General features: G+C 50.6%; 49 protein-coding genes and 1 tRNA gene (1 of these 50 running past the window's edge). 37 read left to right on the forward strand and 13 right to left on the reverse strand.

The annotated features are described in order from the left end of the window. Positions 1-837: the 5' portion of a CdaR family transcriptional regulator gene (locus tag IJ22_RS02245; RefSeq protein ID WP_062406939.1), read on the reverse strand. The gene continues 297 nt to the left of window position 1, outside the view; the window shows 837 of its 1,134 coding nt (coding positions 1-837); its start codon is at positions 835-837; its stop codon lies off the left edge, out of view. Between the two features lie 155 nt (positions 838-992). Here IJ22_RS02245 and IJ22_RS02250 point away from each other — a divergent pair, with 155 nt between their 5' ends. The 3 genes from IJ22_RS02250 to IJ22_RS02260 are packed head-to-tail and all read left to right on the forward strand — an operon-like array spanning position 993 to position 4,313. Then, positions 993-2,138, forward strand: a complete 1,146-nt coding sequence (locus IJ22_RS02250) for a glycerate kinase (RefSeq protein WP_306274569.1) — start codon at positions 993-995, stop codon at positions 2,136-2,138. A 17-nt stretch (positions 2,139-2,155) separates the two neighbouring features. Next, positions 2,156-3,115, forward strand: a complete 960-nt coding sequence (locus IJ22_RS02255) for a D-2-hydroxyacid dehydrogenase (protein ID WP_062406941.1) — start codon at positions 2,156-2,158, stop codon at positions 3,113-3,115. A gap of 37 nt (positions 3,116-3,152) precedes the next feature. Further along, positions 3,153-4,313 (forward strand): NAD(P)-binding domain-containing protein, encoded by a 1,161-nt coding sequence (locus IJ22_RS02260; protein WP_235594233.1) that lies wholly within the window; start codon positions 3,153-3,155, stop codon positions 4,311-4,313. Positions 4,314-4,473: 160 nt separating this feature from the next. Here IJ22_RS02260 and IJ22_RS02265 read toward each other — a convergent pair whose 3' ends face one another. The 3 genes from IJ22_RS02265 to IJ22_RS02275 all read right to left on the reverse strand — a co-directional run bounded on the left by IJ22_RS02265 (position 4,474) and on the right by IJ22_RS02275 (position 9,115). Then, entirely contained in the window at positions 4,474-7,062 is a 2,589-nt protein-coding gene (locus tag IJ22_RS02265; RefSeq protein ID WP_062406943.1) for an Ig-like domain-containing protein, read from the reverse strand. A gap of 464 nt (positions 7,063-7,526) precedes the next feature. Then, positions 7,527-8,345 (reverse strand): Cof-type HAD-IIB family hydrolase, encoded by an 819-nt coding sequence (locus IJ22_RS02270; RefSeq protein ID WP_062406945.1) that lies wholly within the window; start codon positions 8,343-8,345, stop codon positions 7,527-7,529. After that, positions 8,342-9,115, reverse strand: coding sequence for a DeoR/GlpR family DNA-binding transcription regulator (locus tag IJ22_RS02275; protein WP_054819317.1), 774 nt, complete (start codon positions 9,113-9,115; stop codon positions 8,342-8,344). The genes IJ22_RS02270 and IJ22_RS02275 overlap by 4 nt, the downstream gene beginning before the upstream one ends. 194 nt (positions 9,116-9,309) lie before the next feature. Here IJ22_RS02275 and IJ22_RS02280 point away from each other — a divergent pair, with 194 nt between their 5' ends. Together IJ22_RS02280 and IJ22_RS02285 are read left to right on the forward strand one after the other, a co-directional pair. Continuing rightward, entirely contained in the window at positions 9,310-10,413 is a 1,104-nt protein-coding gene (locus tag IJ22_RS02280) for an acyltransferase (protein WP_235594234.1), read from the forward strand. A gap of 74 nt (positions 10,414-10,487) precedes the next feature. Beyond that, on the forward strand, positions 10,488-10,769 hold the full coding sequence (locus tag IJ22_RS02285) for a hypothetical protein (protein WP_062406947.1): 282 nt from the start codon (positions 10,488-10,490) through the stop codon (positions 10,767-10,769). A gap of 88 nt (positions 10,770-10,857) precedes the next feature. Here the strand turns inward: IJ22_RS02285 and IJ22_RS02290 are convergent, their stop codons facing one another. The 4 genes from IJ22_RS02290 to IJ22_RS02305 all read right to left on the reverse strand — a co-directional run bounded on the left by IJ22_RS02290 (position 10,858) and on the right by IJ22_RS02305 (position 12,559). Continuing rightward, positions 10,858-11,190: a hypothetical protein gene (locus IJ22_RS02290; RefSeq protein WP_054819319.1), complete on the reverse strand. Its 333-nt coding sequence runs from the start codon at positions 11,188-11,190 to the stop codon at positions 10,858-10,860. A 138-nt stretch (positions 11,191-11,328) separates the two neighbouring features. Then, positions 11,329-11,682 (reverse strand): YtpI family protein, encoded by a 354-nt coding sequence (locus IJ22_RS02295; RefSeq protein ID WP_235594323.1) that lies wholly within the window; start codon positions 11,680-11,682, stop codon positions 11,329-11,331. A gap of 38 nt (positions 11,683-11,720) precedes the next feature. Beyond that, entirely contained in the window at positions 11,721-12,230 is a 510-nt protein-coding gene (locus IJ22_RS02300; RefSeq protein ID WP_062406949.1) for a sporulation membrane protein YtrI, read from the reverse strand. Then, on the reverse strand, positions 12,227-12,559 hold the full coding sequence (locus IJ22_RS02305) for a YtrH family sporulation protein (protein ID WP_062410828.1): 333 nt from the start codon (positions 12,557-12,559) through the stop codon (positions 12,227-12,229). The genes IJ22_RS02300 and IJ22_RS02305 overlap by 4 nt, the downstream gene beginning before the upstream one ends. A gap of 198 nt (positions 12,560-12,757) precedes the next feature. Between IJ22_RS02305 and IJ22_RS02310 the strand changes: the two genes are divergently transcribed. The 9 genes from IJ22_RS02310 (at position 12,758) to IJ22_RS02350 (ending at position 24,332) form a co-directional block, all read left to right on the forward strand. Further along, on the forward strand, positions 12,758-16,330 hold the full coding sequence (locus IJ22_RS02310) for a DNA polymerase III subunit alpha (protein WP_062406951.1): 3,573 nt from the start codon (positions 12,758-12,760) through the stop codon (positions 16,328-16,330). 89 nt (positions 16,331-16,419) lie between these two features. Beyond that, positions 16,420-16,914, forward strand: coding sequence for a phosphatidylglycerophosphatase A family protein (locus IJ22_RS02315; RefSeq protein ID WP_054819142.1), 495 nt, complete (start codon positions 16,420-16,422; stop codon positions 16,912-16,914). A 263-nt stretch (positions 16,915-17,177) separates the two neighbouring features. After that, a complete protein-coding gene (locus IJ22_RS02320; protein ID WP_054819143.1) occupies positions 17,178-17,369 on the forward strand; it encodes a hypothetical protein in 192 nt (63 codons plus the stop codon). Between the two features lie 55 nt (positions 17,370-17,424). Beyond that, positions 17,425-18,351, forward strand: coding sequence for an acetyl-CoA carboxylase, carboxyltransferase subunit beta (gene accD, locus IJ22_RS02325; RefSeq protein WP_062406953.1), 927 nt, complete (start codon positions 17,425-17,427; stop codon positions 18,349-18,351). Then, the gene (locus IJ22_RS02330) at positions 18,341-19,321 is read left to right on the forward strand and encodes an acetyl-CoA carboxylase carboxyltransferase subunit alpha (RefSeq protein ID WP_062406956.1); all 981 of its coding nucleotides are present in this window, start codon (positions 18,341-18,343) and stop codon (positions 19,319-19,321) included. The genes accD and IJ22_RS02330 overlap by 11 nt, the downstream gene beginning before the upstream one ends. Then, positions 19,314-21,071, forward strand: a complete 1,758-nt coding sequence (pyk, locus tag IJ22_RS02335; protein ID WP_062406958.1) for a pyruvate kinase — start codon at positions 19,314-19,316, stop codon at positions 21,069-21,071. The genes IJ22_RS02330 and pyk overlap by 8 nt, the downstream gene beginning before the upstream one ends. A 196-nt stretch (positions 21,072-21,267) precedes the next feature. Next, positions 21,268-21,675 (forward strand): acyl-CoA thioesterase, encoded by a 408-nt coding sequence (locus tag IJ22_RS02340; RefSeq protein WP_062406960.1) that lies wholly within the window; start codon positions 21,268-21,270, stop codon positions 21,673-21,675. A 7-nt stretch (positions 21,676-21,682) separates the two neighbouring features. After that, positions 21,683-22,078, forward strand: coding sequence for an FxsA family protein (locus tag IJ22_RS02345; RefSeq protein WP_062406962.1), 396 nt, complete (start codon positions 21,683-21,685; stop codon positions 22,076-22,078). A gap of 136 nt (positions 22,079-22,214) precedes the next feature. Further along, positions 22,215-24,332 carry an RNA degradosome polyphosphate kinase gene (locus IJ22_RS02350; protein ID WP_062406963.1) on the forward strand — a complete coding sequence of 706 codons (2,118 nt, stop codon included), beginning with the start codon at positions 22,215-22,217 and terminating at the stop codon, positions 24,330-24,332. Here IJ22_RS02350 and IJ22_RS02355 read toward each other — a convergent pair. Next, positions 24,274-25,818, reverse strand: coding sequence for a Ppx/GppA phosphatase family protein (locus IJ22_RS02355; protein WP_062406965.1), 1,545 nt, complete (start codon positions 25,816-25,818; stop codon positions 24,274-24,276). The genes IJ22_RS02350 and IJ22_RS02355 overlap by 59 nt on opposite strands. 345 nt (positions 25,819-26,163) lie before the next feature. On the opposite strand from IJ22_RS02355, the gene citZ reads away from it, so the two are divergent. The 6 genes from citZ to IJ22_RS02385 all read left to right on the forward strand — a co-directional run bounded on the left by citZ (position 26,164) and on the right by IJ22_RS02385 (position 34,434). Continuing rightward, positions 26,164-27,276: a citrate synthase gene (citZ, locus tag IJ22_RS02360; protein ID WP_062406967.1), complete on the forward strand. Its 1,113-nt coding sequence runs from the start codon at positions 26,164-26,166 to the stop codon at positions 27,274-27,276. Positions 27,277-27,455: 179 nt separating this feature from the next. After that, positions 27,456-28,751, forward strand: a complete 1,296-nt coding sequence (gene icd / locus IJ22_RS02365; RefSeq protein WP_062406969.1) for an NADP-dependent isocitrate dehydrogenase — start codon at positions 27,456-27,458, stop codon at positions 28,749-28,751. Between the two features lie 120 nt (positions 28,752-28,871). After that, positions 28,872-29,813, forward strand: a complete 942-nt coding sequence (mdh, locus tag IJ22_RS02370) for a malate dehydrogenase (protein ID WP_054819145.1) — start codon at positions 28,872-28,874, stop codon at positions 29,811-29,813. A 378-nt stretch (positions 29,814-30,191) separates the two neighbouring features. Continuing rightward, positions 30,192-30,791, forward strand: coding sequence for a TetR/AcrR family transcriptional regulator (locus IJ22_RS02375; RefSeq protein ID WP_062406970.1), 600 nt, complete (start codon positions 30,192-30,194; stop codon positions 30,789-30,791). Then, on the forward strand, positions 30,788-33,919 hold the full coding sequence (locus tag IJ22_RS02380) for an efflux RND transporter permease subunit (RefSeq protein ID WP_062406972.1): 3,132 nt from the start codon (positions 30,788-30,790) through the stop codon (positions 33,917-33,919). The genes IJ22_RS02375 and IJ22_RS02380 overlap by 4 nt, the downstream gene beginning before the upstream one ends. Before the next feature lie 89 nt (positions 33,920-34,008). Continuing rightward, entirely contained in the window at positions 34,009-34,434 is a 426-nt protein-coding gene (locus IJ22_RS02385; RefSeq protein WP_062406974.1) for a hypothetical protein, read from the forward strand. Positions 34,435-34,521: 87 nt separating this feature from the next. Here IJ22_RS02385 and yfbR read toward each other — a convergent pair whose 3' ends face one another. After that, positions 34,522-35,103 (reverse strand): 5'-deoxynucleotidase, encoded by a 582-nt coding sequence (gene yfbR / locus IJ22_RS02390; RefSeq protein ID WP_062406977.1) that lies wholly within the window; start codon positions 35,101-35,103, stop codon positions 34,522-34,524. Positions 35,104-35,384: 281 nt separating this feature from the next. On the opposite strand from yfbR, the gene IJ22_RS02395 reads away from it, so the two are divergent. The 4 genes from IJ22_RS02395 (at position 35,385) to IJ22_RS02410 (ending at position 41,113) form a co-directional block, all read left to right on the forward strand. Beyond that, the gene (locus IJ22_RS02395; RefSeq protein WP_062406979.1) at positions 35,385-36,923 is read left to right on the forward strand and encodes a fumarate hydratase; all 1,539 of its coding nucleotides are present in this window, start codon (positions 35,385-35,387) and stop codon (positions 36,921-36,923) included. Between the two features lie 306 nt (positions 36,924-37,229). Continuing rightward, complete coding sequence (gene pnpS, locus IJ22_RS02400) at positions 37,230-39,026, forward strand: two-component system histidine kinase PnpS (protein WP_062406981.1); 1,797 nt, start codon at positions 37,230-37,232, stop codon at positions 39,024-39,026. A 102-nt stretch (positions 39,027-39,128) separates the two neighbouring features. Next, positions 39,129-39,848, forward strand: coding sequence for a response regulator transcription factor (locus tag IJ22_RS02405; RefSeq protein ID WP_054819147.1), 720 nt, complete (start codon positions 39,129-39,131; stop codon positions 39,846-39,848). A gap of 182 nt (positions 39,849-40,030) precedes the next feature. Further along, on the forward strand, positions 40,031-41,113 hold the full coding sequence (locus tag IJ22_RS02410) for a Gfo/Idh/MocA family protein (protein ID WP_062406983.1): 1,083 nt from the start codon (positions 40,031-40,033) through the stop codon (positions 41,111-41,113). A gap of 173 nt (positions 41,114-41,286) precedes the next feature. Here IJ22_RS02410 and IJ22_RS02415 read toward each other — a convergent pair whose 3' ends face one another. Further along, the gene (locus IJ22_RS02415; protein WP_062406985.1) at positions 41,287-43,131 is read right to left on the reverse strand and encodes a methyl-accepting chemotaxis protein; all 1,845 of its coding nucleotides are present in this window, start codon (positions 43,129-43,131) and stop codon (positions 41,287-41,289) included. 253 nt (positions 43,132-43,384) lie between these two features. Here IJ22_RS02415 and IJ22_RS02420 point away from each other — a divergent pair, with 253 nt between their 5' ends. The 6 genes from IJ22_RS02420 (at position 43,385) to IJ22_RS02445 (ending at position 49,735) form a co-directional block, all read left to right on the forward strand. Then, on the forward strand, positions 43,385-44,380 hold the full coding sequence (locus IJ22_RS02420) for a PstS family phosphate ABC transporter substrate-binding protein (RefSeq protein ID WP_062406986.1): 996 nt from the start codon (positions 43,385-43,387) through the stop codon (positions 44,378-44,380). Positions 44,381-44,487: 107 nt separating this feature from the next. Further along, complete coding sequence (pstC, locus tag IJ22_RS02425; RefSeq protein ID WP_062406988.1) at positions 44,488-45,405, forward strand: phosphate ABC transporter permease subunit PstC; 918 nt, start codon at positions 44,488-44,490, stop codon at positions 45,403-45,405. Next, on the forward strand, positions 45,405-46,274 hold the full coding sequence (gene pstA, locus IJ22_RS02430; protein ID WP_062406990.1) for a phosphate ABC transporter permease PstA: 870 nt from the start codon (positions 45,405-45,407) through the stop codon (positions 46,272-46,274). The genes pstC and pstA overlap by 1 nt, the downstream gene beginning before the upstream one ends. A gap of 29 nt (positions 46,275-46,303) precedes the next feature. Further along, a complete protein-coding gene (gene pstB, locus IJ22_RS02435) occupies positions 46,304-47,056 on the forward strand; it encodes a phosphate ABC transporter ATP-binding protein PstB (RefSeq protein ID WP_054819150.1) in 753 nt (250 codons plus the stop codon). Positions 47,057-47,084: 28 nt separating this feature from the next. Next, entirely contained in the window at positions 47,085-47,744 is a 660-nt protein-coding gene (gene phoU / locus IJ22_RS02440; protein WP_054819151.1) for a phosphate signaling complex protein PhoU, read from the forward strand. Positions 47,745-47,911: 167 nt separating this feature from the next. Beyond that, complete coding sequence (locus IJ22_RS02445) at positions 47,912-49,735, forward strand: GGDEF domain-containing protein (RefSeq protein ID WP_082660630.1); 1,824 nt, start codon at positions 47,912-47,914, stop codon at positions 49,733-49,735. Here the strand turns inward: IJ22_RS02445 and IJ22_RS02450 are convergent. Continuing rightward, the gene (locus tag IJ22_RS02450; RefSeq protein ID WP_062406994.1) at positions 49,711-50,475 is read right to left on the reverse strand and encodes an HAD family hydrolase; all 765 of its coding nucleotides are present in this window, start codon (positions 50,473-50,475) and stop codon (positions 49,711-49,713) included. The genes IJ22_RS02445 and IJ22_RS02450 overlap by 25 nt on opposite strands. A gap of 198 nt (positions 50,476-50,673) precedes the next feature. On the opposite strand from IJ22_RS02450, the gene polA reads away from it, so the two are divergent. The 5 genes from polA (at position 50,674) to IJ22_RS02475 (ending at position 56,230) form a co-directional block, all read left to right on the forward strand. Beyond that, positions 50,674-53,373 carry a DNA polymerase I gene (gene polA, locus IJ22_RS02455; protein ID WP_062406996.1) on the forward strand — a complete coding sequence of 900 codons (2,700 nt, stop codon included), beginning with the start codon at positions 50,674-50,676 and terminating at the stop codon, positions 53,371-53,373. Positions 53,374-53,394: 21 nt separating this feature from the next. Further along, positions 53,395-54,255, forward strand: a complete 861-nt coding sequence (gene mutM / locus IJ22_RS02460; RefSeq protein ID WP_062406998.1) for a DNA-formamidopyrimidine glycosylase — start codon at positions 53,395-53,397, stop codon at positions 54,253-54,255. Positions 54,256-54,352: 97 nt separating this feature from the next. Further along, positions 54,353-55,033: a sporulation membrane protein YtaF gene (gene ytaF, locus IJ22_RS02465; RefSeq protein ID WP_062407000.1), complete on the forward strand. Its 681-nt coding sequence runs from the start codon at positions 54,353-54,355 to the stop codon at positions 55,031-55,033. A 28-nt stretch (positions 55,034-55,061) separates the two neighbouring features. After that, positions 55,062-55,658 (forward strand): dephospho-CoA kinase, encoded by a 597-nt coding sequence (gene coaE, locus IJ22_RS02470; protein WP_062407002.1) that lies wholly within the window; start codon positions 55,062-55,064, stop codon positions 55,656-55,658. Then, complete coding sequence (locus tag IJ22_RS02475) at positions 55,655-56,230, forward strand: lytic transglycosylase domain-containing protein (RefSeq protein ID WP_062407004.1); 576 nt, start codon at positions 55,655-55,657, stop codon at positions 56,228-56,230. Before coaE ends, IJ22_RS02475 begins: the two co-directional genes overlap by 4 nt. A 95-nt stretch (positions 56,231-56,325) precedes the next feature. On the opposite strand, the gene IJ22_RS02480 is transcribed toward IJ22_RS02475, so the two are convergent. Then, complete coding sequence (locus IJ22_RS02480; RefSeq protein WP_054819156.1) at positions 56,326-56,550, reverse strand: alpha/beta-type small acid-soluble spore protein; 225 nt, start codon at positions 56,548-56,550, stop codon at positions 56,326-56,328. A 97-nt stretch (positions 56,551-56,647) separates the two neighbouring features. On the opposite strand from IJ22_RS02480, the gene nrdR reads away from it, so the two are divergent. Beyond that, positions 56,648-57,130: a transcriptional regulator NrdR gene (gene nrdR, locus IJ22_RS02485; protein ID WP_062407006.1), complete on the forward strand. Its 483-nt coding sequence runs from the start codon at positions 56,648-56,650 to the stop codon at positions 57,128-57,130. A 275-nt stretch (positions 57,131-57,405) separates the two neighbouring features. Then, positions 57,406-57,478: transfer RNA gene (locus IJ22_RS02490), tRNA-Ala, on the forward strand. The last annotated feature ends 193 nt before the right edge of the window (positions 57,479-57,671 follow it).

Genomic DNA, 57,671 nt, shown 5'->3' on the forward strand with positions numbered 1-57,671 from the left:
CAAAGCTTTGGCTTCCACGGTGTCAAAGCGGACCAGGGGGCGGTCCTCGGATTCGCCCATACGGAGGGCGAGATCCGCTTCCGTAAACCCGAGACGGATCGCTTCGCGGGTCATGACGGGAGATCCTACTCCAATGGTGTGCTTCAATGCCTCCCGCTCTAACAGCTCCGTCAGCTTGACAAGCTTATGCTCAACGCCTTCCGGGGGAATCTCATAAAAGAGAAAGAGCAGTTTTTGCGGCCGGTACTGACTGATCAGCGCCTTGTCCGATTGAAACATGCGTTGGACCTTGGCAAGAAGGCCTTCATTTCCTTTATTTTCCGAAGGCAGCTTGTAAGCGGCGGCAGCCACCTGATAGGGAGGGCTGAATCGGCAGTGAAGCGTCTCTAGTCTTTGATCGATCATCGGCAAATCCGGAGCGGAGGATTGGAGAAGCTCCTCTACAATCAAATCAACGGTCATTTGCTTCCATTCATCCTGCAGCTTCAGATGTTTCTGCTTGATCATGAGCTCGGTCGTCATCTTGACCAAATGGCCGAAAGGCTTGACCTCATTCGGGGTGCCCGTAATGCCGATCGCTCCTACCACCCGTCCATTATAATGAACGGGCAAATTTATCCCGATGTGAGCTCCGTTCCATTGCGGGACATGATGCTCCTCTACGATCAACTCCCGGTTTTGCCGCATGGCTTCTGCGGCAGCTTCATGGTATTGTCCGATACGGCCGGCATCACCGCTGGCGATAATCGTACCTGTCAAGTCCATGATATTGATGTTGCGGTCAAGCCGTTCCATCGTTTCCTGAACGATTTCGGCGGCCAATTCAGGGGTTAGCATCAGCAGTCCTCCTCTACTTGCATTCTGTTGTATATTATAACTGAATTTGAGTTGAAAATAACTTCAAAATTTAGTTAAAAGCAATAAAGAAAGCGATTACGTTTTCGTGTATGATAAGGATAACAGCAGATCAGATCAGACGGGAGAGAGGATGAATGATGAAAATTGTAGTCGCACCGGATTCCTTTAAAGGAAGCCTGACGGCCGTACAGGTAGGCAATATCATGGCCCGGGCCCTGCTTCAGGAAATTCCATCAGCTGAAGTGAACGTGATTCCTATGGCGGACGGAGGAGAAGGTACAGTCGACGCCTTGGTCAAAGCGACGGACGGCAGCATCGTTCGGCTTCAAGTCACAGGGCCTAGAGGAGAGCGTGTGGACACGTATTATGGCGTCATTACGGATCAAGGAGAGCCTGCTGCGGTTATCGAAGCGGCCAATGTCATCGGACTGCCTATGGTGCCCAAGGAGCACCGGAATCCTCTGCACACGACGACCAGAGGGTTGGGTGAAGTCATTCGCAGCGCTCTGGATCAAGGCTATCGGCGATTGATCATCGGGCTTGGGGGAAGCTCGACCAACGATGGAGGATTGGGGCTTCTTATTGCGCTTGGAGCCCGTTTTACCTGCAAGGACGGACGAGCTGCGGAAGGATACGGCCGTGAGCTCGGGCAGCTGGCCGAGACGGATTTGAAAGGCTTGGACCCGCGTCTTGCGGATTGCCGAATTACGATTGCCAGCGATGTGACGAATCCGCTGCTCGGGCCGGAGGGCGCTTCCCACATCTTCGGTCCGCAAAAGGGAGCTTCTCCCGAGATCGTACTTCAATTGGACAAAGGCATGAAGTCATATGCTGACCTGCTGGAGGCCCGAATGTCCCTTAGTCTGCGGGATCAGCCGGGAGCCGGTGCCGCAGGAGGGCTTGGCTTTGCGCTGTTGGCCCTGGGAGCGAATATGGTTCCCGGCGCTCGATTGGTGGAAGAAATGTCCGGTTTGAAGCAGCGGATCGATGAGGCGGATTGGGTGATGACCGGAGAAGGTCGAAGCGACGGGCAGACTTTGTTCGGCAAGCTTCCATATCATGTGGCGCAACTGGCCAAGGAAGCAGGAAAGGAAGCTATCCTGATCTCCGGCAGTCTCGGAGACGGCAGCGAACGGCTTACGCCCCATTTTGCCGGCTGCTTTTCTGTCGTACGCGGCCCCTCGACACTTGAGGAATGCATGGAGGATGCCGAGAACCATTTGTTTCAGTGCACGCTGAACGTGGCCCGTTTGTTGTATAAAGCTTCAATCAGATCATAAGGAGGAACCATGCGTACATGAAAATCGTTGTGTTGGACGGATATACCCTGAATCCGGGGGATTTGAATTGGAAGGGTCTGGAGGAACTCGGGGAAACGGTCATTTATGACCGTACCCCTTCAGACGAAATCATTCGTCGGGCCGCGGAGGCCGAGATTGTGCTTACAAACAAGACGCCGCTCTCGGCGGACACGCTTTCGCAGCTGCCGAAGCTGCGCTATATCGGTGTTCTGGCTACCGGATATAATGTGGTAGATATCCAGGCGGCCAAGGAGAGAGGAATTCCCGTTACGAATATACCGGCATACGGAACGAACTCCGTGGCGCAATTTGTATTCGCTCTGCTCCTGGAGCTGTGCCACCGGACACAGTGGCATAGCGATGCCGTTCACGGGGGGGAATGGTCGCGAAGCATTGACTTTTGCTTCACCAAGACGTCTCAAGTAGAGCTGGCCGGCAAGACGCTGGGCCTGATCGGGCTTGGGCGCATCGGTACCCAAACGGCCAGGATTGCCCGCGCTTTCGACATGCGGGTCATCGCAGTCGGCAGCGGCAGAAGCGTACCTCCGCAGGTGGAGGGAGTCGAATGGGTGGAGCTGAATGCGCTTTTGGAGCAGTCCGATGTGGTCAGCCTTCACTGCCCGTTGATACCTTCCACGGAAAAGTTCATCAACGCGGAGCGAATCTCGCGTATGAAGCCTTCGGCTTTTCTGATCAACACCTCGAGAGGTCCTTTAATTGAAGAGAAGGATTTGGCGGCAGCGCTCAATGAAGGGCGTTTGGCCGGAGCGGCTCTGGATGTGCTCTCCGTCGAACCGCCGACGCAGGACAATCCGTTGTTCGGAGCCCAAAACTGCATCATTACTCCCCATATGGCTTGGGCTACTAGAGACGCGAGAGCAAGATTATTGGATACAGCCGTAGGCAACGTGCGGGCTTTTCTTGAAGGCCGGACGGTTCATGTGGTAAATTCGTAAAAAACAATCCTTTTTTATCCAATTTGGAGGGGGAAAAATGACCATGAAACTGGCTTTTATCGGACTTGGCAATATGGGGCTCCCAATGGCTCGGAATTTGGTGAAGGCGAATTACGAAGTGTACGGCGTCAATCGAAGCAAGGCCAAAGAAGATGCTTTCGTGAATGCCGGAGGGAAAGCGGGACGATCCGCAGCTGAATTGGCTCAGGATGTGGATGTACTGATGACCTGCCTTCCCATGCCCGCTGATGTGGAAAAAGTGTTCCTCGGTGACGACGGAGTCATTCCAAACGGCCGGAAGGGATTGATCCTGATCGACTTCAGTACGGTATCTCCCGACCTGAACCGGAAGATCGCAGCCAGTGCGGAAGAAGCCGGCATGTTCTTCCTGGATGCTCCTGTCAGCGGGGGAACCGTAGGAGCCGAGCAGGGCACGCTGTCCGTTATGGTGGGCGGGGAGAAGGCTGTATTTGATCAGGTTCTTCCCATTTTAGAGGTCGTCGGAAAGAACATTTACCATGTTGGCGCGACAGGCAGCGGTAACGTGGTGAAGCTGATCAATCAGCTGATGGTCGGAATACATACCCAGGCCGCGAGCGAAGCGATGGTGCTCGGTGAAGCTATGGGCGTTTCCAAAGAGACGCTGCATCAAATATTAAGCGCCAGCTTCGCTCAGAGCCGGATTTATGACCGGCACTACACGCAATTTGTGCAGAAGAATGCATTCGAGCCGGGCTTCGCTTTAAATTTGCTGCACAAAGACATGACCTTGCTCGAGTCGATGGCTCAGGAAAGCGGCACCCCGATTCCGCTCGGTTCTTATGCCGGGACGATGCTCGCATCCGCGAAGGCCGGAGGATTCGGCGACAAAGATATGTCGTCCATGTACTTATACAACAAAGAACGCGCAAGCGTTAAGACAGAGCGGAAGTATTTTGCCGTGTTCCTTCCCATGAAGGATGCGGAAAAAAGTCAGATCTATCGTCCTCAGCATCTGGCCTTTCTGGAGGAGCAGCGCAATGCGGGCAGGCTCTTTGCGAACGGCCGCTTCGCGGACGGAGGCGGCGGCTTGGTCGTTTACATCGCGCAAAACGAAGAAGAAGTGAAATCGTGGGTGGAACAGGATCCTTATATTGTTCAGGGGGCCAGAAGCTACGAAATTCACGAGTGGGATCTGGTGAAAGGCCACTTGTTTTAAGGCTTCATTGTCCTTAAGGCCGTCCGGTTTCCATACGGTTTCATTCGATAAAAAAAGCCTGCAGCTCCTTCCGTCAGGAAGGTTTGTCTGCAAGCAGGAGGATCCGCTTCGGCGGATCCTTATCATTTTATAAAAGATGATAAAAGCTGGATGTTACCGGTTAGTTCACGATGACATATACCGTCGTTTTCTTCTTGGCATAGCTTACCGTAACCGTCGCCTTCCCTTTCCCGGTAGCTTTGATGATCCCGTCCTTCACATCGGCAACGCGAATGTTGGACGAGGTCCATAGCGCCGGAACGCTAACATCTTCCTCCGACAGGTCAGCAAAGGTAGCGGTCGCTTTTACCTTTGCAGTGGCCCCCTGCTTCAACTCTACCTTAACAACGTCCGTTTTCAAATATTTCAGCTTGTCGACCTCTGTAGGAATCGCAATGCTTTTGCCGCCAAAAGATACGGAGATCGTCGCATTGCCTGCGGATACGCCCGTTACTAAACCATTGTTTACATTGGCGATTTTATAATTGCTTGATTTCCATTGAGCGCTGGCGGTTACGTCTTTTTTGCTTCCGTCCGAAAGCGTGGCGGTCAGCGTAATTTGTTCCGTAGACCCGGATTTCGTGGAAATGAACCGCTTATCCACCTCCAACGTCTGTACGACACCGATCTCTACAGATATCGAGACCGTTTTGCCGCCGTATTTTGCCGTAATCGTAGCTTTTCCGCGTGAGACTGGAGTCACCGTGCCCTTATCCACCGTGACGATCGCGGTATTGCTCGATGTCCAATCCGCTTCCGCCGTTACATCCTTGACCGTTCCGTTTGCATCGGTGGCATTTAACGTAATCGCCTTCGTTTCGTTCAAATCGAAGTGAAGAAAAGCCGGATTTGCCGTCAGCTTGTCGGCCATATCCACTTGAACCGTAAAGGTCACCGTCTTGCTTTCAAATGACGCCGTAATGGTCGCTTCCCCGGAGCCAACAGCAGTAACCACACCCGCATCAACCGATGCCGCTTTGGCATTCGAGCTTGTCCATTCGGCTTCCGTGGAAACCTTCTTTGTCGTACCGTCCGTATACGTTGCAGTCAAGTCAAGAGCTTGAGCCGCTCCTTTTTTCAAGGACAGGATGGTCTGGCTTGTTGTAGTCAAGCTTTTCAGCACGCCGACGGATACTTGGACGGTTGTCGATCTTGTTCCGTACTTGGCCGTAATCGTAACAGCCCCGGTACCTACACCGGTAATCTGGCCTTTGCTTACTTCGGCGATGGCCGAAGAGCTTGTCGACCATTCCGCTTTATCGGTAATATCCACGGTTCTTCCGTCGCTGTAAATGGCGCTTAGTGTAACCTGTTCGTAGCCGCCGACTTGAAAGCTGACGGTTTTCAAGCTTGGCTTGATCGTAATCGGGATGTCCACGGATACTTTAATCGCAACGCTTTTACCGCCGTAATTGGCCGTCACGGTTGCTTCACCGGCTTTATAAGCGGTTACCTTGCCGCTCAAAACGGAAGCGACGGCATCATTGTCAATCGACCATTTGGCCTGGTCCGTTACATCTTCCTGCGTACCATCAGCATATGTGGCCCATAATACGATGGAATCGCTTTTGCCCGTTTGCAGATCCAGCGTATCCTTTTCCGGCTCCAGCCTTTTCGGCACATCGACGTCGACGGTCACGGCCGCTGTTTTCTGACCGTATTTTGCCGTAATGATCGCTTCGCCCGATGCATTGGCAAACAATTTGCCTTTGACGACGCTAACGACAGCTTCATTGCTCGAAGACCATTCCGCCCGGCCGGTAATTTCCTCTGTGTTTCCTTCGGCGTAGCTTGCCGTCAGCTTCAACTGCCGGGTGTCGTTCTTTTTCATTAATATGTTTTCCATTCCGAGATCGAGCTTGATGGCATGATCGACATCCACTTTAATCGTGGCCGATTTCGTTCCGTAAGATCCGGTGATCGTCGCCTGTCCCGGACCGTATCCGGTAATTTTTCCCTTCAGAACGTCGGCGATATCCGGGTTGTCCGATTCCCATTCAGCCTTGTCCGAGACGTCTTCCGAGGACCCGTCCGGATAAGTGGCCAGCAGCTGTACGGTATCCGAATCGTTTAATAATAAAGATACTTTCGATTTATCCGGATCGACGCGCTTCACAATTTCGATATTGACCGGGATCGATACGGACTGGTTGTTATATTTGGCCGAAACGATAGCCGTACCTGAATTTTGCCCCGTAACCAAGCCGTTGACCACCGTAGCGACCTGACCATTATCGATATTCCAATCGGCTTTCGAAGTCACGTCTTCCGAGGCACCGTCATCATAATAGGCGGTAAGGGTGACCTGTTCCGATTTGCCTTTGCGTAAATCGATGGTTTGCTTATCCTTGATCAGCGACCGGACACGCTTGTTCACGGTCACGTTTACGATCACGGTTTTTCCCAGGTAAGTCGCCGTGATGACGGCTTTTCCTTCTTTTTTTGCGGTGACCACTCCCGCGTATACCGATGCGATATCCGATGCTCCTGAATTCCAGTCCGTTTTAACCGTCACCTCTTCTGTCGTTCCGTTAGTATGCACGGCCGTAGCTGTTAAAGCTGCGGTGCTGCCAACCTCCAGCGTCAGCTCGTTTTTATTCAGCACCAGACTGGAAATTTCCGCAGCCATCGCGCTCATTGCGCCAAAGCTGCTTGATACGATCGTCAAAACAAGTAACCCCAGCAAAAGCTTTTTTGCCCGCAAGCCCATATAGTATCATCTCCTTAGTCATTTTTCTGATAGGTCAATCTTTGTCAAAAAAAAGACCTTCTCCAGTCTCCCGGCTGCAAGCCCAATTTGGGCATTCTTCGTGACTTTGAAACCGCAATCCTCCTTTTAGATGAAAAGTCTTTCGTCTGAATAGGGGCCTCCATGAGCTCGTCTTCCTGCTTTGATCGACGACATAATTTTGGAAACCTCACCCATCGTATATCGACGGGATTCTTCAAAAATTTTAGTTTTGGAAGCTGAAAGAATGCTGAAAATGTACTCTTCGGATAAAACACTTAAGAAATAACGCCATCAGCATAAATAGGAATCTGTAAACTACCTTCAAAAACAAAAACAGGGCCGTCCCATAAGTCAACCCTGGAGTAACTGGATGACTGAGGGACAGCCCTTGTGATTTTTAGCGTAACAGTGACAATCCGCCGCCGAAGGCGGTTCTGGCCCTTTCAGCTGCTCCGGTTCGAGCGTCCGTGAAGAGAGGCATTGTGTGAGAGGATCCGTTTAATGCCTTCCGCTACACCCGATACAGAGTGCGCCGCTTTTGCCTGAACGTCAGGGTGGCTGGCAGCCATCGCAAAGCTGTGCGGCGTGACTGCGAACATGGATAAATCATTAAACGAATCGCCAAAGCAGGCGGTCTCCTCCAGCTTCATGCCCAAATGTTCAAGAAGCGAGAGCAGTCCGGTGCCCTTGGAGGTGTGCCGCGGCATGACATCCATGCAGTCCACATCAGAGATATAGGCATCAATGGCTTCGCCATACTTGCCTTTCAACACCTTCTGGAACTGCAAAAGCTCGCCGACATCGCCCATGAAGGAGATTTTGCCGCATACTAGCTGCCGGCCCAGCTTTTCCTGCAGGTCGTTCATTTCCACAAGCGGAGCCATCAGACGGCTGCTCAGCTCTTCCGCCCGTTCGCTCCAGCGTTCTACGACATAGCTGTCGGGGGCGGCGATCAGGGTCAGGAAGGGTGTACCGGAAGCCGCCTGCGCAAGATCCGCGATCAGCTCGCGTTCAAATGCGCTTTGATGAATCAGCTTTCCTTCCGCGGTGTGCACGTAAGCGCCGTTTTGGGAGATCGCGTGACCGGTAATCCCCAACTCCTCCATGACGCTGACGATTTCAGGCCGCATTCTTCCGGAAGCGAATGCAACGGCAATCCCTTGTGCCTTTGCTTCTTGGAGCGCCTGTCTGTCTTCCGGACGAACGGCCTTATGGTTGTGCAGCAGAGTGCCGTCCAAATCGCTGACAATCAATCGGATCATGGTTCGTTCTCTCCTTTGGCAATCATGATATTGATATCGTGGCGCAGCAGCGCTTCTTTCATCCCATCCTCCGGCTCGCGGTCGGTGATCAGAATGTCGATGCTTTCCAGCCCGTTTACCCGGTAAAATTGGCGAAGCCCGAATTTCGTATGGTCCGCCAGCACAATGACCTGATCGCTTCTGCGCATCATTTCTTTCATCACATACCCTTCTTCTTCAAAAGGGTTTGTCAGTCCGTCGGGGGTAATCCCGCTGGTGCCGATGATCAGCTTGTCGGCCTGATAATCACGCAGCATTTCGAGAGTCCGTGCACCAAAGATAAACCGGTGACGCGGATGCACGACGCCTCCGAGCAGATGGACGGTAATGCCCGGTCTTTGCGAGAGAAGTCCGGCGATGTCGATGGAATTGGTCACGATCACGTGCCCGTCCGTGCGCAGCTCTTCCGCCGCATTCATGACGGTGGTCGAGGCGTCCATGAACAAGTAGTCTCCTGTCTGCACCAGGGAGGCGGCCAGACGTCCGATGGCCCGTTTTACGGCGGGCTCCTCCTGAAGCCGGTCTCCGTAGCCCGAGACATCTTTATTGAGCCCGCGCCATATCGCGCCCCCGCGGGTACGCAGAATCTGGCCCTGCTCCTCAAGCTTGACGATATCCCGGCGAGCCGTATCCCTCGAAACCTGAAACAACTCGCAGATGTCTTCGACGGAGATTCGCTGATGCTGCCGAATATGCTCCAAAATGGCGATCAATCGCTCCTCTTGGTACATGGTCCGCTCCTTTCAACCCTTCGTTTTTATCAATTATAAGCATTATTACTTAAATTATGCAAGTATTTATAAGTGATTGTAAGTATTTTCTCGCGGATATGGCAAATCAGAGATTCGTTCCATGCTCCCGAATATGTTACAATGTCATGAGAAGTTGCAAAGTGATTATTTTCAAAGGAAGGAATAACCTGATCGTGGCTACTGCAAAACCGAAATCAAAACCGAAGCTGTTAGAGCTGGACGTCGTCCGGGCCATCGCCATACTGGCGGTGCTGATTATTCATTCGACGTCGGATGCTACCGTGGAGCTTCCGATTGGAAGTGGCTCACAGGCCATGTATTTGGCGCTGAACAAGCTGAGCAATTTTGCCGTTCCGGTCTTTATTATCGTGAGTGGAATCGTACTTTTTTACAAATATCAGGGCGAAAGCTTTGGCGGCAAGCAGGTGCTTCAATTTTACGTCAAGCGTGTGAAGCATGTGCTCTTTCCCTATGTGCTCTGGTCGTTGTTCTATTACTTGTACAACCAGTGGATTTTCGACAGGGAAAACTTGCATATGGATTGGTCCAGGTTCGCCGATTTGCTGCCATGGGCCGAGGCATCTTATCATTTGTACTTTATGGTGATTATCGTCCAGTTTTATTTGCTGTTTCCGCTGATGATGTGGCTCTGCCGGTTTGCCTGGTTCAGGAGAAGCCTGATATGGATCGGTCTTGTCATTCAGGCGGTCTTTTACTCCTACAACCATTGGGTGGAGCCGATCAACCACATGCCGTCGCTTTGCGTCAATTATTTCAGCATGTTCACGCTGGGCGGCTGGATCGGTCTTCATTATGAGACGTTTGCCGCCTGGCTGAGAAGACATGCCGCATGGGTGCTGCCGGCTGCCGTCGTCATAGGCTGCAGCTTCCTGGGACTGTTCATGCTGGAGGGTCGGACAAGCATTGTTCTTGACGGAGCTTGGTATCATGTGCTCTTCTTCGTTTATGCGGCGTTAGCAGGGCTGAGCTTGATCCGGCTGGGACAATTGCTGATTCGCTTCGCCATGCCTGCGGCCCGGGCGCTAATGGCGCTGGGGGCCGTTTCCTTCGGGATTTATTTGATTCATCCGGCGGTGCTGACTTACTACCGCACTCATTTTCCGAATGAAAGCGGAGCGATCGGGCAGTACCATCTGTATACCTTTACGGCGTTCGCTCTGAGTCTGATCATTCCATGGATTCTGACTTACGCATACGGATTGGCTGTCCGGCTGCTGCGCCGTCCCAAGCCGAAGTCGTCTGCACAAGGAGCCTGAACGGTGATATTCGGACCTCATCCTTCATACAATGGATTGTACAAGTCTTTTGAGAGGGAGGAGGGCATGCAATCATGAAAGGAATCAAAAATATCGTATTTATAGGGCTGACGCTGGGCATGCTGATTTACGCTGTACCGAAGCTTAAAACGACGGGGCTTGACTGGTCGCTTGAATCGGTATTCGGCATCGGCTGGATCGCTTTTGCTCTGCTTGTAGTGGCGGCCCATTTGCATCAGCTGCTGGGCGTGGAGGAAGAAACGAAACGGGAGCTTTTGAAGGTGAAGCGCATGAAGCGGTGGAAGATGGAGCAGGCGCTGCAGGGCAGACGCAAGCTGCTGCAGGTAAAAAAATAATGGATACGCAAAAAAGGCCTTTTTTTCCTGTGCAGGGTGAAAATGGCCTCTTTTTTGCGTACCGTTGTCCTTGTTCGGTTCTGCCGGATTAAATGAGCAGGGTGATGGCAAGCAGATCGAATAATACAAGAGGTAAAATGACATTGCTGTAGTACGAATAGTACGGAAAGTAAGGATAAGGACCAGGCAGTAAAGCCCGGCTGTGTCCCGGCAGCGTTTGCAGGTATAAGTGGTGGTTGTCGACATGCACGATGATGCCGTCGAAGGTCTGGCCGTGAACGGTTTGTACGCGCACGGGCTTGTGTATGTGTTGGGAGCACACGTGAAGAAGTTTTTCTTTGCACTTGCCGATGACTTCCAAGGCATTGGCTTCCAACTCGTAAATGGGCTGCTGCTGCCCTGCATGGGGAGCCTTCTCCATGATGATCGGACACCTCCTAAGGATGTAAGCTACTTCCATCCTATGCAGGCAAATCACGAAATATTAAGTATAAAATGTTGTAAAACGGTCATATGAAAAGCAATAACCGCCGGAAGCCCCGGACGGTTCGTATGGCTTTTAGCGCTTGAAGTGGAAGTAATTGCGAAGACCTGCGTAGAAATTAAACAATCCCAGAAGAAGGCACACCGTACCGAAAATTCGCCTGATAACCGAATCCTCAAAGAAGAACAACTGGGTGATGGAGATGATAATCAGCATGATCCCCATCGCAATATTCATCTTGGATGAGAGCAAGCCTCCGCGTTTCGGGTCCGTCTCTCTGCGGAAGCGATAGCTGTAAAAAACGGAAAAGCCAAGTGCGATGAAAATGAGTGTGCTGAGAGCGATCTGAATATTGGCAATCATGTTGGAAAGGCACATCCTTGTCGACAGGTTACATTCTTTAGTAATCACTTTACCGATTTCCGCCATGAAAATCAACCGGTTACCACCTGATGAATCGGGGGCGATTACGCCATCGGAATTCGTTTCCATTCCTTGACCGTGACCCAAACCTTGAGCTCCGTTTGCGTCAAGACGATCCATCTGACCGATTGGACGATGTAGTCCTTGTCCAGAACCCCCGTATAAGGTTTTTCTTTTAGAATCTGCTCGTACACATCCGGCATGGCTGCAAAATCCGAAATTTTGCGGCCGACGATAATTTTTTTGAGCTCACCGTGGATTCGGCGCTTCAGCTCGCTTTCCGTTATTTTATCCAATGGAGAATCGTCGGCCGATTCCACATAAATATTCAGCAGGTTGATCGTATTTTGTTGATTTTTGTTTTTTTTCAAGTCCTCCACTTCCCCCTCCAATCTGACATTTTCAGACACGAGTTCCCTGTTCTGAACAATCATCATATTAAGGCGCTGGTTATAGATACTTAGAAAAAGTGCGGCGCCGATGATCATGCCGGCAATCAGCAATCCTACCGCACGCAAAACATTTCCTGCCGATTCGTGAGGGGGAATTTTCAACCGCTGCTCCCTCCCTTGCAGATCCATTGAATAAGCGTCGTGCCCATATGGGCCCCGATAAATGCGCACACGATGTACATGATTTGTTGAATGGCAGGAGAAATGTGGCCGTCATGAAAATGAGTTTCGATCGCCCGGATCGGATCAATCGTTCCGCCGATGGCGGCTACCATAGCCCATATTTTGATCTGCTCCGACACATTCATCATTTTGTATACGGGAGGCTCCAATGTAATGACGGCGCTGATTCCCGCCAGCATGGTTCCCCCAAAAACAACCCCGAACGCCACGAAAAAATCCAGCAAGCATTTGGATAAAAATACCGCCATCATTTCCACCCTTTCCCGTTCTTTGACTGTTCGCTATAGGGCGGACCCATGCTGAAAGAGGTTGTCCCCCGCAAGCAGCCTGCCGGCCCCGACCCTCGAATGCTTCTTCATCTAAATATATGGCACACTTGTTCGCCTTATGCTAAAATAGGTACAAGATTTTTTTGAGGGATTCAGTAAGTATAGGAGGCGGCCCGGATGGGCGATATCGATTTTGTCCATTTGCATGTGCACAGCGAATACAGCTTGCTTGACGGCGCCGCACGCATTCAGGATCTGGTTCAGCAAGCGGCCGAGCTCGGCATGGAGGCTTTGGCGCTTACGGACCATGGCGTGATGTACGGTGTTATTCCTTTTTACCGCGCGTGCAAGGAACGGGGCATCAAGCCGATCATCGGCTGTGAAATGTACTTTACTGCGGGTTCATTACGTACAAAGGGCACCAGACAGGAGCAGCCCATCTATCATTTGATTCTGCTCGCCAAAAATCAGACCGGCTATCAAAACCTGATGAAGCTTTGTTCCATTGCGCATATGGAAGGCTATCATTACAAGCCGAGGATCGATCTCGAACATCTGGAGCGCTATTCGGAAGGACTGGTGTGCACGAGCTCCTGTCTGGGGAGCGAGGTATCCCAGCATTTGCTGCACGGACGCTATGAGGAAGCGAAGGAAGCGGCGCTCAGGTACCGGGCGATATTCGGAGACGATTTTTTTCTGGAGCTGCAGGATCACGGGCTTCCGGAGCAAAAAAAAGTGATGTACGAGATGATCAGGCTTGGCCGTGAGACAGGGATTCCGCTGATCGCCACCAATGACGTGCATTACGTACGGGAGCAGGATCATGCGGTGCAGGATATATTGCTGTGCATCGGCACGGGCAAAACCGTGGAGGACGAAGAGCGGCTCCGCTTTCATTCTTCACAGCTGTATCTCAAGAGTAAAGACGAGATGGCACGGATGTTCGCCCATGTACCGGAAGCGATAGCGAACACGGCGGCTGTTGCCGAACGCTGCAATCTGGAGCTTGAATTTGGGCGGTTCATCCTCCCGCAGTTCGATCCGATTCCGGAAGGGTTAACGGCCGGCGCGTATCTTGCGGAGCTTTGCGGGCAAGGGCTTAAAAGACGCTACTCCGCTCTCAAGGAATGGCAGGACGCGGCGTGGAGGGAAGCGGTGGAGCAGAGGCTTCAGTATGAGCTCGACGTCATCGAAAGGATGGGTTACTCCGATTATTTTCTGATCGTGTGGGATTTCATCCGTTTTGCGCATGAACGGGGCATCGCTACGGGACCGGGACGCGGCTCGTCCGCGGGCAGTCTGGTTGCCTACACGCTGAATATCACGAATGTGGATCCGATTCGCTACAACCTGCTGTTTGAGAGGTTTCTTAATCCCGAGCGGGTGTCGATGCCCGATATCGATATCGATTTCAGCGATCTTAGACGCGATGAAGTCATTGACTATGTGGTTCAAAAATACGGCAGGGATCGGGTCGCCCAGATCATCACCTTCGGTACGATGGCTGCTAAAGCGGCGGTAAGGGATGTGGGACGGGCGCTGAATGTGCCGTATAACGAAGTGGACCGCGCGGCGAAGCTGATTCCCAATCAGCTCGGCATGACGCTGGAGGAAGCGCTGCGCGTCAGTCCCGAGCTGAAAGCGCTGGCCGACAGGCAGCCCAAGACGGCGGAACTGCTGTCGCTTGCCATGAAGGTCGAGGGCATGCCGAGGCATGCGTCTACACACGCGGCGGGCGTCATCATTTCGCGTGAGCCGCTGACCCAGTACGTGCCTCTGCAGGAAGGAAACGAGCAGACAGCGCTGACGCAGTATCCGATGGAGCATTTGGAAGCGATAGGGCTGCTCAAAATGGATTTTCTCGGACTGCGTACGCTTTCCATCATTGAGCGTACAGTGGAGTGGATCCGCGAGCAGACCGGTACGCCTCCGGACTGGACACAGGTGCCGATGGACGATCCGGCGACCTACGAACTGTTGGGCCGCGGAGACACGACTGGCATATTTCAGCTCGAATCGCAAGGGGTTCGGCGCGTGCTCAAGGAGCTGAGGCCGTCGGATTTTGAAGATATTGTCTCGGTTCTCGCCCTGTACCGGCCGGGCCCGATGGAGTTTATTCCGAAGTATATCGGGGGCAAGCACGGACAACTGCAGGTGGAATATCCGCATGAAGCGCTGGAACCGATTCTTCGGGATACTTACGGCATTATTGTTTACCAGGAACAAATCATGCAAATCGCTTCGCTGATGGCCGGTTTCAGTCTGGGGGAAGCGGATTTGCTGCGCAGAGCGGTCAGCAAGAAGAAACGCGAGGTACTGGATCAGGAACGGTCCCACTTCGTTCAAGGCAGCTTGGGACAGGGCTACAGCGAAGCCGAAGCGAACCGGGTGTACGACATGATCGTCCGCTTCGCGGACTACGGATTTCCGCGGGCTCATGCGACGGCTTACGGCGTTTTGGCGTTCCAGACGGCTTATTTAAAGGCTCATTATCCTGTGCAGTTCATGGCTTCGATGCTTACCGCAGTCATGGGCAGCCACCATAAAGTGGCGGAATACGTGGATGAATGCAGGCGGATGGGCATAGCGGTTCTGCCGCCGGATGTGAACGAGAGCGGCTTTTTGTTTACCCCGGTCCAAACCCGGGAGGGCGGCGCCATTCGTTTCGGGCTGGCAGCCATCAAAAATGTCGGCACAACCGCGATCGAATCGATCCTGAAACAGAGGGAATCCGGTCCCTACCAAAGCTTGATCGACTTCTGCCGGCGCATCGATCTGCGGGTATGCAACAAGCGCGTGATGGAATCATTGATTCAAGGGGGCGCCTTCGATTCGCTGCCGGGACACCGCGCTCAGCTGCTGGCGATGCTGGAGGAGGCCATCGATGCGGCCGTCAAGTGGCGAAAGGACCGTGAGGATCTGCAACTCGTTCTGGAAGGATTTGGGTTTACGGAAGAGGTGAATTGGGAGGTAGAATATCCGGATATCCCTCCATTTACGTTGACGCAGCAGCTTGAGCTGGAAAGAGAACTGACCGGTCTTTATATCTCCGGCAGTCCGCTTGACGAGTTCGAGTCCAAACTGCATAAGCTTGAGCTTGATCCTTTGTCATCGCTGCAAGAATATCCTGACGGAAGCGATGTGATGGTAGCCGGGCTGGTCACGGCAAGCAAGACGATCGTGACCAAGAAAGGCCAGCCGATGGCGTTCATGGAACTGGAAGACCGTGTCGGCAAAACGGAGGTTGTCCTCTTCCCGGAGGTGTGGAAAAAATACGCTCCGCTCGTGCAGAAGGGAAAGCCGGTGCTCATCATGGCCAAGCTGCAGCTCGGAGACGAGGACTATAAGCTGTTTGCCAACCAGCTGCTGGCGCTGGACGACCCGCACCTGGAGCAGAAGGCGGTCAAACCCGCTGCTTCCGCGGCGGGAGGCAAGTTTTCCCGAAGCGAACGAGGGCCGTCCCCGCCAGCCCGCAGGCAGCCGGCTGCGCCGAAGGCCGCCGGGGCCTCGGCTGCTCCGGTATCCCAGCGGGTGTATATCCGAATCCCCGCGCAGCATGAGCAGCCCGGCGTTCTCTCCGAGCTGAAGCGGCTGATTGCGCAGCATACGGGGGCGCTGCCGGTTGTACTCTACTATGAGAAAAGCCAAAAAACGCTGGGCTTAAGCGATAAATACAAGGTAAGGCCCTCCCCGGAGCTTTTCCGGCGCATAGAAGAGCTGCTCGGTAAAGAATGTGTAAAAGTGAAATAATTCCGTCTTCCTCCGCATACATTTAATAACCCGTACGGCATCGGCGTGCTGCCGACCGATCTGTTGGAACTGGAGGAGGCGTTGTTTTTATGCCGCATCAATCAATTGTCGAATATCTGGAGAAGCGGGGCGTGAGTGTCGAAAGTATTGCCGATATCGTGTACAAGCTGCAGCATCCCTATAATCCGGCGCTTTCCAAGCAAGCTTGCGTGAACAGTGTAATGACCGTTTTAAAAAAAAGGGAAGTGCAATATGTGTTGTACACCGGAATTGCGTTGGATGAGTTGGCGGAGAAAAAGCTGCTTCCCGAACCGCTGCAGGGATTGATGGAAACAGACGCCCCCCTGTACGGTGTGGACGAAACGCTCGCGCTTGGGATCGTTCATGTGTACGGAATGATCGGACTGACCAGCTTTGGATTCCTGGACAAGCAGAAAATAGGCATTATCCGGGACTTGAATAACCATAAAACGGGGATTCACGTGTTTCTGGATGACCTTGTTGCGGGACTTGCCGCAGCGGCTTCGGCGCGCATTGCCCACAAGCACCAGGATGAATTGGACGGCCTTCCTCCGGTTGAATGAAGTCTTTTTTTGGCGAAATGCCGATGATATTTAAGAAATTAGATCTCCCCGAAAAGCGCTAAGGTTCGGTTGCGGGCAAAAGAGCACTTATGATATCATTAATCCAATATGTCTGTGATTCAGAACGTGGGCCATAAGTTGTATCCACAATACTGAATCACCTTGACAAACGCTCGCGTCCTCAGCTTTCCTTATGAAAAAGGTTGATTTGCCAAGCTTTAGGACAGCGCTGCCGTTTTAACCTTGGGGAGGTCTTTTTTTTCATGTGGACGGTAATCTATATCGCTCCGACAGCCAAAATCGCTGAGAGAATCAAGCAAAGACTGACGGAAGAGGGCTTTCTTGTACAGGTGCGCGCGATCAACATGACAAAAAATCAATTTGAAATTTTAGTTCCCGAAGGCGAATTGGAAGAGGTTCAAGAGGTTCTAAACACCATTTTGCATAGATCATAGCCACAAGTACCGTTTGGGCACGGACAAGTCCATCATTCGCAAGTGAGGTGTAGACGTGCAGTTCAAAGATTTATTTCAGAAAAAAAGAAAATACGCCACTGTTCCATCGGCGGACAGGCCTGCGCCCAATGCTCCGGTTGATGGAGCGATCGACGTTCCCGAGGAGCGTCCGAAACGTGAAATTCCCGAAGGACTGATGAACAAGTGCCCGAGATGCGGGACCATCCAGTATAACAAGGAACTGGACAAGAACCTGAAGGTGTGTGCCGCGTGCGATTATCATTATAAACTCAACGCGGTTGAGCGCATCCAGATGACGATGGACGATGGCGAGTTCACGGAATTCGATAGTGAATTGGGCTCGGAAGATCCGCTGGGCTTTCCCGATTACGTGAACAAATATAACAAAGCTGTTGAAACTACGGGGATGCAGGATGCAGTGATTACCGGCGAGGGAACCATCGGCGGATACCCGGTTATCGTAGCGGTGATGAGCTTCGATTTTATGGGAGGCTCGCTTGGCTCGGTCGTGGGAGAAAAAGTGACAAGGGCTATTGAACAGGCCATTGCCAAACAGCGGCCGGTCATTATTTTCTCGACGTCGGGCGGAGCGCGGATGCAAGAGAGCATTCTCAGCTTGATGCAGATGGCCAAAACGAGCGCGGCCCTGGCCAAGCTGAATGAGCAGGGGGGACTGTACATCTCCGTTATTACAGACCCGACATTCGGAGGCGTGTCTGCAAGTTTCGCTACCTTGGGCGATTATATCATTGCTGAACCGGGAGCGGCTTTCGGCTTTACAGGACGCCGGGTGATCGAGCAGACGATTCGTCAGAAGCTGCCGGATAACTTTCAAACCGCCGAATTCAATCTCAAGCATGGACAGGTCGATTTCGTGGCGCACCGAAAAGAAATGCGGACCATGCTGACCAAGCTGCTTAGCATGCATACGGTAAAGGAGGAGACGGCCAGTGGCAAGTGAAATGCCTTTTGAGCTGCCGCTTGTCGAGCTTCGCGCGAAAATCGATGAGCTGCGCAAATTCGGAGAGGAAAAGAAAATTGATTTCTCGGACGAAATTGACCGGTTGGAGCAGCGATATCAGCAGTTGGAAGCCGAATTGTACTCAAGCATGACCACACAACAGAAGATGCAGGTGGCCCGCCATCCTCAACGTCCTACGACGCTCGATTACATTCAATACTTATTCACGGATTTTATTGAGCTTCATGGCGACCGTGTTTATGGGGACGACTTAGCCATCGTTGGCGGAATAGGCCGTTTTAACGGGATTCCCGTGACGGTCGTCGGACACCAGAAGGGCAAGGATACAAAGGATAATATCGCCCGCCATTTCGGCAGTCCTCACCCGGAAGGATTCCGTAAAGCGCTGCGTCTGATGAAGCAAGCCAATAAATTCAACCGGCCCATCATTACATTTATTGATACCAAAGGCGCTTATCCAGGGAATGCGGCAGAAGAACGGGGTCAAGGTGAAGCCATCGCGCGCAATCTGCTTGAGATGGCGTCCATGCGAGTGCCGATTTTATGCGTGGTGATCGGTGAAGGCGGCAGCGGAGGTGCGTTGGCGCTTGGCGTCGGCAATCGCGTGTTTATGCTTGAAAATTCGATCTATTCCGTGATCAGTCCGGAGGGTGCGGCCTCGATTCTATATAAAGACGCGTCGAAATCGATGGAAGCGGCCGAAGCGATGAAGATTACGGCTGATGAAATTTTAAAGCTCGGTGTGATTGACGCGATTATTCCGGAACCGAAGGGCGGGGCTCATCGGGATGTTGTCATGCAGGCTGAATCCATAAAACAAGTATTATGGGCGCACTTGCAGGAGTTAATGAAAATGACAGAGAAAGAATTAATGGAAGACCGTTATAAAAAATTTAGACAAATCGGTCGGTTCACAACCATTCAGGAGGGTAACCACAACCATGCGTAAAACCAAAATTGTTTGTACCATCGGACCGGTCAGCGAATCGCTGGACATGTTCAAGAAGTTGATCAACGCGGGAATGAACGTCGCGCGGCTCAACTTCTCCCACGGCGATTTCGAAGAACATGGCGCCCGGATCGCCAATGCCCGTAAAGCTTCTCAGGAGCTGGGAAAGAACCTTGCGATTTTGCTGGACACAAAGGGTCCGGAGATTCGCACAGGCAAGCTGAAGGACGATCAGAAGGTCGAACTGATTCAAGACCGGCTGATTACGCTCACGACTGAAGAAGTGCTCGGCGATGCTGATCGCGTGTCTATTACATACAGGGATTTGTACAAAGATGTAAGAATCGGTTCCACGATCCTGATCGATGACGGCTTAATCGGGTTGAGTGTTGAGGATATTCGCGGTACCGATATCGTTTGCCGGATTAAGAATGGCGGATTGCTTGGCAGCAAGAAAGGCGTAAACGTACCCGGCGTCAAAATTAATTTGCCGGGGATTACGGAAAAAGATGCGAACGATATTATTTTCGGTATTCAGCAGGGAGTTGATTTCATCGCTGCTTCTTTCGTGCGTAAAGCGAGCGATGTCATGGAAATTCGTGAAATTTTGGAGCGTCATAACGCTGCTCACATTCAGATCATCTCCAAAATTGAAAATCAGGAAGGCGTAGACAACCTCGATGAGATTCTGGAAGTATCCGACGGACTTATGGTGGCGCGGGGAGACCTCGGTGTGGAAATTCCGGCGGAGGATGTACCGATCGTACAAAAAGCCATGATCAAAAAATGTAACCAGGTGGGCAAGCCGGTCATTACGGCAACGATGATGCTGGATTCGATGCAGCGCAATCCGCGTCCGACCCGTGCGGAAGCAAGCGACGTAGCCAATGCGATTTTCGACGGATCCGATGCCGTGATGCTGTCCGGTGAAACGGCGGCGGGAAAATATCCGGTCGAGTCTGTGCTAACGATGGCCCGGATTGCGGAGCGTGCGGAGCAGGCATTGGAACACCGTGAAATTTTCATCCGCCAAAGCAATGCTCAGCAAACCACGGTGACGGAAGCGATTAGCCAGGCGGTTGCCAACTCCGCTTTGGACCTTGATGCGAAGGCGATTCTGACCGCTACCGAAAGCGGCTATACGGCACGTATGGTTTCCAAATACCGCCCGAAAGCACCGATTATTGCCGTTACCCCGGATGACCGGGTATTGCGCCGATTGTCTCTCGTTTGGGGCGTTATGCCGGTTAAGGGCGAATCTTGCTCCTCCACGGATCAATTGTTCGAGCATGCGGTTGACGCCAGTGTCAAAACCGGTTTAGTCAGCCTTGGCGATCTGGTTATCATCACGGCGGGCGTACCGGTAGGACGTTCCGGAACGACAAACCTGATCAAAGTGCATCAAATCGGCGAAATGATTGCCAAGGGACAAGGAATCGGTACTCAGATCGCTACCGGAAAAGTGATCACGGCTCGCAGTGCGGAAGAGGCGAACACCAAAGCAACCGAAGGGTGCATTCTTGTCACTCCTACGACAGATAAAGAATATATGCCGGCATTCGAAAAGGCCGCAGCCGTCATTACGGAAACGGGCGGGATTACTTCCCATGCAGCCGTGGTTGGTATCAGCCTTGGCAAGCCTGTGGTCGTTGGTGTAGTTAACGCGCTGGAGATTCTAAAGGACAATGAAGAAGTCTCCATATATCCCGAAGTGGGCGTCATCTACTCCGGACGGGCTCGGGTACTGTAAGAATGCCCCGGGCATACAAAAAGAGCGGACCCGCTTGCGGGTGCGCTCTTTTTTCTATAATATAAGACTTTACAAGTTGATCGGCAGGGTCACGATTCTGATAGTTGAAGAAAAGGTTCATTCAAAACACGGACCGTTCTTCATTGAATGGGCTTCGATCGGAGCATTTATCGAATGAGAGGTGAAAACATAAACTATGAAAACATTTCGTCATCACATACGTGTGCGGTATCAGGAAACAGACCAAATGGGAGTCGTGTATCACGCCAATTATTTAAACTGGTTTGAAATCGGCCGAACGGAGATGATCCGGGAGATGGGCATGCCGTATCGGACTTTAGAGGCCAAGGGGCTGCTGCTTCCTGTTATTGAAGCGGATCTGAAGTTTCATCAGCCGGCCCGTTATGACGATTCGATTACAATCCTTACCCGGATTGCAGAGTTTAGTCACCTGCGTATTCGTTTTGAGAGCGAAGTTCACAGGGAAAGTGAACTGCTGGTCAGCGGATGCACCCGGCATGTGTGGCTGAACCGCGATTGGAAACCGGTCCGAATCGATAAAGAAGCGCCGGATGTATACGCGCTGATCAAGGAATGGAGCTGATCCGTCCATGTTACGTTATGTTGTCATCGCATTGATTGTGATTCCGGCTTTGGAGCTGATCGTTATTTTTCAAATGGGTAAGCTGATTGGCGGTTGGCCCACCTTCGGATTGATGATCGTGACCGGTTTTTTGGGCGCATGGCTTGCGCGCAGAGAGGGCCTCAAGGTGTGGCGGCAGGCACAGAATCAGCTTTCTCTGGGCCAGCTTCCCGGGGATTCGATTGTGGACGGAATATGTGTGTTTACCGGAGGAATACTGCTGTTAACTCCCGGTCTTTTGACGGATGTGCTTGGATTTCTTCTCGTGTTTCCGCTTAGCCGTCCAATGTTTAAAGGTTGGATATACGCGTTATTACGCAAAATGGCAGACCGGGGAAATACTTATTTTTTTTGGCGCAGATAGGTCCTGACTATTTTTTCAGACATTTACATAAAATTAACAAAGTCTGCATCATCTCTTAACAATATCGAATTATGATGAACAATGTAGAAAAGGACAGGCGAAAACGGTGGATTTTCATGGAGGTCATAATGCGAATATGAAAGATACAACGGTCCGTGAAACGTCGAACAACTATTTGAATCGTGATTTGAGCTGGATTGAATTCAACAGACGTGTGCTTGAAGAAGCGCAGGACGCGGGGACGCCGCTGCTGGAGCGGGTAAAATTTCTTTCCATCGTATCCTCCAATTTGGATGAGTTTATGAGTGTGCGGGTAGCGGGGATCATCGAGCAGATGAAAGCGGGTCATACCAAAAAAGATTTTACGGGCTACACTCCTGCCGGATTATTCAAGCGAATCATGAAACGGACGGCAAAGATGGTCGCGGATCAGTACAAGACTTATCGGGATCTCATGAGACAATTAGCCAAAGAAGGCATTATCTTTACGCGGTATGATGATTTGAATGCAACGCAGCGTAAAGCCATGGACGAATATTATCACGAGATCGTTTTTCCCGTGCTGACTCCGATGGCGGTGGACCAGGCGCGGCCGTTTCCGCTGGTGCACAGCCAAGCGCTTTATTTGGCGGTGGTCTTGATGAAAGAAGGAGATAGCGAGGAGGAGGAACCTTATTTTGCCATTGTTCAGGTACCTTCGATTTTGAGCCGTTACATTGCCGTTCCGGGGCGGACCAACAGGAAGAAGCATGAATTTATTCAAATGGAAGATTTGATCGAAAAGCACATCCAGACCTTGTTCAGCGGCTATATTCCGGTGTCGGTACACGGCTTTCGGGTGACGCGAAATGCAGATCTTACGCTCAATGAAGAAGACGCGGAGGACCTGCTGGAGGAAATTGAAAACCAGTTGCGTAAACGGCGTTGGGGGGATCCTGTTCGTTTGGAGGTTCAAAAAGGGATTCATCCTTACGCTCTGAACAAGCTGATTGACGAATTCGAAATCATTTCGGAATACATATTTGAAATCGACGGTCCGCTTGACTTGACCTATTTCATGAAGCTTGCAGCCTCGGTGCAGGGATACGATCATCTCCGCTATCCTCCGATTAAGCCGGTATATCCGCATGAGCTGGACGATGTCGAGGATTTGTTTGCCAAGCTTCGCGGGCAGGATGTGCTCGTCTATCATCCGTACGAGTCGTTCGATGCCGTTACCGACTTTATATGCGATGCAGCCTACGATCCTCAGGTCCTCGCGATCAAAATGACATTGTACAGGGTCAGCGGCAATTCCCAGCTTATTCAAGCGCTTGCACGCGCGGCTGAATCCGGCAAGCAGGTGACGGTCGTGGTGGAACTGAAGGCGCGCTTTGATGAAGAGCGGAATATCGCGTGGGCGAGAAAGCTGGAGCAGGCTGGTTGTCATGTGGTATACGGTCTGGTAGGGTTAAAGACGCACTGTAAAATCACCTTGGTCGTTCGTCAGGAAGCGGACGGACTTCGGAGGTACGTACACGTGGGTACAGGCAATTACAATGATAACACGGCTAAGCTTTATACGGACGTGGGATTATTTACTTCTCATAAAATCATAGGGGAGGATGCTTCCGCACTGTTTAACGAGGTAACCGGTTATTCCGCTCCCCATAATTGGAAAGCTTTCGGCGTGGCGCCGACCGATATGATGGAGAAGTTTTTCGAGAAAATCCGACGGGAGAAGAATAACGCCGCTGAGGGCAAGCCGGCTCACATTATTGCGAAGCTGAATTCGCTTTCGAACCAGCAAATGATCGATGAGCTGTATGCGGCGTCCCAGGCCGGCGTCCGCATCGATTTGATCGTTCGGGGAGTATGCTGCTTAAGACCGGGGGTTCCCGGCTTAAGCGAACATATTACGGTGCGCAGCATCGTTGACCGTTTTCTTGAGCATTCGCGTATTTATTACTTCGAGAACGCAGGCGACCCCGAGGTCTATATTGCCAGCGCGGATTGGATGACGCGGAATTTAACCCGCCGGATTGAATTGATGTGTCCTGTGTTCGATAAACAGAATGTGCAGTCGTTGATTAACGTTTTGCAGCTAAGCCTGCGGGACAATGTGAAGGCGAGACAGCTTCAATCGAACGGCATGTATGAGCCCGTTCGATTGAAGGATGCTCCCCCGAGGCGGAGTCAATTCGAAGCGATGCGCATCAGGTCGTGGAAAACGACGTTTCCTGACAATGAAGCTGAAGACCCCAAATCTTCTTGAACTCCTTTTGCAATCCCTCGACCTCTCTGTATTCGGCAGAGGGGTCGTGTTTTCTTTTTAGGCGCAAATTCAATGAAGGGCCTTCGATGGAGACGGATTCAAGTTCAAGGGCCTGCGTTTCACTGGCATCCAGAGCAATGGCGAGACGAACCAGGGTTCCCAGCTTGCATATGAGCTCGATATCTGAATCCGAGATAATATCCTTGTGTTGAAGAACCGCTTGCAGCGTTCTGTTTTTTGCTTTGTATGTGGCGATCAGAGCGCAGAAAAGCAGCTCACGGTGGGTAAGTCCGTCGATTCTCGTATAAGCGATCATGTGAAACGTGTGCTTGGGAAATTGGTAATATTGCACGGAGGCGCCGATTCGGTACAGCTTGGATGCAATGCTGAGGCAAAGCCTCATTTTTGAATCGTGAAGCTGCAGCAGCTTGGTTTGAGCCAAAACGTCAAAAAGCTTCAGCGCGTTTTCATTTACACGGGTAATATGCACTTGGGGAGCCGTAGAATGCAGGCTTAAGAATTGGTCCGCACTGCGTTCTGCGATATGCAAATGCCCCGTATCCGGAGGACAGAAGCTCTCGAAAAAGAGTCCGTCCCGGAGGCCGGCCCCGCTAACAACATATTGCAATGCGCCAGTTGCCTGAAAGACCGTTTGCAGGATAATGACACCCGGCACGATAATATCGTAACGGTCCTTGGAAAGACCATCGACTTTTTTTCTCCTCTCTCCGGGCAAGTTCGAGAGCCATAGAGCCAGCTCGTCCATATCCTCAGGAGATATGACGTAGTTATGCGGGATAGGCAGTGAATATTTACGCTTGCGTTGGTTGATTTTACTAAGCGTTCGAACCCCGCCCCCAAGCCCGACAAGCGGAAGTCCGGGGTTTTGGCTGATCCAGGAATGCGCAGAGAGCGCCCGCTGGACCATTTGCCGGATACCGTTCAGTTGTTCTGCCTGGAATTCACCGTCCGGTGCAAACTTGCGGGTCGTATTTACGGCGCCGAATGGAAAGGAGACGCTGCGGAGCAGCTTCCGGTCGCGAAATAGGCTGATTTCCGTGCTGCCGCCGCCGATATCGACGAGATAACCGTCCGATATGTCCATCGTCTGGATCATTCCCAGAAATCCGAGCCGGGCTTCGTCCTCTCCGGACAGGATTTCAATGTGAAAGCCGGTTTGCTTCGTTAGGGCATCGACAATTTCCCGCGCATTTGTAGCGTTCCGGATCGCAGCCGTGGCAGCAGCGCGGCAGTCTGTGACGCCATGGGCATCACAGATGCGTTTGAAATGCGATAGCATGCGTACGATGTTTTGTATTTCAGCAGGAGGCAGGCCCCCGTCAGGTCCGATCCGCTGACTCAGCCGGGCAGATTCCTTGAATTCACCGATAACCCGATAGGCCCCGGTTTCGTGAAGCTCGTAGATGGCCAAGCGGATGGAGTTGGAACCGATGTCGATGATGCCGATTCTTCGGCTGTTGTTCATGGCTTTTTCCTCCTAGAGTTTTGCCGGAGCAAGACTTGATGCGTAACGAAAAAGATAAACTTATTTTAACATCGTTTGTCCAGCCTGCAAAACTTTGAAGAATGTGTTTACATCGGTTAAGAAATGTTTTGTACAGGGCCGTTTTCTTCGTTATGAGAATATTGGAAAGACAAAAATAGCATAATATCAAGTGTTTGAGTCTATACGATTCATCAAGAAATGACCATGGGATAGCATATGTTTATTGTGCTGATAATGAACTTTTATGTCCAAATTTGTTCACATCGGTAGATAAATCCTTTATATTAGACTTATGTGAAATCGAACGCAAAAGGAGAGATTAACTTGACTGCTACCAAAGGATTGGAAGGAATTGTCGCTACTACCTCCTCCGTTAGCTCCATCATTGACGGTGTGCTCACCTATCGCGGTTATAATATCGACGACCTTGCGGAGAATGCAACATTTGAAGAAGTCGTATATTTGTTATGGTATGGCAAGCTGCCTAATCGCTCAGAACTGGACCGGTTGCTAAAGGATTTAAGTGAAAACGCTGCGATTCCTGCAGAAATCATCGACCAAATCAAATTATATCCAAAAAATGTAAATTCCATGGCTGCTTTGCGCAGTGCTGTTTCCAGCCTGGCTCTTTACGACGAAGAAGCAAATGATATGAGCAAAGAAGCCAACCTGCGTAAAGCGATCAAGCTGCAGGCCCAAATTCCGACGATTATTGCTGCGTTTGCCCGTATTCGTGAAGGGAAAGAGCCGATCGCTCCGAAGGCTGGCGTTTCCATTGCCGAGAATTTCTTATATATGCTAACCGGCAAAAATCCTGAAAAAATTGCTGTTGAAGCATTGGACAAAGCTCTTGTTCTCCACGCTGATCACGAGCTGAATGCCTCCACTTTTGCGGCTCGTGTTACCGTTGCCACGCTCTCCGATATTTATTCCGGCGTTACTTCTGCGATCGGAGCGCTCAAGGGACCTCTGCACGGCGGAGCAAACGAGGCGGTTATGGCGATGCTGGAGGAAATCGGTACGGTTGATAACGTTGCAAACTATATCAATGAGAAGCTGGCTAACAAGGAAAAGGTCATGGGCTTTGGCCACCGCGTATATAAAAATGGCGACCCGCGCGCGAAGCATCTTCAGAAGATGTCTCAGGAATTGGGTAAAATTACAGGCAATTTGAACTGGTATAACATGTCCATTCAAATCGAGGAATTGGTTACCGGTCAAAAAGGCCTGAAACCAAATGTGGACTTCTACTCCGCATCGGTGTATACTTCACTGGAAATCCCGCGCGACCTGTTTACCCCAATTTTTGCGATCAGCCGTACTTCCGGCTGGACAGCTCACATTCTGGAGCAGTATGATAATAATCGTCTGATCCGTCCACGTGCTGAATACACGGGTCCTTTGCATCAAGTCTTTGTTCCGATCGAGAAGCGCTAATGATCGGAGATTGAAATTTTTGCTTGATACCTAAACGGGCTGCTGCGGCGTCTTTTTTACCTCGGCTTTCATAGTAAGGCTTGAGACAAGCGCCGCGGCTCCCGTATATTTTTGAGGGTATCCCTAATTCTCGGGTCAGTGCAAACTGGCTCCAATTTTACGAGGAGGTTTATATATCTATGGTACAATTTGAACAATATGCGCAACCGACAGAAGGCGAGCGTATCACGATCACGAACGGTCAATTGAACGTTCCGAACAATCCGATTATTCCTTTCATCGAAGGCGACGGTACCGGTCCGGACATCTGGGCGGCAGCCCAACGCGTGTTGGACGCAGCGGTAGAAAAAGCGTACAAAGGCGAGAAAAAAATCGCGTGGTATGAAGTGTTTGCCGGAGAGAAAGCTTTCAATAAATTTAACAACTGGCTGCCGGCCGATACACTTACTGCTATTCGTGAATACATTGTTGCCATCAAAGGGCCTTTGACTACTCCGATCGGCGGCGGTATCCGCTCCCTGAACGTAGCTCTTCGCCAAGAGTTGGATCTGTATGTATGTTCCCGCCCGGTTCGCTACTTCAACGGTGTACCTTCCCCTGTGAAACGTCCTGAGCTCGTGGACATGGTTATTTTCCGTGAGAACACAGAGGATATCTACGCAGGGATCGAATGGGCTTCAGGCTCGGAAGAAGTGAAAAAAGTCATTGCGTTCCTGCAAAACGAAATGGGCGTGAAAAAGATCCGCTTCCCGGAAACGTCCGGCATCGGTATCAAGCCTGTATCTTCCGAAGGTTCCAAGCGTCTGATTCGTGCGGCAATCGAATATGCGATCCGGCATAACCGCAAGAGCGTAACCTTAGTTCACAAAGGTAACATCATGAAATTTACGGAGGGTGCGTTCAAAAACTGGGGTTATGAGCTTGCTGAACAAGAGTTTGGCGACAAAACCTTCACATGGGCGCAGTACGATAAAATTAAAGAAGAGCAAGGCACAGAAGCAGCAAACAAAGCGCAAAAAGATGCGGAAGCCGCCGGTAAAATCATCATCAAAGATGCGATTGCGGATATCGCTCTGCAGCAAGTACTGACTCGTCCGACTGATTTTGACGTCATCGCCACACTGAACCTGAACGGCGATTACCTGTCCGATGCATTGGCGGCTCAAGTAGGCGGAATCGGTATCGCTCCTGGAGCGAACATCAACTATGTGACCGGCCATGCCATTTTCGAAGCAACTCACGGTACGGCTCCTAAATATGCAGGTCTCGATGTAGTTAATCCAGGCTCCGTTATTCTGTCCGGCGTTATGATGCTTGAGCATCTGGGTTGGCTGGAAGCGGCTGAACTGATCTACAAAGGTATGGAAACCGCGATCAATAATAAAACGGTAACTTACGACTTTGCACGTTTGATGGAAGGCGCAACCGAAGTGAAATGCTCGGCGTTTGCGGATGAGATCATCAAAAACTTCTAAATCGATTGCACCTTGATCCCTTTCTAAAGGAGTAAATTGGGTTTTATATCCTTTGAACGGCGAAAGCTTGTCCGAGGATATGAACCCATCAACAATATAATTTCGGGAGGCAACCAAATCATGGCGATTCAACGCAAAAAGATTACGGTTGTAGGCGCTGGTTTCACAGGTGCAACTACGGCGCTAATGCTGGCTCAAAAAGAACTTGGTGACGTGGTATTGTTGGACATTCCCCAGCTTGAGAACCCGACAAAAGGAAAAGCGCTGGACATGCTGGAGGCTTCTCCGGTACAAGGATTTGACGCTAACATCATCGGTACTTCCAACTATGACGATTCGAGCAACTCCGATATCGTCATCATTACTGCAGGAATTGCTCGTAAGCCGGGGATGAGCCGTGACGACCTCGTGACTACGAACGCCGGCATTGTAAAATCCGTTTGCGAAAACGTCAAAAGAACAAGCCCGGAATCGATCGTTATTATCCTCAGCAATCCGGTAGATGCAATGACTTATGTTGCTTTCGAGACACTCGGTTTCCCTAAAAACCGCGTTATCGGTCAATCCGGTGTTCTGGATACAGCACGTTACTGCACATTCATCGCACAAGAGCTGAACGTGTCGGTTGAAGATGTCCGCGGCTTTGTGCTTGGCGGTCACGGCGATGATATGGTACCTCTCATTCGTTACTCCAACGTTGGCGGTATTCCGATCGAGAAGCTGATTCCTGCTGACCGCATCGAAGCCATCGTGAAGCGTACGCGCACCGGCGGCGGCGAAATCGTCAATCTGCTTGGCAACGGTTCGGCTTACTATGCGCCTGCGGCCTCACTTGTGCAAATGACAGAAGCGATTCTTAAAGACAAGAAGCGCATTCTTCCTTCCATTGCTTTGCTCCAAGGCGAATACGGCTATGACAACCTGTTCATGGGTGTTCCGACGCTTCTTGGCGGCAACGGCATTGAGAAAGTATTTGAACTGGAACTGCTTCCCGAAGAAAAAGCGGCGCTGGATAAATCTGCCGAATCCGTACGTAATGTAATTAAAGTCGTAACCAGCTAATTAAAAAGATTATACTTCAAACCAGCCTTCCGGCCCTTGCCGGAGGCTGGTTTTTTAATTGAAGTTTGATGAGGAGGGGCAGAAAATTCTGCCCTTCACTCTAGATTTGTGAAGTCGCCTTGAGGCGCTTTTCTCTTTAGAGACTGCTGCAAAGCTGAAAATCAGCGCAGCAGCGAGCGGAGACGCAAAAAGCCTCTCTGTAAGGTCGATTTTCAGCGTAGTGGCCCGCGGCGCGGTTTTTCTTGTAAATCCCTTATTGAAATCAATGGTAAATCATGTTACCATCTGAAATGACTGACTAGTCAGTCATAATATTTCAATTGCAAAATGTTTTCACAACATGTTTTTGCTATTTTATTTTTTATAGGGGGAAATGGCGTGGCAGCAGACAAGAGAGACAGCATTATTAAATCGGCGCTTAAGCTTTTTGAAGAAAAAGGCTACCACAGCACGAAAATTTCGGATATTGTGCAGAACGCGGGAATGGCGCAGGGAACGTTTTATTTATATTTCAAGAGTAAAGAAGATATGTTCCGCCAAGTGGCCGAGGCTTGCCTGGATGAAATTGTGGGCGCTTTGGCTCAAGGGCCTTCAGTAACGGAAGGTTTTGATTTAGATCGAATGCTGTACCGGATCATCCGTCAAACGCTTGTTATTTACTATGAGAACCGGACGATTTTAAATATTATAAACCAGCATGGTTCCGCGTCTCCTGAGATAGCCGATATTTACAAGCTATTTTATGATAGAATGGCAAGCGTTATCAAAGGTAAGCTTGTACAGCTTCAGGCGTATCCGGGCTACACGGATGAACAGCTGGAAATGACCGCATATGCCAAAATCGGTATGGTAGAGTTGGCTGCGTACCAGTGGTTTGTTGAGAGGAAATGCGGTCCGGAGCACATTGACTCGCTCACAGAGGTATTGGTCGGCGTAAATATCAATTGCAAGCCGGGAACGGATGTGAAGGGGGGATGATCGGCAAAATCCTGAAGTATCGAAAAGTGACGCTGCTTTTTTTTGTCATGGCGGTGCTGCTTGGCATATTCAATATATCCACGATGAAGCAGAGGGAAAATCCGGAGATTGATCTGACCGTAGCGGTTGTCAAGACGATTTATCCCGGAGCTTCACCGGAAAAAGTGGAGCAGTTCATTACCCGGCCTTTAGAGGATAAAATCAAGGAGATGAGCGATATTTCCGTGGTCAGCTCCACTTCGTCGGCGAACGTCTCGGTCATTCAAGTGGAGGTCAAAGCGGATACGGACATCAAACGGGCATGGGACACGCTGCGGCAGAAGGTGCAATCCGCGTCAAGCGAGCTGCCTCGGGACGCGCATCAACCAGAGGTGAATGACGATCTTGGTAAGATTGCAGAGCAAATCCTCCATTTCGTGGTGGAGACTCCCGAGGAGCTTGAACCGCTCAGGCCGGTCATGGAAATGTGGAAAGAACAGCTTGGCACGGTTCCTGGCGTCAGCAATGTAGAGATCGTCGGCTTGCAGGAACAGGAAGTGGCTGTAACGCTGGATACCGACAAGCTGAACACCTTCCGGCTGCCTTGGGGAGTCGTGGCGCAGGCGCTTCAAAACAAACAGAATCGTATTCCATTAGGAATGGTCGATAAAGGCACGAAGCAATATTTCGTGAACATGAGCGGAGAATGGAAATCGGCGGAGGATATCGCAAATACGGAAATTTACGGTCTGCCGGGCGGAAAAACGCTGAGAATCGGAGATATTGCCGACGTCAAGCTGCAGCCGAAGAAAAGGGAAGTCAGCATCATACATAACGGGAAACCTGCGCTGGACTTGGTTATCAATGCGGCAAAGGGCGCGGATATACCGGATCTGCAAAAGCGGATTGACCGGAAGGTGTCCGAGCTAAAGCCGAAGCTTCCGGAGAATGTCGAGCTGCAATCGCTTTTTACCCAGAAGGAAAGCCTGGATCATTTGTTTAAAGAGCTGATAAAAGAGCTGTTGATCGGCATCATGGCGGTTATCGTCGTTTGTTCGATGGGTCTTGCGTTCGGGACCGCTCTGATCGTTGCGCTGGCCATTCCGATTTCGATCACGGTCGGCTTTATTCCGGTGGAATTTATGGGGATCGATTTAAACCAAATCACCATTGTGGCGATAGTGATTGTGCTGGGAATTCTAGTGGATGACGCCATTGTCGTCAACGATAATATTCAGCGCCGGCTCCAACTGGGAGATGACCCTCGGACTGCATCGCTTGAAGGAAGCCGTGACGTCGCCATCTCCATCCTGACGGCGACGATCGCCACAGCCGCAGCTTTCCTGCCGCTGTTCTTTTTGAAAGGAAATATCGGCAGCTTTATCCGTCCGCTGCCTGTAGTGATCTCGTTCACGTTGGCCGCGTCGATGGCCATGTCGCTTACCATCATCCCCATTTTCCGTACATGGGCAGCCGAACGCAGGCTACGGCGCCGGAGCCTACAATCGACAGATGCCGTCGACACTTCCCGTAAGGCGCATGCCGATCTGGAATTACAGCAGGCTCCCGGTCTGCTCGGCAAACAGATCCAGCGGTTGAGTATGGTGTACAGCAAGCAGATTCACCGCTTTTTGCAAAGACCGCTGCTTACAGGAATGGCCGCGCTTTTGGTGGGAACAAGCGCCTTTGGTCTGCTTCCGCTGCTGGGTGTGCAGTATTTCCCGCCTGCGGAGAAAGAAGAAATGCTGATCGACATTAAGCTTCCAAAGAACAGGTTGTTTGCGGAAACCGAGTATACGGTATCTAAAGCGGCAGCTTGGGTAGGGCAGCAGCCGGGTGTACGTTTCGTCTCGTCGTATGCAGGCCGTTCCACTCCAAAGTTTTATTATTCCGAAGCCGATGTATCGGGGACTCATGTGGGCCAGCTATTCGTAAAGATTGATCCTAAGGTCATTCAAACGAAGGAAGTGGTTTCTGCATGGAGGGAAGAGCTCAAGGCGATGTTCCCGCCTGATGTGGAGATTACGACGCGTGAGCTGGAGCAAGGTCCGCCTGTAGGAGCGCCGATCGCTTTGCGCATCAGCGGAGGAGAGCTGTCACAGCTTCGGCAAATCTCGTCGGACATCCAAGGCATGCTTGAGGAAATCCCGGGCACGGTCAGCGTATCCGACGACGTTGGAGACGATATGAACACGGTCGAGATTGATCCCGATCCGGCCAAGCTGAGTCTATTTGGAGTAAACGAGAACGATCTCTCCATGACCCTTCGCATTGCCACAGAGGGTCTGGAGGTGGCGGAGATGCAGAAAGGTAAGGATTTAATTGATGTGACCCTGTATGCAAAGAAGAAGACCCATGATCCTGTGGAAACCATGAAAGACATGTACGTGCCTGCGCTGCAGGGCGGCACCGTTACCATTGGTGAACTGGGTGTGATCAAGGAAAGCCGGATGATCCAAACCATACATCACCGCAACTTGACCCGTACGATCACGGTTCGAAGCTTTGTACAGGATCGTCTTGCGGATGACATTGTAAAGGAGCTTCAAGTCAAGCTGCAGCAGTATTCTCTGCCTGCGGGCTATTCCATCGAATTCGGCGGAGAAAACGAGGAGCGCAACGATGCGTTCGCTTCCATCGGAATGCTCTCTTTGATCGTTCTTCTTTTGATTTATGTGATTATGGTCATGCAGTTTTATTCTCTTTCCATACCGCTGCTGATTCTGTCAACCGTTTATCTGGCTGCCGGAGGAGCGGTCATCGGTTTGTTTCTGACAGGGTCGCCTATAGGGTTTATGGCGCTGATGGGACTGGTCAGCCTGGCCGGTATCGTGGTGCGGAACGGGATTATTCTCATTGAATTCATAGAACAGGCGAGGGAGCGCGGACTTCCGCTGTACGAGGCTGTGGCGGAAGCAGGGAAATCCCGTCTGCGGCCCATATTGCTGACGACGGCAACGGCGATCGGCGGCTTGCTTCCGATGACCATCATGGGTGGGAACCTGTGGCGGCCGATGGGCATCACCATCATCTCCGGCTTGCTTTATTCGACCTTGCTGACCTTGATCGTTGTTCCATCCTTGTTCGTGATACTGGCCAAGCGGCGGGATCAGAGGGCAGCCAAAGCGGGCATAAGCGAGCATGCGTAGCGCTGCCGGTTCATTTGCTTCAAGGCATCGCATTCCGTTATACTAGGAATAATCAAAAATAATGGAAAATTGGGGAGGAAACACGAATTATGCTGGATTTTATATTGTACTTGCATGTGTTAAGTGCGGTTATGATGGGGATTTACCTGCTGCTCCCGTTTCTGGCCCAGCGCGTTCAGGCTCTGGACTCCACAACGGCGCAGTACGGTTTTTTGCATGTGCTGTTCGCGATGAACCGCGCTGCGCAGTTTGCGCTGATCATTGCATTCTTAACCGGAGGCTATATGGTGAGTAAAGCTCCCTATTCCATACTGTGGATGGTGCTTTCAATCGTGTTGTTCCTGGCTATTGCGGCGCTTTCGGGGATCATGGGCAAAAGGATGAGGCTGGCTTTGGCCGAAGAATCTGGCAGCACGATCCCCAAACAAATCGGCTCGATCAAGACGCTCAGCCTCATCAACGGTATTCTATTTTTCGTCGTTCTTACATTGATGAATTTTCCGTTTATGCGGTAAGTGCTGAACTTTAAAAGACCGGGTGATCATCATCCCGGTCTTTTTTCTGTGCACATAAGGCGGGATTCCCCGGCCTTGGGCCTTGCATTACAGTTCATCCAGCGTTTTTTCCAAACTGGGGGCCATGTGCTGCAAAAAATATTGGATTTCCTGCATATTCATAGCGTCCATCGAAGCTTTGATTTGCTTCTTCGCCGTCGCGAACTCCCGGTTGCCTGCAGACAGCTCGGTGACGCATTTCAGATAGGCATCCAGAAGATCTGCGGCTTTGACGTATTTTTTCAACTCCGCGTCGGCTTCCGTCTTCATACCGATAAGCGGGTCATAGACGCTTCGAAGCGGCTCCGGCACCATGTCAAGCAGCCGCTCGGCGGCCAAATGCTCGATCTCGCGGAAGTTGGACAAAATCTTCGGATTGTGATGTTTTACCGGAGTCGGTATATCGCCTGTAAACACCTCGGTGGCATCGTGAAACAGGGCCATGCTGACCACACGGTCCGTCGGCACCTGCCGCTCAAATACCTCGTTTGCGATTGTGCACAAAACATGGGTCAATATCGCAACATGAAACGAGTGCTCGGCAACATTCTCCTTGACGATGTTTCTCATCAGACTCCAGCGTTCGATATACCGAAGCCGGTACATATAGGCAAAAAAGTGGCTGTCCATTCTATCATCATCCTAATAGAGAATAGCTTTCTATACGATTGGTCAAGCAGGCCGTTATGCTTCCGTTCCTGCACCGGAAATATGATCCTGAGAAGCTCTGCTATAGTAGGATTATACACGATTTGTCCGCTGATTGCTCGTCCGGATTCTCAGTACACCGGGGATGCGGCCTGATGAAAACGATATTTTGGTACCGGCGGTAATATGCTATTATTAAGAGAGTTGTGTAGTTTTATAATAGAAAGTTTCTTTTTACGAATCGAAAGGAGTTTTTCTACATCATGCAGCATTTTCAAGAGAGCATTTATAAACTGATCGTCGAAACGTCCACGAACCTTCCGGCCGACGTGCGCCAAGCGATTCAGAACGCCCGGGCCAAAGAAGACGCAGGCACGCGTTCTGCGCTATCCCTCTCCACCATCGCTGACAATATTCATATGGCGGAGTGCAACGTATCTCCGATCTGTCAAGACACGGGAATGCCGACATTCATCGTACATACACCGGTCGGAGCTAACCAGATCGAGATGAAAAAACAAATTATAGCGGCGGTTGCTCAAGCTACCAAGGACAGCAAGCTGCGGACGAACTCGGTCGATTCCTTGACCGGGGCGAACAGCGGCGATAATGTCGGCCCGGGCACTCCGGTTATCCACTTTGAACAGTGGGAAAAGGACGTGATCGAAGTCAAGCTGATCCTTAAAGGCGGCGGCTGTGAAAATAAAAATATCCAATACAGTCTTCCGACTGAATTGGAAGGACTCGGCAAAGCCGGACGTGATTTGGACGGTATCCGCAAATGTATTATGCATGCCGTATATCAAGCGCAGGGGCAGGGCTGCAGCGCAGGCTTTATCGGAGTAGGCATCGGCGGTGACCGTACAACGGGTTACGAACTGGCCAAGCATCAGTTGTTCCGTGCTGTGGACGACGTGAATCCGAATGAAGAGCTCCGCAAGCTTGAGGAATATGTGATGGAAAACGCCAACAAACTCGGCATCGGTACGATGGGCTTCGGCGGTCAAGTCACATTGCTCGGCTGTAAGATCGGAGTCATGAACCGTTTGCCGGCCAGCTTCTTCGTATCGGTGGCCTACAACTGTTGGGCGTTCCGCAGACAGGGCGTGCTGATTGATCAGAGCACCGGCGAGATTACGGATTGGGTTTATCCTAAGGGCGAGGAGCTGCCGATGCAAAAGGACGAGCCGGCAGCCGCGGCGGCAGGCCAGCAGGAGCGCCGCGAAATCGTGCTGCAGACGCCGATTTCCGAAGAGCAAATTCGCCAGCTTCGCGTAGGGGATGTGGTCATCATCAACGGACCTATGCATACGGGACGGGATGCGCTGCACAAATATTTGATGGACCATGATTCTCCAATCGATCTGAACGGCGCTGTCATTTACCATTGCGGACCCGTCATGGCCAAAGATGAGAATGGCGAGTGGGTTGTGAAAGCGGCCGGACCGACTACAAGTATTCGCGAGGAGCCTTATCAAGGAGATATCATCAAAAAATTCGGTATTCGTGCTGTCATCGGTAAAGGCGGAATGGGTCCGAAAACGCTCAAGGCGCTTCAAGAGCACGGTGCCGTATATTTGAATGCAATTGGCGGCGCCGCCCAATATTATGCGCAATGCTTCAAAAAGGTGGAAGGCGTCGATTTCTTGGAGTTCGGTATACCGGAAGCGATGTGGCACCTGCAGACTGAGGGCTTTGCGGCCATCGTCACGATGGATTCCCACGGAAACAGCTTGCACGCTGATGTTGAGATGGATTCGCGCGATAAGCTGGCCCAGTTCAAAGAACCTGTATTCGCATAAAATCGTAAAGAACTTCTATACGGTTATAACCTATAAAGCCATGAGAGCCCCGGTATCTGTTATACTTGGGGCTCTTTATTATGACAGGAGAATGAAATAGGGCTGCGCCTCACTCATTCACAGGTTGGCCCCTTTCTTTACAAAAAAATAACTGGAGTTCCACTTCCGGAACAGGTACGATATAGAGTGATATGTCCTTTGGAAGAAATACACATGAATGAAATTTGCCCCATACAGGAAATTCTTTGTAAATGGGAGTTTTTTCTTGAAGCGTATGGCCTCGGCTGCGGGAGGATGACTTCATTGATGAACAAGTTCCGGACACGGTTAACCCTGATTTTTATTGCCTTGATCGGCTCTTCGGTGCTGATCGCGGGTATTTTTGTAGCTCAAATGATGGAGCGATCCCATATTAATACCCTTACTACTTATATGGAGCGGGAACTTCGCATCTTGCTGGTCACGATGAACTGGAACAGACAGGGTCCGGAATCCGAACAAATTCATTATTATTCGGATATGGCCGCTAAGCTTAAGAAATCGGCCGATGCGCGGGTTACCTTTATCCGTGCGGACGGCAAAGTGCTGGGCGATTCCGATAAAGATCCTTCTCAGATGGAGAATCATTTGAACAGGGAGGAAATTATCGATGCGGAATCGTCGGGAATAGGCTTTGTCACGCGTTACAGCAGCACATTGAACCGAAACATGATTTATGCCGCCGTTCCGGTCAAGGACCAGGGCCAAACGATCGGCTACCTGCGGTTAGCCATGAGTCTTGAAGAAGTGGAGAAATCGATCCGTAACGTTTGGCTTATGCTGATTGGCGGCCTTTTGACGGTGTTTGCCATCGCGGGCTTGCTCAGCTACCGTATCGCTTATGGCATTACCAGACCGATCGAGCTGATGACCAGTGTGGCACAGCAAATTACGGACATGAACTACAAGTATCGCGTACAACTGAACAAAAAAGATGAAATCGGCAAGCTCGGCGATGCGATAAACCATATGGCGGATAGTTTGCAGCTGCAGATGAATCGCATTCTGGAAGATGAAAACCGGCTCAAAAACGTGCTGGAGAATTTGATTAGCGGCGTTGTCATGATCGATGGGGAAGGGAAGATTGTTCTGCTTAACCGGTCAGCTGAAGAATTTCTCGGTTTTTCCTCCAAAGAGCTGTTAGGGAAAAAGTTCGACGAAGCCAAGCAGCAGATCGAATTTACGCAGCTCATACAGGAATGTATCGATACCCGGGAAAATATTCGTGATGAAATGATCTTTTATTTTCCGGAAGAGCGCATACTGGAGATCAACCTGAATCCGATCTTTCAGTCGAATAACCAGTGGGCCGGGATGCTTATTGTTCTGCATGACATTACATCCGTGCGGAGACTGGAGAGAATGCGTTCCGAATTCGTGGCCAATGTATCGCATGAGCTGAAGACGCCGATCGCCTCAGTCAAGGGCTTTGCAGAAACGCTGCTCGCCGGAGCGCTCGATGACAAAGAGACAGCCAGGTCGTTTCTGAAAATCATCTTTGATGAAAGTGAACGGTTAAACCGGCTGATTGGAGATATTCTGGAGCTGTCCAAAATTGAGTCCAAACGGATACCGCTTCAGTTCTCTCCGGTCCATCTCGAATCGTTTGTTGAAAACTGCCTTCATGTGATGAAAACGGAGGCCGAGAAGAAATCGATCGAACTGAAGATGGAGGTGCCGGAAGACGTCTACATGGAAGCGGATGAGGATCGGCTGCGTCAAATTCTGATCAACCTGCTCTCCAACGGCATCAACTACACGCCTGAAGGAGGCAAGGTGAAGGTGAAGGTAGAACAGCTGGCCAGCGGTTCGGAGGCTGGAGAGGTGGACACGGTCCGGTTTACGATTTCGGATACGGGGATTGGCATCCCGAAGAAGGACCTGCCGCGGATATTCGAGCGCTTTTACCGCGTGGACAAGGCCAGGTCGAGAAGCTCAGGCGGCACGGGACTCGGGCTGTCGATCGTGAAGCATTTGGTTGAGCTGCACAAAGGCACGATCCGTGTGGAGAGCGAGGTCTTCGTCGGCACCAAGTTTATCGTTGAGCTGCCGTTAATCCAGTAACACCGGGAGCTTTACAAAATCTTAACAAAAGCTTCTTAACAATTTGTCAACAATTCATGCTATGATTAGTATGAAATATAGAATGGGGTTGGGGGTTTTCCCATGTCACATAAAATATTAGTCATAGAGGATGAGCCTACGTTAGCCAGATTGCTTTCTTACAACTTGACGCAAGAAGGCTATGATACCAAAGTCATCGATCATGGCAGCGACGGTTTGCAGGCCGCCCTGCATCAGCCGTTTGATTTAATTATTCTGGACATCATGCTTCCGGGAATGAATGGCTTTGAAATTTTGTCGAGATTGCGGCAAAAAGGAATTAAAACGCCCGTTATCATTCTGACTGCGCGCAATGCCGAAGAGGAGATTGTTCAAGGGCTTAAATACGGCGCTGACGATTATATTACAAAGCCTTTCGGAGTAGCGGAGCTTCTTGCTCGCGTATCGGCGGTACTTCGCCGCACCTTGTCGGATGATGCATTTGCGGACAAGTCCGGAAATGATGATAAAGTCATTACTGTAGGGGAGCTGAAGATTTATCCGGAGAAATACGAAGTGATCCTCCATGGCGAATCCATTCCGCTTAGACCCAAGGAATTTGAGGTGCTGCTTCATCTTGTGCAGCGTCCCGGTGTTGTAGTTACACGGGATGACCTGATGAATATTGTATGGGGCTTTGATTATATCGGAGGACAGCGGACTGTAGATGTACATGTCAGTTCGCTGAGGAAGAAATTGGAAATGAACCAGCAATCCGTCCAAATCGAATCGATTCGCGGTGTAGGTTACAAGCTTGTTCATGCGGCAGCTAAAAAAGGATAAAACCTGGAATAAAGGAGACTGGCATCGGGCCGGTCTTCTTTTTTTGCCTAAAATGGAAAAGACAAAATCGTATAAAAGTAGCGCCAGATATGAAATATCTTTTTGAGATCAATTTGTCTATACTATACTTCAGAGTTAATCAGAAGAACATTACGATTTGTGGAATCAGGGAGGTTGTTACAATGTCTAAAGTCTATAGAATCGGAATTATCGGTTGTGGCGGAATTGCAACCGGCAAGCATATGCCCGCTTTGAAAAATCAGCCCAATGCGGAAATGGTGGCCTTCTGCGATATTGTGGAAGAAAGAGCGCAAGACGCGGCTAAGAAGTTTGGGACGGAAGACGCCAAAGTATATACGGACTATCGTGAGCTGCTTGCGGATCGTTCCATTGATATCGTACATGTGTGTACGCCTAATGATTCTCATGCGGATATTTCCATCGCGTCCCTGGAGGCCGGCAAGCATGTCATGTGCGAGAAGCCGATGGCCAAAACCGCTGCCGACGCCAGACGCATGGTTGAAGCTGCAAAGCGCACGGGCAAAAAACTGACGATCGGTTATCAGAACCGCTTCCGTCCGGACAGCCAATATCTAAAACGCGTTTGCTCCGACGGTGAACTCGGGGACATTTATTTCGCGAAGGCGCATGCGATCCGCCGCCGCGCCGTTCCGACCTGGGGCGTGTTCTTGGATGAAGAAAAGCAAGGCGGGGGGCCGCTTATCGATATTGGTACTCACGCGCTGGATTTGACGCTGTGGATGATGGACAATTACAAGCCGAAGGTTGTGCTTGGAACGGCATTCCACAAGCTCTCCAAAAAAGAAAACGCAGCGAATGCATGGGGACCGTGGGATCCGAAAAAATTTACGGTAGAGGATTCGGCCTTCGGTATGATTATAATGGAAAATGGAGCAACGATCATGCTGGAATCCAGCTGGGCGATCAATATGCTGCAGACCGGAGAGGCCAAAACGACGCTGTGCGGCACGGAAGGCGGGGCCGATATGCTCGACGGGCTTCGGATTAACGGCGAGAAGCACAGCCGGCTCTACATGAATGAGATCCAATTGGATGCCAAAGGCGTAGATTTCTATGACGGCCAGACGGAAAGCCCGGCCGATTTGGAAGCGCGTTTGTGGCTGGAGGCCATTGAGAAAGATATCGATCCTGTCGTAACGCCAGAGCAGGCGTGCGTCGTATCCGAAATTCTCGAGGCCATTTACGAGTCCTCCAAGACCGGTAAAGCCGTATATTTCAACTAATGTCCAAAAACACCCTGTTCGATTTTTGTATCGAGCAGGGTGTTTTGCGTTGCAACCACGACCATACCATTGAAGAAACGCCGGGAATGGGATGTCCGTTAAGCCAAAATCACCCCAAGGGTGGTCGCGTCTCTCCACAGGCGCGACAGATGGATTTTCAGCCCAACAGACCGTTAGACCGACACTCTGTTTTCTCGTATGCTGTGTTCCTCGGACGCTTCTGGTGCAATGATCATCTCTTCGGGGTTTGGTTTCTCGATTACGCTTTGATCGAGTATCTCCGTCCCGTCGGAAATTTTGAATCGGTTGATTTCATCGAATAACTGCTGAGCGAGTGATAATATATCGTCGGATTGTGAAGCGATCCGGTGAATGGCCGAATCCTGATGCTGCGATGCCGAATTCACTTCCTCGACGCCGGCGGCCGTTTCCTGAGCGATGGCGGCAATGTGCTGCACGGAAGAGGCAAGCTTGCTGTTTTTGTCTTCTGCTGCGGAAACAAGGGTATGTATCTGTTCAATATGGTCTGAAAGCTCATCCATAGATAGTCGGATGTCCATAAACGCGTCCATGCTTTCGTTAATTTTGCCGGTCTGGTTCTCGAAAGAAAGCTTCATCTCGTTTAACGAAGCTTCCATCTCGCTTATTTGCGCCTGCAGCGTTTGCACGATCCGGGTGATTGTTTTGGAGGATTCGTTGGTTTGAGCCGAAAGCTGCCGCACTTCATCCGCGATCACGGAAAACCCTTTGCCGTGCACACCCGCTCTGGCCGCTTCAATGGCCGCATTCAGCGCCAGTACATTGGTTTGGGCGGATATTTCGGTAATGCTTCCGACGATTTTACCGATTCGGGCGGAGCTGCGGGATAAGGTTTCCATCGTCAGATAAACCTGATGCAGTACTTTTTCGGATTGCTCTGCGGCTGATTTCAACCCTTCCATCACTTGGGATCCCGTATGGGTATTGGATGAGGCTTCTTTACTCTTGCGCTGCATCATCACGGTATATTCGGTTATTTGACGTATTTCCCTGGTGGTTTCGGTAATAATATAGGCACTGTTTTCCGAGAAACGGGCTTGTTCTTCGCTTCCTGACGATATTTCCTGAATAGCCCGGACGATGTCCTTGTTAGCGGCCGCGGTTTCTCTGGAGAACTCGTGAAAGGAACGCGAATGTCTGGATAGGGATGAAGCAACGGTTTGAGTATTCGACAGCATTTCTTTGATTCGGTCAATCATCTCATCGAAGCTTTGACTGAGCCTGCCAAGCTCGTCGGAGGAGGAACTGTTAATTTTATGGCGGAGATCCCCTTCGGCAACCTGCATTACAGCATGCTGCAAACGCTGAATCGGCTTCATAAATGATCGGATGAGCAAAAATGCGGTTATGCTGCTGATGATCGTAACGAGCAAGGTTGTGATAACGGCAAACCGGGCAGAATCATTCAATTGACGATGGGTACTGCTCACAGCCGTCAAGGCGTATTGATTGTAAGCTTCATTGAAGAGATCAACATGTTCAAATATGTAATCTTTAAACAGCTCTGATTCATTATGCGCGGATTTCAACTGTTGGTCCATCTCTTGAGACTGGAGCGATGAGTTCATCACAATCTGCTGCGCCTTATCGAAAGTGCCTGCAAATTCTTTGGAGGTGTTCGTCAGCTTGGCGCTCCAATTGCGTTCATCCGCGTTGGATGCGGTAAGAGCCATCCTTTCCACCGACCGCAAAAATTCCTCTTTTTCCTTATTGTATGTATCAATCAGCTCGGTTTTTTTGGTCAACACATAAGCCGCATAGATGGAAGCCAGCGAATTAGCCTGCTGCTTTAACTGCAGAGCCAACTTTTGTTTATCCGTCTGCTCGTTCTGATATTGGAGATGCTGCTTGATGCTGTCTACTTGCCATAGATTAAAGACCGAAACTCCGGCAAAGAGAAGCGTAATAAAAGAAAATGTCATAATCAGCTTTGTTTTCATAGGTAACCGCACATCTCTGATGCTTTTTAGTCTCTTCATAGTACCCTCCATATATCGGTTGTCTTGTGTATATACTACGAATGTACTATGGAATAATTAAATCCAGGTTCGTACAATGTAAATCTTTTGTAAAACCTGGCGAAAAAACGCTGATTTCAAAGGATGGTATCACCGTCCATTTCATAGATTTCGATATTTTTTACATTCCGTTAACAAATCTTTGAACTGACGAAAACAAAAGGGGCGTAACATGGTCATTGTGAACGACAAACAAAAATTATGAGGAGTGGTCATGTTGTTTAAAGGTTTTGCACGTAAAGGTACACTCGCATTATCTTCTATCGTTTTGGCATTATCTCTGGCCGCATGCGGAACACAAACGGAAAGCCAGCCGAACCAAGGCGCGGCGCCATCTGACGGTAAAACAGCTCCTGCTCCGGAAGGCCTGAAAGGCGAAATCAAAATCGACGGCTCTTCCACAGTGTTCCCTATCTCTCAAGCCGTAGCTGAAGAATTTATGAAAAAGCATAAAGACGTAAAAATTACGGTAGGTGAATCCGGATCCAGCAACGGAGTCAAGAAGCTGCTTGCCGGGGAAATTCATATCGCGGACATGTCCAAAAAATTCAAGCCTGAAGAATTGGAAGAATTGAAGGCAAAACAAAACACGGAAGCTGTTGAAATGCCGATTGCTCTTGACGGTGTCACGGTTGTGGTTAATAAGAAAAATACCTTTGCCAAAGAAATGACAGTGGAAGAATTGAAGAAAATCTGGTCCAAAGACAGCCAGGTAAAAAAATGGAGCGATGTTCGTCCTGAGTGGCCGGATAAAGAAATCAAGCTGTATGGTCCCGGTACGGCATCCGGTACGTTTGAGTTCTTCACGGAAGCGATCAATGGTAAAGCGAAAGAGTCCCGTTCGGATTATACGCCTTCCGAAGACGACAATGTATTGGTTAAAGGCGTACAAGGCGACGAATTTGCAATGGGTTATTTCGGTTTCTCTTACTACAAAGCGAATGAAGCTACTTTGAATGCTGTAGCTATTAAGAAAGACGCTAACTCTCCTGCGGTAGCACCTACCAAGGAGACCATCGAAAATATGACTTATGCTCCATTGTCCCGTTATCTTTATGTGTACCCGACGAAGAAAGCCATCGCCGAGCCTCACATTAAAGAATTCCTGAAATACTATAACAGCGAAGAAGGCGCTAAAATGGTTGAAGCAGTTGATTACATCAGGCTTCCTCAAGATGTTATCAATAAAAACCTGGAAGCACTGAAGTAAACCATCAAGCAGAATGATTTTGGTTTAAAAACCGCGGCACCTAAGCGATCATATGCGCAGGAAGCCGCGGGTTTGCCAAAATCATTGCTTTACACGGGGGTTAAGCTATGGAAATGAAAACACCGAGAGTGAATTACAAAAAGAAAAAAAGTATGATTTCGTCGGACGTGCTAATACCCAAAATATTAGCTTTTTTTGCTGTTATCTCCATTCTTACAACAGTAGGTATCGTCTTGATTCTCGTATTCGAGTCGCTCGGTTTCTTTAGAGAAGTCCCATTTTGGCAGTTTATTACCGGGACGGAATGGACGCCCCTTTTCTCCGATCCGAAATTTGGAGTACTGCCGCTTGTGACAGGAACCCTGCTTGTCACCTTGATTGCAAGCATCGTGGCGATTCCGATCGGACTGGGGAGCGCGATTTATTTAAGCGAGTATGCGCCGTCGAAAGTACGGAATATCGTAAAGCCGATTCTGGAAATATTGGCCGGTATTCCTACGATCGTTTACGGTTTTTTCGCATTAAATTTTGTAACTCCGGTATTACAATTCATTATCCCGCAAACGGAAATCTTTAATGCGCTCAGCGCGGGCATTGTCGTGGGGATCATGATCATTCCCATCATTTGCTCCCTCAGTGAGGATGCTATGATGGCCGTTCCTAATTCGCTCCGCAACGGCGCTTACGCGCTGGGGTCTACAAAGTTGGAGGTTGCTCTTAAAATCGTAGTGCCTGCTGCCTTGTCGGGGATTATCGCTTCCTTCGTGCTCGGCCTGTCCCGTGCCGTAGGGGAAACGATGATTGTCACCCTGGCCGCGGGAAATTTGGCCCAAATGGCTTATAATCCTTTGCAAAGCATTCAAACCCTTACTGCTTATATCGTTTCTGTCAGCTCGGGAGATACAAGTTACGGTTCTGTAGAATACATGACCATTTATGCCGTAGGGATTACCTTATTTGTTATGACACTAGCGATGAATATTCTGGCGAGAACGATTTCCAAAAGGTTCAGGGAGGAATACTGATGGCAACGAAAGAAAGCATGCAGCATGTCGCTCAAAGGAACAGAAAAAATAAGTTCTTTCATCAGTTGTTTTTTGTCTCCACCTGCTTTGGGATTTTAGCGCTCGCTTTATTGTTAATACAAGTGATTGTTCAAGGGGCGGGGTGGCTGGATTGGCAGTTTTTGACGAGTTATGCATCCCGAATCCCGGAAAATGCCGGGATCAAGGCCGCCTTGGTCGGCACATTCTGGTTGATGATGATCACCGCGCCGTTGACATTCATTATCGGTGTCGCGACCGCAATTTATTTGGAGGAGTACGCCAAGGATACGCGCTTCAGCCGTCTGGTTCAAACGAATATCGCTAACCTGGCGGGCGTCCCTTCGATCGTTTACGGATTGCTTGGATTAACCGTGTTCGTTCGGATGCTCCAGCTGGAGCGCAGCTTATTGTCCGGGGCGCTGACGATGACGCTGCTGGTGCTGCCCATTATCATCGTCGCATCCCAGGAAGCGATCAGAACGGTACCTCAATCGCTTCGCAATGCCTCGTTCGCTATGGGGGCCAACCGTTGGCAGACGATTGTACGGGTTGTATTGCCCTCCGCACTTCCGGGGATATTGACCGGATCCATTCTTTCGATGTCCAGGGCGATTGGAGAAACGGCGCCCCTCATCGTCGTCGGAGCCGTTGCTTACATCGCTTTTTTGCCTAAATCGCCTTTTGACAGCTTTACGGTAATGCCGATTCAAATTTACAACTGGGCAAGCCAACCGCAAGCGGAGTTTCAAAATGTGGCTGCGGCCGGCATTATTGTCCTGCTGATCATGCTGCTTAGCATGAATGCATTCGCCATTTATTTACGCAATAAATATCAGAAGAAGTTGTAAACCAACGGGCCACAGGAGGAAAGCATGATATGTCCATTGTAAGCATCAATAAATTGAATCTGTATTACTCCGAGTTCCATGCTCTGAAGAATGTCGATATGGAAATACAAGAAAATTCCATCACCGCCTTTATCGGCCCGTCCGGCTGCGGGAAATCCACCCTGCTCCGTACATTAAATCGCATGAATGATATGATCAAAGGCATACGTATAGAAGGAAACGTAATTATCGACGGCCAGAACATCTATGATCCGGACGTCAACGTAGAGCTGCTGCGCAAAAATATAGGCATGGTGTTTCAGCAGCCTAATCCTTTTCCCAAATCGATCTACGAAAATATTGCTTACGGTCCTCGCATTCACGGCATCAAGGACAAGGAGCAGCTCGACCACATCGTCGAAAGCAGCTTGAAGGCGGCCGCGTTATGGACCGAGGTCAACGGTAATCTGAAAAAGTCCGCCTACGGCTTGTCGGGGGGACAGCAGCAGCGTCTATGCATCGCCCGGGCGCTGGCGGTAAATCCCAGGATTCTGCTCATGGACGAACCGACGTCCGCGCTGGATCCGATCTCTACTTTGAAAATTGAGGAGCTGATCCGCGAGCTGCGCGATAAATATACGATTGTTATCGTGACTCATAACATGCAGCAAGCGGCGAGAATCTCGGATTATACGTCCTTTTTCCTGAATGGTGAAGTCATCGAATCCGACCAGACGGAAAAAATCTTCACGACGCCGACGGACCAAAGAACAGAAGATTATATTACCGGCCGTTTCGGTTAATCGATCATTCTATAAAGGAGCTGCTTTTATGGATACAAGATCCAATTTTCACCAGGCAGTAGAAGAGTTGCAAGAGGATTTGCTCAAAATGGGCGGGCTGGTTGAAAACCACATCTCCCTGGCGGTAGAGGCTCTGGGAGCAAGGGATGAACAGCTGGGAAGAAGAATCATCGAGCAGGACGACCGGATCGACGAACTGATGCTTCGGATCGAGGAAAATTGCCTGCGTCTGATTGCGCTGCAGCAGCCGATGGCGAGCGACCTGCGGATTATCGGTATGGCGCTCAAAATTTCGACGGACCTTGAACGAATTGGAGATCATGCGGTAGATATCGCGAAAATTGCGATCCGCATGTCGGGAGATGCGCTTGTGAAGCCGCTTGAAATCATCCCCAATATGGCACTGCTGGCGAAGGATATGCTTCATGAAAGCCTGCTGGCTTACACTGAGCGGGACATTCACCGTGCCGCCGCACTAGCGGAAAAGGATGATCAAGTCGATAAGCTCTACAGCTCCGTAGTTGATGAAATCATAGGGATGATGAATAACGACCCCGGCCGCAACCGCCAGCTGTCTCAGTTGATGATGGCTGCTCTCTACCTGGAGCGTGTAGCGGATCATACGACGAACATCGGAGAAGGCGTTATCTATATGGTGACTGGGAAACGTAAAGACTTGAATATTTAGCGAAATACAGCCGGATTTCCGCGGATGCGGAATCCGGTTATTTTTGTTCAATGGCGTCGTGGCCGCGCATCCATCTGTACTAAATTTTAACATTCCGATAGCCCGAATTTAACATGGGGTTGAAATTCCTATGCTATCTTAGGAATAAAGAAACCGGATAAGTAGGGATGCCCATGCCAATCGACGCCATGCCCGGATTTGATAATGAAAATCGGGAAAACCTGCGTACAGAGCTGCTGCATATTATACGGAACCAAACCATCAAGTCCGTTTATCAGCCTATCGTTTCGTTAAGCGAGGGAATCGTCATGGGATATGAGGCGCTGACCCGGGGACCGGAGCACTCTTCGCTCCATTCGCCGATTTCCTTATTTGCTGCAGCCAAAGCGGAGGGCTTGTTATATCCTTTGGATAGGCTGGCGAGAGCCAAGGCGATTGAGGGAGCTTTCACAAAGACGAAAGAGCAGCTCCTGTTTCTCAATGTATCGGCAGAAATTTTGAATGATCCGGATTTTGTGCCCGGAAGAACACTGGAACTTTTAGAAAAGCGGGGGCTATCTCCCGGCCAAGTGGTTTTTGAGATTACAGAACGGAGCTCCATTGAAGATTTTGAATCGGCCAAACAAATTCTCGGCCACTACCGGCAGCAGGGCTACCGTATTGCGATTGACGATGCCGGAGCAGGCTATTCTTCGCTTCAAGCGATCGCAGAGCTGCAGCCTGATTTTATTAAAATGGATCGATCTCTCGTACATAACCTTCACTTTAATAAAACGAAAGAGTACATTCTTGAGACGATGCTCACTTTTGCGCAGAAGCTGGGCATTTACTTGATTGCTGAAGGAATAGAAACGCGCGAGGAACTGATGAAGCTTACCCGCATGGGGGTACATTACGGGCAGGGCTACCTGCTGGGGCATCCCGGGCCGGAGGAGGCTGTTTTGCCCCCGGAGCTGACTGATCATATTATGATGCATCGTAAAATTGTCGAGGCAAGCAGTGTCTGGACCATCGGAGACATTTGTGTGCCGTGTCAAACTTTTGATTACAGGGATCCCATTTCGATCGTTGCGAATTATTTTAAGAACCATACGGATGCGGCGGGTGCCGTGATCGTTAACGGGCAAACGCCGGTCGGCTTGATCATGCGCGACAGGCTGTTTCAACAGTTGGCGGGTCAATACGGCTATTCTTTGTTTTGGAACCGGCCGATCGATCAGCTGATGGACGCTCAACCGCTCATCGTAGATGAGCAAGCCCCGGTAGAACAAGTATCCCAATATACGACCTCTCGCGATCTCCAGACTTTTTATGATTTGGTCATCATTACATCCGGGGGCCGGGTAAAGGGGACGGCCTCCATACGTTCCATTCTGGAATGCATCACTACCGCAAAGATGGAAAGGGCGAAAGTGGCTAACCCGCTCACCGGTCTGCCCGGGAATATGCAAATTCACCGGGAGATCAACAAGCGGCTTCTCGACCACAAGAAGTTCTCCGTCATTTACGGGGATATTGATTATTTTAAATGGTTTAACGACCGGTACGGATTTCACCGAGGGGACCAGCTTATCCAGTTTACTGCCGATTGCATTCAACAGGTGATTGGCCTGCTCGGCCATCCTTATGATTTTGTAGGTCATATCGGGGGCGATGATTTTATCGCCATCACCGGGAGCGAGGACCCTGAAAAGCTTTGCGAAGAGATGCTTCGGCGTTTTGATCTGGGGGTCAAAGCATTCTATGACTATGATGACTGGACTTATGTCGAGGACCGGCATGGCAGACGCCTGGAGAGCGAAGGGGTTACTCTGTCGCTATCTCTTGTGATCTGCCATACGGGTGCGGGTGTAAGCCTGGAGCAAATTTCCCGTACGGCAGCCATGGTGAAGAAGCGTTCGAAGGCACACCGCGGCAGCGTTGTTGTTTGCGATTGCGTCGGTATGCCGTTCACAAAGAACCGTGCTCAGGAAAATAATTCGGACAATTGATCCAACCGCTTGATCAAATACACTTTACGCTTCCCCAGCCGCTGCTGGGTTATTTCTTTGGCATCGGGACCTGCTGCGGAGCCGGATGTGCTCAGCCATACGGCGTCCAGACCCGCTTTCACCGCGCCGCACACATCGTGTCTCCAGGAATTGCCTACCATCACGGCTTGTTTGGGGGAGAACTGCATCGTCTTTAGAGCTTTTTTGAATAGATAAGGAGCCGGTTTCTTGTCGGCCGGCTTTAGCGCAGTAAACACATGCTCGGGAGGAAAGAACGTACCGATATCGAACCGTTTCAGCATCAGCAGCACCTCGGAACGCGGGCTATTGCTGATAATGGCAAGCCGGTAGTTTCGAGACAGACGCTCGAGCACCTCCCGAGTATGCGGAGGCATGGTTTTGGCTTCAACCTGAAGCCGCCTGATTTCCTGAATGAACCCGCGCTTCATAGCACCGGATACTGGTATGTCCATCGCTTCCATGGCTTCTTGCAAGCACTGCTGCTGAAGCTCGTCAAGCTGCTGGAAGGTAATCCTGGACTTTTTTCGTTGCTGCCACCTGGTGATGTACTGGGTCCATACTTGCTCTGCACTTGGTTTTTCATCCCGGGACCATCTGCCGGTGAAATTTTCCCATACACGCCGAAACCCATCCTCGAAGCTTAAATTTTGCTGCACCAGCGTTTGGTTTACATCGAAAAAAATAACGCGTTTGCCAATAAGTCGTACCGTTTCGTTCATAGACGGTTCCTCCGATCTCCCTTTCACGCTTTGAACGTGCCATTCGTGCAGACGGGTAGGGATCAAAGTTAGTACATTTTATGCGGCAAGGAAGGAACACACACCCTTTTTTCGGGAAGGAAGGTAAGGTTTTTTTCTATGGCCGTCCTATGCTATCATGTAAGAAGCAGATAGTTTCACGAAAATGGGGTGTAGTCTTTGTCCAAATTGATTTTGATCGATGGCAACAGCATTGCGTATCGCGCATTTTTTGCGCTGCCGCTGCTCAGCAATTCCAAGGGATTGCATACGAATGCGGTCTACGGCTTTACGACGATGCTGTTGAAGCTGATAGAAGAACAAAAACCGACGCATTTTCTCGTGGCATTCGATGCCGGGAAAACGACGTTTCGACATAAAGACTACGCAGAATACAAAGGAGGAAGGGAAAAGACGCCTCCTGAGCTTTCCGAACAGTTCCCTGTGCTGAAGGAACTGCTGGAATCGTTTGGCATTCGCCAATTTCAAATGGACGGCTATGAAGCCGACGATATCATCGGCACACTGACGCGTACCGCAGACGAGCAGGACGGTATGGAAGTCCTGGTAGTGACCGGGGACAAAGACATGCTGCAGCTTGCTTCCGACAAAGTGAAGATCGCGCTGACGCGCAAAGGGATCAGCGAGGTGGAGCTGTACGATCCTGCCCATATCGAAGAAAAATACGGGCTGAAGCCTGCTCAAATCATTGATCTTAAAGGTCTCATGGGCGATGCCAGCGATAATATTCCCGGCATTCCGGGTGTGGGCGAGAAGACGGCTCTGAAGCTGCTGCACGAATACGGCTCGGTCGAGAAGGTGCTTGAGAACGCGGCGGGCATCAAGGGGAAGCTGGGCGAGAAGGTCGCCGCTCACGCGGAGGATGCGCGGATGAGCAAGGAGCTGGCGACGATTTTCCGCGAGGTTCCGGTGGAGATTCCTTGGGACGATCTGGCATACGGCGGGTATGACGGACAAGTTTTGGGCGACATGTTCCGCAAGCTGGAATTTAAATCGCTGCTGGAGCGGTTGAATCTGCCCGGCGGAGGAAACCAAGCCGCTTCTGCGGACGCTGAAGCCGAGGCCAAGGCCGAGGCCAGGATTCAGTCGGTTCAGGTGACGCCGGACAGGCTGGGAGAGCTGGTCGAAGCGCTGCCCGGCGTTCGGGCGCTGCATGTCGAGGTCATAGGGGATAATCCGCATACGGGGGAAGTGCTCGGCTTGTCCTTTTATACCGAGTCGGACTCCGGGACGGATCCGATCGGCTATTATTTGCCGTTTGAGCTCCTTAAACAGGAGGCTGAAGAGGCTGAGCGTGTGCGCGCATGGCTGGCAGACGAGAAAAAGTCCGTCGCCGTCTACGATCTGCACCGCGCGCTGGTGGCTCTCTTTTGGCAGGGGCTGGAGCTGCGGGGGGTCAGCTTTGATGTGCTGCTTGCCGGTTATTTGCTCGATCCGACGGAATCTGCGCTGACTTTACACGGACTCACCGCCCGGTATGGCTTGACTGCCATCCCCGCCGATGAGGACGTTTTCGGCAAAGGCGCCAAATTCAAGCTTCCGGAGGCGGATGTTCTGTTAAGCTTGATGAGCCGTAAGGCATTGGCGGTAATGGAGCTGGCCAGGGCATTGCAAGCCGAGCTGGAGGCCAGCGGGATGAATGAGCTGTTTCACGAGCTGGAGCTTCCTTTGGCGCTGGTGCTTGCCTCGATGGAACGCAAAGGGATTAAAGTGGATGTGGAGGAGCTCCAAGCTTACGGTGCCGAGCTGGGCAAACAGCTTGAGAAGATCATGCAGTCCATTTATGACGAGGCGGGGATGGAGTTTAACATTAATTCTCCAAAACAGCTTGGAGAAATCTTATTTGAGAAGCTTCAGCTGCCGGTGATCAAGAAAACGAAAACGGGCTATTCCACCGACGCTGAAGTGCTCGAAAAGCTCGAGCCTTATCATCCGTTGGTCGGACATATACTCCATTACCGGACGCTGTCCAAGCTCCAGTCCACCTATGTGGAGGGCTTGCTGAAAGAGGTGCGTCCGGACACCGGGAAAGTGCACACTTATTATAAACAGACGATTGCGGCGACAGGCCGTCTAAGCAGTCAATATCCGAATCTGCAAAATATTCCGATCCGCCTGGAGGAAGGGCGTAAAATCCGCAAGGTGTTCAAGCCCTCGGAGCCCGGCTGGCGTATTCTGACCGCCGACTATTCGCAGATCGAGCTGCGTGTGCTCGCCCATATTTCCCAGGACGAGAAGCTGATCGAAGCGTTCCGGCAGAACATGGACATTCATACGAAAACAGCGATGGATGTATTCGGCGTACCGGAGGATAGTGTCGATTCGAACATGCGCCGTCAGGCGAAGGCCGTGAACTTCGGCATCGTTTACGGCATCAGCGATTACGGTTTGTCACAAAATTTGAATATCACCCGCAAGGATGCGGCGAAGTTTATCGAGCAATATTTTGCCGTCTTCCAGGGGGTTCGCCGATATATGGACGATATTGTCAAGAAAGCCCGCGAGGATGGTTTCGTTACGACCCTTCTTCACCGCCGCCGGTATTTGCCGGAAATCAAGGCCTCCAATTTCAATCTCCGTTCGTTTGCCGAGCGGACCGCGATGAATACGCCGATCCAGGGCACCGCGGCGGATATCATTAAGCTGGCTATGGTGCAGCTGGACAAGCGGATGAAAGAAGAGGGAGTACGGAGCAGACTGCTGCTTCAGGTGCATGACGAATTGGTGCTCGAGGTGCCTGAGGATGAGCTGGAGGTCATGAAAAAGACGGTTGCCGAAGTGATGGAAAACGCAATTGAGCTCGACGTGCCGCTGAAGGTGGATGTAGATGACGGGGCTAACTGGTACGAGGCGAAGTAATCTGCAAGGAGGGAAGACAGCATGCCGGAGCTGCCAGAGGTAGAAACGGTCCGAAGGACGCTGAATCAACTGGTGATCGGCAAGACGGTGGAACGGGTTTCGGTTAAGCTGCCGCGAATCATTCAGTATCCGGAGGACATTGAGAGATTTCAACTGCTGCTCAGCGGGGAAACCATTCAGTCCGTCGAACGCAGAGGCAAGTTTTTGCGGTTTATGTTCGACCATTATACGCTGGTCTCGCATCTTCGCATGGAAGGCAGGTACGGTGTGTATCGCAGCGGGGAGCCAGAGGAACGGCATACCCATGTCGTGTTTTATTTTACAGACGGTACCGAGCTGAGATATAAGGATGTGCGCCAGTTCGGGACAATGCATCTTTACCCGAAGGATCAGGATTTGCAGGAAGCCCCGCTGAAGAAGCTGGGGCTGGAGCCTTTGGACGAAGCATTTACATTCGAGGCTTTCCGGGACCGGATCGGGTCGCGTCCGACCAAAATCAAGCCGCTGCTGTTGAATCAGGAATATATTGTAGGGATCGGGAATATCTATGTAGACGAATCGTTGTTTCTGGCTGGCATTCATCCCGAAAGGGAGGCCAGAAGCTTAAGCCGGCATGAGCTGGCCAAGCTGTATGAGGCGGTTGTGAGGACCTTGAAGGAGGCAGTGGCTGCAGGCGGCTCTACCATCAAGTCCTATGTGAACGGCCAGGGCGAAATCGGTATGTTTCAGCATCAGTTCAAAATGTACGGCCGAAAAGACGAACCTTGTTTCCATTGCGGGCATAAAATCGAAAAAATGGTTATAGGGGGACGAGGGACCCATTATTGCCCCAAGTGCCAGCCTCTAAAACGCAGGAGAAGCAAAGGGGCTTTAAAACGCTAAAGTACGCGGACCATGGGAAGAATGCCTGACATGCACCCTCCGCCCAGACCTTCCATATAGTAAGAAGTAAAGTCGATCTGGTTAGGGAGGGAAGGGCATGCTGCCTGTCGTCTCATTGATGCTTCTGGCGTTTGCCGTTAGTCTGGACGGTTTCGGAGTCGGCGTGATGTACGGGCTTCGTAAAATCCGCATTCCGCCTATGTCCATTGCTATTATTTCATTTTGTTCCGGCTTTATTATTTACATGTCCATGCAGGTCGGCGTGCTGATGAGTCAATTGATTGACCCGGCGGTCGCCAGATACGTCGGAGCTTTTATTCTGATGGGCATTGGCGTATGGGCGATATATCAGATGTTTTCAGATAAAAAGGAGGAAGAGGGAAAAACGGAGGCGGCAAAAACGCCCGGGGAAATGGAGTCCGGGTCTGCAGGGGCCAAAGCCATATGGTATATCGAACTGAAAAGGCTGGGGCTCGTCATTCAAATCCTGCGCACCCCGTCCATTGCCGATGTGGACCGGTCAGGGATCATTTCGGCTTACGAAGCCGTACTGCTGGGCGCCGCATTGTCGCTGGATGCGTTCGGCGCGGGCATCGGGGCGGCACTGCTCGGATTCACGCCGTGGCTTACCGCTGCCGTTATTGCACTGGCCAGCGGGACGTTTCTCGGGCTTGGCCTGCAGATCGGCTTCCGGTATGCTGAGCTGAAATGGATTCGCAAGCTTTCCGTTTTACCCGGATTTCTTCTGATCTTCATGGGCATTATGAAATTGTTGTGATCATTATTTTGATTTAGGGGGAAACCCATTGAACATCGGATTAACCGGGGGCATTGCCTGCGGCAAAAGCACTGTCGCTTCCATGCTTGTCCGCCGCGGCGCGCTGTTGATCGATGCGGACCGCATTGCCAGGGAAGTGGTAGAGCCAGGCACCCCCGCCCTTACTCAAGTTATCGAAAGATTCGGAGCCGATCTGCTGCTGGAGGACGGTTCCCTGGACCGGAAAAAACTCGGGGAGCGCGTCTTCGGGAATACGGCTGCGCTCAAGGATCTCGAAGCTTTGCTTCATCCGCCGATTCGGGCGGCTATGCGCGAGCGGATGGAGGCATACGAGACACAGCATCCGGACAAGCTGGTCGTCGTAGATGTGCCGCTTTTGTACGAATCCCATCTGCAGGCGATGTACAGCGAGGTGATGGTCGTCTATGTGCCACGGCACGTCCAAATGGAACGTCTGATGAAGCGGGACGGGTTAACCGAGGAACAGGCGAACAAACGGCTGGATGCGCAAATGCCGATCGAGAAGAAAAAAGAACTGGCCGATATCGTTATCGATAATTCGGGCACGATAGAAGAAACAGAACAGCAGATTGAACAATTTTGGTCGGAGAGGGGACTGTCATGAGCTTTTTGCGCAAAAAGCGAGTCTTCGCCCTGCTTCTGTTGACTTTTTTGCTATTTTTGTTTCTGGGCACGAGTGTATTGGGACGTATGTTGTATCCGATCCATTATGAAGAGGAAATTCGCCAAAGCGCAGAGAAGTATCAGCTTGACCCTTTGCTCATCGCTGCCGTTATCCGGGTAGAAACCAACTATAAGCCTGACGCGACTTCCAGTAAAGGTGCGCACGGTCTTATGCAATTGATGCCGGATACATCGGAATGGATTATAGAGAAGGCTCCTTTTCCGGGTGAATTCAAAAACCGCTTGGATGATCCGGCCGTCAGCATTGAACTCGGTTCATGGTATTTGAACTGGATGTTTAAGCAGTTTAACGGCAATACGTTTGCCGTCCTTGCCGGCTACAACGCAGGACACGGTATAGTGAGCCGTTGGCTGCTGGAGGGAAGATGGGATGGAACGCTCGACAATACGGATCAGATTCCTTATGGCGAGACCAAGCGTTATGTGCAGCGTGTCACGTATTATTATGACAAGTATTACAAAACCTATGCGGAGGATTGGGGAATCCGTTAATATTTTGGCTTATAGCAATAAAGAAGCGCCGGACAAGCTCTCCTTATGGGGAGTTTGTCCGGACTGCTTCTTCTCGTATGCTTCAAAACGTGTTATTATTTGAATTGACCAGCGATTTGCTGCTCGGCGATTTGCACCAGGCGGCGCGTAATGTGACCACCGATCGCACCAGTATCACGAGTAGCCATATTACCGTAATAGCCATCTTGAGGAATGGCAATACCCAGTTCCTGAGCTACTTCGTATTTCAATTGATCCAGAGCGGCATTTGCTTGTGGTACTACCAATACATTGCTGCTGCGGGATTGACCTGCACCCATGTCTGTTCACCTCCTTGTCGTTGGTAAACCTATTATGTGCGTTTACACGAATCTCATGTCAGGGAGCTGTTGGGAATTATGGAAAGGAGAAAGGCCGATGAAATGCCCATATTGCGATTATCCCGGCACCAAAGTGTTGGACTCGCGTTCCGCAAACGAGAATAAATCGATAAGACGCCGCCGGGAGTGCGAGAAGTGCCAGAAGCGGTTCACTACGTTTGAAATGGTGGAAGAAACGCCGTTGATCGTCATTAAAAAAGACGGCAGCCGTGAGGAATTCAGCCGGGAGAAAATGCTCCGCGGGCTTATCCGCGCTTGTGAGAAACGACCGGTATCCGTAGAAAGATTGGAAATGATCGTCTCCGAGGTCGAAAGGCAGATCCGCAATACCGCCCAGGCGGAAGTAGACAGCCGCGAAATCGGCGAGATCGTCATGTCCGAATTGTATCCCGTTGATGAAGTAGCCTACATTCGTTTTGCCTCCGTTTACAGACAATTTAAAGACATTAATATGTTTATGAAGGAGCTGAATGAATTGCTCTCCAAGCACCATGTTGGCGGGAACGGCAGCGTAAATTAATTTTAATAAAAATGTTGACAAGCCCCATCCCGATGTGCTATCTTTAATTTTGTCGCCGCTGGAGAACAAAATGATAACAACATCAGGGGGCCTCAGCGCAGCCGGGAAAACGATGTTGTCTGGTACATTATCTTCTCATAAAAACGGACAGATTATCATCGCAATGGTTTCGTAATTTATGGGGTCACGGCTCAGTTGGGAGTTCGGGCCGAGCGAAGACGCCGCTCAAAAGTGGAACAACTTCATTCTTGATATTTCCTTAACCGAAAATTCCTGGGGAATTAGCTCAGCTGGGAGAGCGCATCGCTGGCAGCGATGAGGTCAGGGGTTCGATCCCCCTATTCTCCATACACCTTAAATTCAAACGGCAGAGATGCCGTTTTTTATTTTGATTTGTTTTGTACCGACACATGTAGAATGCGTAGTATCAATATATCGTGTTGATAAATGACGGGACACCTAAACCATATACTTTAGTGGAGCGAATATGGTTAGGGGTTCGACCCTCCACTATAAAAGCTCGACCTCATATGGTCGGGCT

Source organism: Paenibacillus naphthalenovorans (assembly GCF_001465255.1).
Taxonomy (GTDB): domain Bacteria; phylum Bacillota; class Bacilli; order Paenibacillales; family NBRC-103111; genus Paenibacillus_G; species Paenibacillus_G naphthalenovorans.

What these genes read in the sequence shown, in the direction of transcription:
- IJ22_RS02250 (WP_306274569.1), top strand. Translation starts at nt 993, where the DNA reads ATGATGAAAATTGTAGTCGCACCGGATTCCTTTAAAGGAAGCCTGACG.
- IJ22_RS02255 (WP_062406941.1), top strand. Translation starts at nt 2,156, where the DNA reads ATGAAAATCGTTGTGTTGGACGGATATACCCTGAATCCGGGGGATTTG.
- IJ22_RS02260 (WP_235594233.1), top strand. Translation starts at nt 3,153, where the DNA reads ATGACCATGAAACTGGCTTTTATCGGACTTGGCAATATGGGGCTCCCA.
- IJ22_RS02265 (WP_062406943.1), bottom strand. Translation starts at nt 7,062, where the DNA reads ATGGGCTTGCGGGCAAAAAAGCTTTTGCTGGGGTTACTTGTTTTGACG.
- IJ22_RS02270 (WP_062406945.1), bottom strand. Translation starts at nt 8,345, where the DNA reads ATGATCCGATTGATTGTCAGCGATTTGGACGGCACTCTGCTGCACAAC.
- IJ22_RS02275 (WP_054819317.1), bottom strand. Translation starts at nt 9,115, where the DNA reads ATGTACCAAGAGGAGCGATTGATCGCCATTTTGGAGCATATTCGGCAG.
- IJ22_RS02285 (WP_062406947.1), top strand. Translation starts at nt 10,488, where the DNA reads ATGAAAGGAATCAAAAATATCGTATTTATAGGGCTGACGCTGGGCATG.
- IJ22_RS02290 (WP_054819319.1), bottom strand. Translation starts at nt 11,190, where the DNA reads ATGGAGAAGGCTCCCCATGCAGGGCAGCAGCAGCCCATTTACGAGTTG.
- IJ22_RS02295 (WP_235594323.1), bottom strand. Translation starts at nt 11,682, where the DNA reads ATGGCGGAAATCGGTAAAGTGATTACTAAAGAATGTAACCTGTCGACA.
- IJ22_RS02305 (WP_062410828.1), bottom strand. Translation starts at nt 12,559, where the DNA reads ATGGCGGTATTTTTATCCAAATGCTTGCTGGATTTTTTCGTGGCGTTC.
- IJ22_RS02310 (WP_062406951.1), top strand. Translation starts at nt 12,758, where the DNA reads ATGGGCGATATCGATTTTGTCCATTTGCATGTGCACAGCGAATACAGC.
- IJ22_RS02315 (WP_054819142.1), top strand. Translation starts at nt 16,420, where the DNA reads ATGCCGCATCAATCAATTGTCGAATATCTGGAGAAGCGGGGCGTGAGT.
- IJ22_RS02320 (WP_054819143.1), top strand. Translation starts at nt 17,178, where the DNA reads ATGTGGACGGTAATCTATATCGCTCCGACAGCCAAAATCGCTGAGAGA.
- pyk (WP_062406958.1), top strand. Translation starts at nt 19,314, where the DNA reads ATGCGTAAAACCAAAATTGTTTGTACCATCGGACCGGTCAGCGAATCG.
- IJ22_RS02340 (WP_062406960.1), top strand. Translation starts at nt 21,268, where the DNA reads ATGAAAACATTTCGTCATCACATACGTGTGCGGTATCAGGAAACAGAC.
- IJ22_RS02345 (WP_062406962.1), top strand. Translation starts at nt 21,683, where the DNA reads ATGTTACGTTATGTTGTCATCGCATTGATTGTGATTCCGGCTTTGGAG.
- IJ22_RS02350 (WP_062406963.1), top strand. Translation starts at nt 22,215, where the DNA reads ATGAAAGATACAACGGTCCGTGAAACGTCGAACAACTATTTGAATCGT.
- IJ22_RS02355 (WP_062406965.1), bottom strand. Translation starts at nt 25,818, where the DNA reads ATGAACAACAGCCGAAGAATCGGCATCATCGACATCGGTTCCAACTCC.
- icd (WP_062406969.1), top strand. Translation starts at nt 27,456, where the DNA reads ATGGTACAATTTGAACAATATGCGCAACCGACAGAAGGCGAGCGTATC.
- mdh (WP_054819145.1), top strand. Translation starts at nt 28,872, where the DNA reads ATGGCGATTCAACGCAAAAAGATTACGGTTGTAGGCGCTGGTTTCACA.
- IJ22_RS02380 (WP_062406972.1), top strand. Translation starts at nt 30,788, where the DNA reads ATGATCGGCAAAATCCTGAAGTATCGAAAAGTGACGCTGCTTTTTTTT.
- IJ22_RS02385 (WP_062406974.1), top strand. Translation starts at nt 34,009, where the DNA reads ATGCTGGATTTTATATTGTACTTGCATGTGTTAAGTGCGGTTATGATG.
- yfbR (WP_062406977.1), bottom strand. Translation starts at nt 35,103, where the DNA reads ATGGACAGCCACTTTTTTGCCTATATGTACCGGCTTCGGTATATCGAA.
- IJ22_RS02395 (WP_062406979.1), top strand. Translation starts at nt 35,385, where the DNA reads ATGCAGCATTTTCAAGAGAGCATTTATAAACTGATCGTCGAAACGTCC.
- pnpS (WP_062406981.1), top strand. Translation starts at nt 37,230, where the DNA reads ATGAACAAGTTCCGGACACGGTTAACCCTGATTTTTATTGCCTTGATC.
- IJ22_RS02405 (WP_054819147.1), top strand. Translation starts at nt 39,129, where the DNA reads ATGTCACATAAAATATTAGTCATAGAGGATGAGCCTACGTTAGCCAGA.
- IJ22_RS02410 (WP_062406983.1), top strand. Translation starts at nt 40,031, where the DNA reads ATGTCTAAAGTCTATAGAATCGGAATTATCGGTTGTGGCGGAATTGCA.
- IJ22_RS02415 (WP_062406985.1), bottom strand. Translation starts at nt 43,131, where the DNA reads ATGAAGAGACTAAAAAGCATCAGAGATGTGCGGTTACCTATGAAAACA.
- IJ22_RS02420 (WP_062406986.1), top strand. Translation starts at nt 43,385, where the DNA reads ATGTTGTTTAAAGGTTTTGCACGTAAAGGTACACTCGCATTATCTTCT.
- pstC (WP_062406988.1), top strand. Translation starts at nt 44,488, where the DNA reads ATGGAAATGAAAACACCGAGAGTGAATTACAAAAAGAAAAAAAGTATG.
- pstA (WP_062406990.1), top strand. Translation starts at nt 45,405, where the DNA reads ATGGCAACGAAAGAAAGCATGCAGCATGTCGCTCAAAGGAACAGAAAA.
- pstB (WP_054819150.1), top strand. Translation starts at nt 46,304, where the DNA reads ATGTCCATTGTAAGCATCAATAAATTGAATCTGTATTACTCCGAGTTC.
- phoU (WP_054819151.1), top strand. Translation starts at nt 47,085, where the DNA reads ATGGATACAAGATCCAATTTTCACCAGGCAGTAGAAGAGTTGCAAGAG.
- IJ22_RS02445 (WP_082660630.1), top strand. Translation starts at nt 47,912, where the DNA reads ATGCCCATGCCAATCGACGCCATGCCCGGATTTGATAATGAAAATCGG.
- IJ22_RS02450 (WP_062406994.1), bottom strand. Translation starts at nt 50,475, where the DNA reads ATGAACGAAACGGTACGACTTATTGGCAAACGCGTTATTTTTTTCGAT.
- mutM (WP_062406998.1), top strand. Translation starts at nt 53,395, where the DNA reads ATGCCGGAGCTGCCAGAGGTAGAAACGGTCCGAAGGACGCTGAATCAA.
- ytaF (WP_062407000.1), top strand. Translation starts at nt 54,353, where the DNA reads ATGCTGCCTGTCGTCTCATTGATGCTTCTGGCGTTTGCCGTTAGTCTG.
- IJ22_RS02475 (WP_062407004.1), top strand. Translation starts at nt 55,655, where the DNA reads ATGAGCTTTTTGCGCAAAAAGCGAGTCTTCGCCCTGCTTCTGTTGACT.
- IJ22_RS02480 (WP_054819156.1), bottom strand. Translation starts at nt 56,550, where the DNA reads ATGGGTGCAGGTCAATCCCGCAGCAGCAATGTATTGGTAGTACCACAA.
- nrdR (WP_062407006.1), top strand. Translation starts at nt 56,648, where the DNA reads ATGAAATGCCCATATTGCGATTATCCCGGCACCAAAGTGTTGGACTCG.